Below are 54,920 nucleotides of genomic sequence, written 5' to 3' on the forward strand. Positions count from 1 at the left end.
AACGATATGCGCCGCTTCCTCGTGAAGGCGCTCGAAAAGGCCGGATATAAGGTCTCGTCCTTCGATAATGGTGCAAGCGCATACGATCGACTTCGCGAAGAGCCTTTCTCGCTCCTCCTGACCGATATTGTCATGCCCGAAATGGACGGCATCGAGCTGGCGCGCCGCGCGACGGAACTCGATCCCGACCTCAAGGTCATGTTCATCACCGGTTTTGCAGCGGTCGCGCTCAACGCTGATTCGAAGGCGCCGAAGGATGCCAAGGTGCTTTCCAAGCCTTTCCACCTTCGCGACCTCGTCGACGAAGTCAACAAACTCCTTGTGGCGTAAGGGTTTCAAAAAAACCTGTCACAAAATCGAAAAAGGCAGTTGACGCTTCATTCGGTTATGTGATTTATGCGCCGCAACGGAGGGCGTGTAGCTCAGCGGGAGAGCACTACGTTGACATCGTAGGGGTCACAGGTTCAATCCCTGTCACGCCCACCATCCGAATTCAAAGAAATCAAGGCCTTGCGAGCAATCGCGAGGCCTTTTTCTTTTGCGCCATACCGAGGCGCAAAGCACGCGAAGACGCATTGTTTCGCGGCCGTGGCAGTCGATGTCTTTCTGAAAGCCGAGCCGTAAATGCTCCGTCTTCGTCGCAGCGGAACAGCGCCGCCAAACACGCTTTTCAAATATCAGAAACCGCGATACAAATCCGAAATTCCGTAATGTAAAAGCGCCATGACGAAAAAATTCCTGATCATCGATCCCGAGACCGACCACGCCGTGTTGAAGGGCATTGCCTCGCCGACACGGGCGACCATGCTGAAAATGCTGCATGATCGCGGGCCGATGAATGTCAACGACATGGCGGCGGCTCTGGAACTGCCGCAATCGACGGTGTCCACCCATATCCAGATTCTGGAAGATGCCGGCCTGCTGCAGAGCGAGACGCAGAAGGCGCGCAAGGGCAGCCAGAAAATCTGTCGCGCCACGGTGGAAGAGGTGGTCATCGTCTTCAAGAGTGAGGTGCGTGAGCCGCGCAAGGACATGATCGAGGTGGCCATGCCCGTGGGCCTTTATACCGGCTTCGAGGTGACGGCCCCTTGCGGACTTTGCTCCACGGACGGCATTATCGGCCTTCTCGATGTGCCGAATGCCCTACTCGATCCCGACCGTATGAAGGCCGGGCTCATCTGGTTCACCCGCGGCCATGTGGAGTACCAGTTTCCCAACAATGCCAAGCTGTCCAACGCTGCAATCCGCGAGCTGGAAGTGGCGGTGGAACTGAGCTCCGAAGTGCCCGGTACGAGCGCCGATTGGCCGTCGGACATAACGCTCACCATCAATGGTAAGAAGGTCGGCGTGTGGACCTCGCCTGGAGATTTCGGCGACAAGCGCGGCGTCTATACGCCGGACTGGTGGAAGCTGAAGGGTTCGCAATATGGCAAGCTGAAGAACTGGCGGGTGGGGCCTGACGGCACATTCGTCGATGGCGTGCAGATCTCGAATGTCACGCTGGCCGACCTCGATCTTGCCAGCCATCACTCCATCCGTGTGCGCATCGGCATCGAAGACGACGCCAAGCATCCGGGCGGCATCAATATCTTCGGCAAGGGCTTCGGCAATTACGATCAGGACATCGTGCTGCGCCTGAAGACCGAATAGTATCAATAATTCCGATATTTAAAATAATGGCGCGACATCAAGCTGTTAGAAATTACGGGTAGCATCTTCACGCAACGTTGCAGCTCTTCCTGTTGACCCATACCGGATTTTCCGATTTAGTATCCGTAATAGCGATACATATCGCTTTTTATGATATTAATGGGAGGAATGCATGAAGGTATCGGTTGTGGCGCATCCGCAATTTGTCGTGGCGGATATTGATCCCAGGCTCTACGGGTCCTTCATCGAGCATCTCGGTCGCGCCGTCTATACCGGCATTTATGAGCCGGACCACGGAACGGCTGATCAGAGCGGCATGCGTCGGGATGTCATCGATCTCGTCAAGGAACTGGACGTCCCGATCGTGCGCTATCCCGGCGGCAACTTCGTTTCCGCCTACAATTGGGAAGATGGTGTAGGCCCCAAGGAAGAACGGCCAGTTCGGCTTGATCTCGCCTGGCACACATCCGAGAGCAACGAAGTCGGCCTGCATGAATTTGCCGACTGGTGCGTGTCCGCCAATACCGAAATGATGCTGGCGGTCAATCTCGGCTCGCGCGGGCTGGATGAAGCGCGCAATCTGCTGGAATATGCCAACCACCCGGGCGGCAGCGAGTGGAGCGACAAGCGTATCGCCAATGGCCGCAAGGAGCCCTTCGACGTCAAGCTCTGGTGCCTTGGCAACGAGATGGACGGCCCCTGGCAGATCGGCCACAAGACGGCGGATGAATATGGCCGCCTCGCCCACGAAACGGCAAAGGCCATGCGTGCCTTCGACAGCTCGCTCGAACTCGTCGTCTGCGGCTCATCCAATGCCAAGATGCCGACCTATCCGGAGTGGGAAGCGACCGTTCTCGACCACACCTATAACGAGGTCGATTACATCTCGCTGCATATGTATTTCGACAATCACGCCAATGATGTCGGCAACTATCTGGCGATGAACCAGAAGCTCGACGACTACATCATGTCGGTCGCGGGCGTCATTGATTACATCAAGGCAAAGAAGCGCTCGTCGCGCCAGGTCTATATCTCATTCGACGAATGGAACGTCTGGTATCACTCGAAGGAACAGGACAAGAAGACGCTCGCCGGTGCCGATGGCTGGCCCTTTGCCCCGCCACTTCTGGAAGACATCTACACGTTCGAGGATGTGCTGCAAGTCGGCCTGATCCTCAACACCTTCATCCGCCGCTCGCATGTGGTGCGCATCGCCTGCCTGGCACAGCTCGTCAACGTTATTGCGCCGATCATGACCGCGCCGAATGGCCCGGCCTGGCGCCAGACGATCTTCTATCCCTTCCTCTTTGCCTCGCGCTATGGCCGTGGCAAGGCGCTGGACCTGAAGGTCAAAAGCCCCACCTACAAGAGCGATACGGCGGGCGAGGTGTCCTGCCTCGACGTTTCCGCCGTGCATGATGAGGAAGGCGGCTTCGTCAGCTTCTTCGTCGTCAATCGCTCCGACAAGGAGATGGAGGCGGAGTTCGACGTCGCAGCCTTCGGCAGCGCCAGCAGCATCGTCGATCACCAGGTGATGACCCATGCCGATCTGAAAGCGGTCAATACCGAGACGAATATGGACAATGTCGCGCCGAAGAAGGCCGACACGGCAACGCTGTCCGACGGCCGGCTTTCGGCGACATGCGCGCCCTACTCCTACCAGATGGTGCGCATCAAGGTCTGACAGGGCCTTGCGACATCGCCATACGGGTCACGGGAGGAGACACTATGACGGCAAGTATCGATATCAACAATGTGAGCAAGCACTTCGGCGGGCTGACGGTTTTTGAAGGACTGTCGCTCTCCATTCCGGCGCATGAATTCGTCGTGTTCCTCGGGCCATCCGGCTGCGGAAAGTCGACGCTTCTGCGCATGATTGCGGGGCTCGAAAGTGTCGATGATGGAGAAATCCGCATCAATGGCGAGCGGATCGACGACCAGCCACCCGGCAAGCGCGGCGTCGCCATGGTCTTCCAGTCCTATGCGCTCTATCCGCATATGACGGTGCGCGACAACATGGCCTTCGGGCTGAAGAACATTGCCGTCGAGCGCTCCGTCATCGATGCGCGTATTGCCGAAGCCGCACGCATGCTGGAAATCGGCCATCTGCTAGAGCGCAAGCCCGGGCAATTGTCCGGCGGCCAGCGGCAGCGTGTCGCTATCGGTCGCGCCGTTGTAAAGGAACCGAAAGCCTTTCTCTTCGACGAACCGTTGTCCAACCTCGATGCGGCGCTGCGCACCCGCACCCGCATCGAACTGGCACAGCTGCATCAGCGGCTGAAGTCGACGATGATCTTCGTCACCCATGACCAGATCGAGGCGATGACGCTCGCCGATCGGATCGTCGTCATGAACAATCGGCAGATCGAACAGATCGGCACGCCGATGGAGATCTATAACCGCCCGGCAAGCCGCTTCGTCGCGGGCTTCGTCGGTGCACCGGCGATGAATTTCCTTCCCGTCACGATCGGCACGGATGCCGGTCTGGTCACCGTCGAGACGGCTTCGGGCATCAGGATGGCAACCGCCATTCCAGCCACCGGCATCGCGCCCGGCGCCTTCGAACTTGGCCTGCGCTCGGAAGATGTGCGCATCACATCGCAAGGCAGCGGCAACGCGGACGGCGTGGTGGATGTAGTGGAGCGGCTGGGCGAACGCACGCTGGTCTATGTGCGCCTTGCCGATGGTCAGCAGCTTGTCGGTTCTGATAGTGGCGATAGCCGTGTCTCGGTCGGCGACCGGGTCGGCCTGTCCTTCGACAGCACCAAGGCGCATCTTTTCGATGCATCGGGCCGCGCCTGGCACGCGCGGGAGGTGGGTCATGGCTGAACCACTGACAGCAACCACCGCCCATCAGGGTGCAGGCGCAGTCTCAGTCAAGCGCGCGAGAAGCGTCGATATCTATGCGCCGCAATGGCGAAACTTTCTCTTCGTCGCGCCCTATCTCGTTTTTTTCGTCACGCTGCTCGTCGTGCCGCTGTTCTGGGGCATCTGGCTGTCCTTCCACAAGGCGGATACGTTTTCCTCCGGGCCCTTTATCGGCTTCGGCAATTACGTCCGTCTGTTCAATGACAGGATCTTCCTGCAGTCGATCTGGAACACCTTCTACTTCGTGCTGCTGACGGTTCCCTCGCTCGCCCTGCTCGGCCTGTTTCTGGCGCTTTGCCTCAACCGGCGCACGCGCAGCGCCGCCGTCCTCCGGGGCCTGTTCTTTTCGTCCTCGGTCTTGTCCGTCACCATCGTCACACTGATCTGGCGCATCGTCTACATTCCCGATATCGGCCTTCTGTCGATGATCTTCGGTCTGTTTGGTGCTCGGGCACCGGCGTTCCTGTCGGACCCGAGCCTTGCCATGATCGGCATTGCCATCGCCACCGTCTGGTGGTGCATCGGCCTGCCGATGATGCTGTTTCTCTCGGCACTTCAACAAATCCCGCAGGATATCTATGAGGCCGCCGCACTCGACAATGCCAATCGCTGGCAGACGCTGCGGTCCATCACCCTGCCCTCGATCAAGCGCTCCTTCGTGCTGGTCGTCATCATCCAGATCGTCTTTCAGTTCCAGCTCTTCGGTCAGGCGCTGTTGATGACGCGCGGCGGTCCGAACAACCTCACCAAGCCGATCGTGTTCTACATCTACGAGACGGCCTTCCGTCGCTGGGATCTCGGCCTCGGTGCCGCCGCATCCGAAATCCTCTTCGTGCTGATCCTGGTCGCGGCCATGGTGCAATTTCTGGTGTCCCGCAGAAAGGCAGATGTGTGATGGCTTCGCAGAACTCCAACATCATCGGCAGATCCTTCGGCGACCGCGTGCTCTATGGCCTCGTCATCCTTCTGGCGATCGTCATGGCAGCGCCCGTTCTTTACGTCATCGCGCTGTCTTTGAAGGACAACAACGCGCTGATGGTCGATCCGCATTCGGTCTTCCAGCTGCCCTACACGATTAAGAACTATATCGACACGATCGGCACATCGAGCGTGTTTCTCTGGGTGTTCAACAGCATCGTGGTGGCCGGCGGCATGACGATCATGACGCTGATCCTGTCGTCGCTTGCGGGCTATGGCTTCGCCCGGCTGAACTTCCCCGGTCGCGACGTGCTCTTCGTTCTGGTGCTACTGGGTCTTGCCGTGCCGGAACAGGCGGTGCTCATTGCCCGCCACCAGATCTTCAGCTGGCTTGGCCTGCACAATTCCTATCCGGGCCTGATTCTGCCGGGTCTGTCGTCCGCCTTCGGCGTGTTCCTGATGACGCAATATTTCCGCGCCATTCCGAAGGAGCTGGATGAAGCCGCGATCCTCGACAATGCCAGCCGCTTCCGCGTCTTCTGGAAGGTGCTTCTGCCGCTGACCGTTCCGGCGCAGGCAACACTCGGCATCTTCACCTTTCTCGGCGCCTGGAACGATTACTTCTGGCCGCTGATCTCCGCGACGAAGAAGGAAATGTTCACGCTCACCGTCGGCATTGCCTCGACGCAGATGAACTTCGCGCAATCGCAGGGCATCGGCTTTCTGATGGCGCAGGCAGTGTTCGCCGGCGCACCGATCCTGATCATCTATCTGTTTTTCCAGAAATATATCGTCACCGCCGTATCTGGCGCGGCGGTGCGGTGATGCATGACGCTCCGGCCAAGATGCAAGGCCTGAACGAATGAGGAAAAGACGCCGCTCGCCAGGCGACGGCGAAACCTGAGGAGGAGGAGACTATCATGACTTTGAGGACACTGTTTCTCGCCACCATATCCGCAGCCGCGGTTCTGGTCGCATCACCAAGCTTTGCCGAGACAGAGTTGCAGGTGCAGCGCTTCTTTGGCGCCTGCGACGCGGATTTCGGCAAGAACACCGATATCAGCAAGGCGGTGGGCGAATGCGGCATCATCACATCGATGATCAACAAATTCGCCGCCGACAATCCCGATATCAAGATCAACGTCACCACGGTGGAATGGCCGGGCTACGACCAGCTGACGGCCCAGTTCGCCTCTGGCGACGCACCGGACATCGTCACGATCCATGAATCCGTCCTGTCCGACTATCAGTCCAAGGACCTGCTGGTCCCGCTCGACGACATGTTGAAGACCGTCGGCGTGACGTCCGACAAATTCACCGACGCTGCCAAGGAAGGCGTGACCAAGAACGGCAAGATCTACGGCCTGCCGATCGACAACTGGACCATGCTCTACCACATCAACATGGACCTCTTCAAAACCGCAGGCCTCGTCAATGCCGATGGCACGCCGATCCTGCCGAAATCACCGGAAGAGTTGCTGGCCCAGGCCGAGCAGTTCAAGCAGAAGACCGGCAAGCCCTATTTTGTCCAGAACCTTGCCAACGAGACGGCGCTCTATGCCCGCAATCTCTACACCTACCTCTTCCAGCAGAATTCCGATTTCTTCGCCGATCCGAAGAAGGTGAAGTTCAACACGCCGGAAGCACGCAAGATCGTGGAAATGTACAAGACCATCTTCGAAAAGGACGACACGACGAAGGACCTCGATTACGGTGGCTCCATCAACGCGTTTCTCGGCGGTGAAGGCGGCGTACACCTGAACGGCACCTGGATGGTCGGCGACTACAACGCCCAATCCGAAAAGCCGGGCACTGCGCTGAACAAGGGCGGCTATGCGGTCTATCCCTATCCGCAGCTCTTCCCCGGCGCCAAGGCGCAATATGCCGACGGCCACAGCTGGGCGGTTTCGAAGAAAGATCGCACGCCGGAGCAGGAGGCGGCGATTGCCAAGTTCCTGAAATTCTTTGCCGATAATGATTTTGAATGGTCGCGCACCGGCCACCTGCCGGCTTACAAGGCGGTCATCGAATCCGCCGAGTTCAAGGCGCTGCCGCATCGCGACACGATTGCGCCGATCGCCACGCTTGGCAAGCCGCTGCCCTCTGCCGTCCAGCGCCAGTTCGCCATTCAGGACATTGTCGGCGAGGAAATGAGCGCGGCTATTACCGGCCAGAAGGACGTTGATTCCGCGCTCGCCGATATGGAAAGCCGCGTCAACGAACTTCTCGCCAACCTCTGATCTGCCGGCTGCAGCCCTTTGCTGCAGTCTCTCGCGTCTCGCCTACCCTCCCGGGGGCGAGGCGCGAGATTTTGTTTGAGGGAGAGCGCGGCCTCTTTTTCACCCTTGTGGTCGATATGATTTGGAAAAGACCAATCTTGGTCCTATGGGTGAAGCCCCATTTCATCGTCCGAGACTGTCAACGACCGTGCCTAGAATGCAAAGCGACACCCGCCAGACCATCGTGCGTCTTCTCTCCACCATGGCAAGCGCCAAGGAGATCGACCAGTATCTGAAACGCTTCTCCCAGCTCGATGCCAAGCGCTTCGCCGTCGTCAACATCGATGGCGCGATCCTGCGCGATGCGCAGGAGGCAGAGGCGACCGCCTCTTCTCTGTCGTTTCTGCAGCAGGTGGGGCTAACGCCGATTGTTCTGTTGGGACGTAGTTCTTCGGCAGAGGATGAGAGCGCCACCCAAGAGAGGGCAGCCAGCGCCGCAGGCGAGCCACAAGAGACTGCCGATGGCGACACGTTTGATGGCCTCAACCTGAAGCTCGTTCAATTGCTGCAGGAGCAAGGCACGCGCGCCACCTCGATCACGGCAGGCGTGTTTGCGGCAGACGTTTCGACAAGCAATGCCAGCTCTCGCCTCGCAACGGTCAGCGCAGTGAGATTGGCGCCGATCGAAGCCAGTCTCGATGCAGGATCGATCCCTGTCATCGGCAGTGTTGGCGAAAACCGATCCGGCCAGACAATAGAGATCGGCAGCGATGACGCGACCAACGAGTTGGTGCGCGCGCTGCAGCCCTTCAAGGTGATCTTTCTCACGAGCTTTGGCGGCTTGCGCCATGACAATGATCGCAGGATCGACTCGATCAATCTCTCCACGGAATACGACCAGTTCGCCGATAAGGCCTATTCGGACAGCGGCTTCACCTTCAAGATCGAGCGGATGAAGCAATTGCTCGATGGCTTGCCGATGGAATCCTCGATCTCGATCACCAACCCGGCCAACCTGGCGCAAGAGCTGTTCACCCATAAGGGCTCCGGCACGCTGATCCGCCGTGGTGAACGGGTGCTGCGCGCCACCTCATGGGAAGAACTCGACCTGACCCGCTTGCGAGCGCTGATTGAATCAAGCTTCGGACGACGCGTCGTCGACGATTATTTTGAGCGCACCCGGCTGCTGCGCGCCTACATCAGCGAGCACTACCGCGCCGCCATCATCCTGACGGAAGAGGATGGCGTACCCTATCTCGACAAGTTCGCCGTGCTCGACGAAGCACAGGGAGAAGGCCTCGGCCGTGCGGTCTGGAAGGTCATGCGCGAAGAGACACCGCAATTGTTCTGGCGCTCGCGCCACAACAATCAGGTCAACATCTTCTACTACGCCCAGTCCGATGGCTGCTTCAAACAGGAGCGGTGGAAGGTCTTCTGGTGCGGCCTGACGGATTTCTCGCAGATCGAAAAATGCGTCGCCCACTGTGCAGTGCGACCAACGACCTTGATCGACACTGAAACCAAACCGTGAAGGAGAAGGCGCCGTGCCACACGCAATAAATCTACGGGCCGTTCCGGGCGTCTTCAGCGTCGCGCGCCTTTCGCCCGATGCCACGTTGCCTGCATGGTTTGATGGCCCCGGCTTTTCCGCCATGGTCAGAAGCGACGACGAACTGACCCTTGTCTGCCTGCAGGACCGGGTACCAACACACGTCGAAGTCGAACCAAACTGGCGCTGCTTCCGCAGCCTCGGCCCGATCCCGTTTAATGCTACGGGTATTCTCCAATCGCTGATTCAGCCGATCTCCGAACAAGGCATCGGCGTCTTCGTGCTCTGCACATTTGACGGCGAGCATATTCTTGTGCCGGAGATAGAGTGGGACAGAGCAGCCCGTCTCCTTGAAGAGGCAGGACACGTGTTCGTCCCGTAAGCGCGAGCAGCTTCTCACGCACACGAATATCAGGAGCGACGCCTCATTTCGCTTCGCGGCACCGCTGGGAGCAGAATTTCACAGTCTCCCAGTCTTTCGCCCATTTCTTCCGCCAGACGAAGGGCCGCCCGCAAACCTGGCATATCTTGGACGGCAATTCGGATTTCTTGCGTTGTTTCGGCATTGAAACGCCTTTGATGTTTTTCCAGCTTACGGCAAGGACTGCCACCTGGATCATCGAAGCGTCGGATCGGCTGGCATCGGGCAAGAATCTCAGCATCGAGCATTCCTTGATGGCAACCAATTATGCTTCATGACAGTCTTACCATCGATCGATCATCTGGAAGACATCATGGCTTTTGAACAATTCGTCACCGATTACGGCATCGCCGCCGTCCTGATTGGCTCGGGCGTGGAGGGAGAGACCGTGGCGTTTCTGGGCGGCGTGCTTGCCCACAAGGGCGTGTTTCCCTACTGGCAGGTTGCCTTTGCCGCCGCGGTGGGCTCGTTCCTGGCGGATCAAATTCTGTTTTATCTCGGCCGCTACGCGAGCGGTGTCAAAGCCGTCAAACGCCTGACTGCAAAACCCGCCATGACGCGGGTAACGTCATGGCTCGAAAAGCACCCCAACGCCTTCATTTTCTGTTTCCGCTTCGTCTATGGCATTCGCACCATCAGCCCGGTCGCGATCGGCCTCTCTTCCATTTCGCCGCTTCGCTTCTTTGCCATCAACCTGGTCTCCGCCGCCACCTGGGGCACCGTCATCACAGCCGTCGGCTATGGATTGGGACAGGCCGTTGAGACACTGATCGGCAGGCTCGGGCTTGGCCACCATATGGCTGTCGCCATCATTCCAGCCCTTGTCATCATCGCCGCCATCGCATTCGGCGCGCATCATTACATCCGGTCATCGGAGAAAACATGAGCGGCGTGAGGAGGACGATCACCGCACAGGCAACGCACCAGCGCTTGTCTGCCGCCTCTGCTCGTCGATCTGTCGCTGCTGGTCCTTGAACCGCTGATCATATCCGGCAAAGGCGCGCTCAAGCTCCGGGCGCGGAACCTGCGCATCGCGCAGATCCTTGACCTCGGCTTCCATGCGAAGCCGATCTTCGGAGCTGCGTTGCTGGCGCCACTCCATCTCCTGACGCGTTACCATTCGCTCCGTCATCGCAATGATGCTCTGTTGTGTGGTATCGGCCAGTTTCGCAACCGCTGTCTGCGCCAGTTCGGAGTTCTTCAAAATCGCGGTATCGAGCCGGCTCTGATCCTTGCTGAGCGTGCCATAGACGAAGGCGCTCAGCGCCGCCAAAATCGTGAAAGATACGCCGACCGCCGACCAGACGACCGGCCACTGGGTGCGGCTGCGCTCCGCAAGGCTGGCGGAGAGGCCCGAGATCGAAGAACGCATCTCGTTGGCAATCGCCGACATGGTGTTTTCCACCTGCTTGAAACCGGAGCGCATCTCGGTTTCAAGATCGCTTTGGCGTCGCCCAAGATTGGTGACGCGCTCGCCAAGCTGGGCGGTGGCGGCGTCACTATAGGCCCGGTGGGCATCGTTGCCATTCATCTCGTCAGGTCCCATCATTTTTCTCCGCGGCGCGGTGCCGCTCCGTCAAAGCGCGTCCTCACGCCATCGTAAAAGGAAGCGCAGCGCCCGGTGCGCTGATCGGCAAGCTCGGCAGCCACCTCCCATCGCAACTGCGTGTTGCGCGGCTTTTCGATGCCGTATTTCGGAACCACCCTCGGCATCTTCTGGCGACATTCGTCCGGCAAATCCGGCAGACGCACACCTGCCGAAAGCCGTCCTGTCGCATCAGCGGCCGCAATCAGCCGCGCCTCTTTGCCGGCACAGCCAGAGACGATCAGCATCGCTCCAGCGGTAATCGCCATCATCCATCTTCTGATTGTCATTGCGGATCGCCTCTTCGAGTTGGGCTTCAAGCGCCTGCTGCGCCAGCGCATCCGCCGCCGCACGTTTGCGATAATCTTCCAGCGCCAGCGCTGCGGCATTGCGCTGTCGCTCGAGTTCGGCCGCCTTGGCCTCGGCCGCGGTCTTTTCAGAAAGCAGCACATAGCCTTTCAGCAGTGCCGCATCGTGCGCGGAAAGCCACAGCCGAAAGCCGCCCAGGACCAGCAAGATAAAAAGGATCAGCGCTACCAGGCGCGCCATAAGCGAGGTCGGAAAGAAAACACTCATAGGCCGCTCACACAGAGCTCGGCTTCGCCGATGCGTTGCGCGTCCCCCATCTCCCGACGATTGACAAGCCCACGCACGATGCGTCCACCCGCCCGGTTAAATGCCGTCTGCGCCTCACACGCGGCTCGCCACTGCCCCGCTTCGATCCGCGCCTTCGCGGTCGACCGGCACCAGGCCCCGACACCAAAATTATAAGACCCGGAAATCATTGACGCACGAACGCTGACGGGTGCCGCCCCAAGCTTCGGCGAACATTGCATGATCGACTGATAATAGTCGTCATGCACCCGGCGCAGCAGCAGATCGCGACACTGCGCCTTCGTCTTCTTCATGCCTGGGCCCACGCCTTGGGTCTCCCCGTAGCAGATATCCCAGATCTTCGCGAAAGGGTCCCAATGCGACGTCAACACCAGCCCTTCCCAGGGAATGATGGCCTTCTCCACCGCCAGAATAACCGCAGGGTCCATCCGCCCCACATCCGAATAGCGGTCATAAGCCGCATAACCACCCGCAGCGACGCTGGCCAGCACAGCCGCAACAGCCGCCCGCCCACGCCGCGTCGGCACAATCCTATTGATCGGCATCCGATACACCTTTCTGAGCAAGAATTCGGGAGATAAAGGCCGCGCACGTCGCGGCACCAGATAGCGCGGCGAACAGCCCACGCGGAATTTCGACGGAACCATCAATGATCGGCAGAAAGACTTCGAGGCCGGACAGAAGTCCGGCGAGCACGATCCATCGAATGGACCAGGCGCGTTTCAGCACCTGCCACCAATTTGAGATGAGCATGGGGATGTCCTGATTGTTGGATTATGCCGCTACAGGCAAAACGTCACGAGGCGTCTTATAGCGCCTGCTGCTCTGCCTTGAAGGCATTGATGCGATTGTCGCGCTCGATCGGCGGGACATCATGCGGAACGTAAAGCGTGTTTACGTTTCCCTGAGGATACACCACGGAAACCGTAATGTTGCCTGGGCGTCGTACTGCAAGTAAAGCTCGACGTCTTCCATTTATGCCACCTTGAAGAAAATACCGGCGTAACCGCTGTTGTTGCCTCTGCTGAAGCTTTGGCCTGTGAGATCGGGCCAAGTGCCGAAAGTTTGCGTATTGCCCAGGAACGAAACGGAGGAGGCCGTTCCGGACGCCACCTGTGACGCTGTGCCTCCAATCAGGGCAGCGATGAAGGTTGAGTTGGAACCGAAGGCCTGAAAGATGGCTGTTGTGGTGTCGCCGTTTATGCCGACCCAATAGAGCCCCGGATTAAGCGTCAGGTTCCCGCCAACGATTGCGGCGCTCATTGCGCCAGTCGTTCCCGCCGACATGCTTGCCGTAGCGCCAAGACCATTGCCCGAAGGCAGTTTGGTGGCAGGGTCAGCGGCATAGATCGCAAGCTGAAAGGCTTTGCCGCTTTCGGCAGTGGTTACGCGAACCGCAAGTTCAGAGATCGTCACCCGCTCCTTGATGACGATCGGATGAAACTTGATCTGCCCGCCGACGACAGCAGCGCCGGCAGAGACGAGTGTGTTTAGACCCTGATAGTAGTTGCCCGAGATATAGCCAAAGAAATCGGCATTGTCCTGGCGCACCCAAGAAGCAACCCCGGCAGTCGCGTCGCGGCAAATATACTCGATGCCAGTGGACTGGTTGAACCACTTGGACCCGACGTCGAAACCGGCTGCGCTATCGTCAGTCGCGCCAGGGACCGTATCGGCGGCGTATCGGTTTTCTGTAAACATCGCGAGGAGACGATTAAGCTTCTCTCGGATGCTCGCGCCCTTGTCCTCGTTTGAAATCAATGCAAGGCCCATTTAGCTATCCTTCCATGATGCTGTGTCGTCCCAAGCACCAGCATCGTTCCATGCACCGGTCGCTAGAAGCCAAACCAGCACGGGCTGCACCAGAGCAGCAACAATTCCCCGGCCGAGAGCCAAAGAACGTGACGTGATTTCTCCTGCCATCAGAGTACTTTCCTTGCTTGATGAGTGATGTTCATGGGCGGAAGTCCATTGAGAGGAGCGTAGTCCGAAGTGGGTTGGGCGGCAGTTGTAGACTTCCACCCGGCGTCAGGTCTGTGAGTAAGGCAGTTGAACCGTTGCTGTAGGTAAGCGTGCATTGAGATGCCACGGCAGGGACAGAATCGGTGATCACGTCGGCAGCGCGTGTGACAGCGCTTCCCGCCGTCACAGCATGAGATCGTGGCAACGAACTTGGTGGCTCCAACTGATGAAAGCCCTGAAACCGTGTCGCGTTATCAACGGACGTCAGGTTGCCATCGCCAGCAGCGGATGAGATCCTCACCCGGCGCGTTGTGGTTGAAGCGTTGGGAAGATACCCGCCGAAGAAAAGGAACCGGCCACCGCTTAGCGGTATCATTCCCGGGAACACCATCCAGCCGCCCCCCGACGTGCTGACGGTTCCGACCGTGCCCGTTGCGAGATTGACCCAGCAATTTCCGAACTCGCCACCGCCGCCTTCGTCAATTCGTATTCGGCACCAGTTATGGTTCCCTCGTTTTAGAACCACGCTGAATAGGAATGCGGCCCCGGCCGTGACACCTGTGACGGTTTGAAGGACTTCGGAAGAGCCCACGCCCTCGGTAACGAGTTGCGTCCCATCGTCTTGCGTCTCGCCAATAAGCGTGTTGCTTTTGCTCCACGCCTGAGTGAGATCGGTAGACCTGAGCAGCCTGTTTGAGCCGGATGGCTCGATCAGCAACCCTGCGCCATTCCTGCGAGGCTGATTAGACGCAAAGACCGTCACCACATCTAAATCAAACCCGGCGCTGGCGCGTGACGCCACAAGTCCATCCAAGCTCGACGGGAGGACGCTTCCAGACATGTAAGCTCGGTTCTGCTGAAAATCTCGATATCCGGCTGAACCAACGGGCACCCACGCGGGCGGTAACGAAACAACACCCCGGCCCCGCGCGAGAGAGTTTGTCGTAACTTCTCCAGCCATCGCAAATGCCCGTTATGATAGCGCGAAGAACGTGCCGACAGCCGTGCCCAGAACCGTCTTCGTGACGGCAAGTGGCAAGATGATCGGCGGTCCAGCGATGAAATTCAGTTGCATAGTCGTGCCACCCACCGTGAGCGTCGCCGTGCCAGACGTCGTTATGTTGGCAAGGAACGCTCTCCCGGCCGCCCGAGCGGTGTTGTCAACGTAAGCGCCTGCGGCGGTGTAGCCGGTACTTGCTTTGTCGAGAGCGTCCTTGTCTTCTAGGCTGAGCGTCACAGGGACGCCGTTTGAAGCTGGCGCACGGCCAGAGGGCAGCGGCGTAGCGGGATTTCCGGAGGCATCAAGCGTTACGGAAACAACAACCGGCGCACCTGCTTCTTCGCCGCCGGCGCCCTGGTAAACGACGGTGTCGAATTTCTTGTTAAGGCTCATGATGTGACCTTTCGTATTATGGCCAAATTAGGCAGGGATTAGTTCTGAGGGGGCTAAGATTTGCGCGGCGCGGTCTGCGCCAAAAAGCTGGGTGGCTATCTGCTTAAGAAGCAGCCAAAGTTCGTGATCAGAGCGATACGACGAAGCGCTTGCGAATATCTGGCGAGTCCGGAAATCCTGCTGCTTCATGACCGCGCCGACAGCCTCTGCTTCCGGCTTTGTCATCCGCTCCCAAAGATGAACGGGATAAAGAACGGAAACTATTTCCGGCCACGGGTCAACAGGCGGCTCTGCATACTCCCACGCACCATCCTTGGGAATACAATTGTCGCCGGGCTTTAGGGGGTATGGGATCGTGCCCTCTGGATATAGGTCTTGAACGGCCTTGGAAGGCTCTGAAGTAGTTTGCCAGTAGCCGACAATCGGATGGTAAAATCCATGTTCTTCGCTCATTGATGATTTCCTATCTAAGTTCGAGCCATGCCTGTGTGCCAAGGAAAGAACTGCCTTGAGTGAGGCGGTAGTAGTGGCCGGGAGGAACGACAAACATCGGATAGGCGAAGTAGTAAGTCGTGTCCGAGTTCACGATCTTCTCGGGTCGCGGCGGGGTGATCCAATTGCTATTGTCGGCAGAAACCTGCCCTTCGCAAAAAGAGTAGCGCGCCCATCCTTGAGGGGCGACCATGATCGGCTTGCCAGAAGTGTTCTGATAGATCGTCCCTGCTGATCGCGCGGACATGACATCCTGCCAGATTTGACCTACACCTAGACCACCCTTTGCAGCCCGCAACGCAGCCGATAGACCAACGCCAAACTCAGTCGCCATGTAGCTGCCAAATCTGATGTCTCCTGTGGCGTAATAGGAAGCGTTGGCGCCGTCATAATCCATCCTAAGTTCGGGGCCAGTCAGAGCAACCGACCCCGCTGGCCCAAAGACATAGCGCGTGCCATCCCACCCAAAATAGGCGTTGTTGACATTCCATGTGGCGAACCCGGTGTTATCCCCGCGATTAAGCTGCACATCGCCGTTCGCTTGCAACTTCGAATATTTGCCCCCTGTGCCAGGGCCAAACAGCACATCACCAGTGAGAATACCGCCGACCTTCTCAAGAAAGCCTTGCGTGACCGTCTGATAAACCGCGTAGGCTTTGCGGTACCAGTGAAAGGCAGAAAACAGCCCGCCAGCCACCGGGACGTTTTCGGCCTCGCTCGCCCACCGACTTGCCAACACTGCATATCCTGATGCATTAGAAGCACTCCCGGCCGCAGCAGAAGCCAGCCCTGCCGCTTCATCACGGCTTGTCTTCGCAGCCTGCGAATAACCCTGCGCCGCCGCGATCTGCGTCATGGAGGGCTTTTCCTGCCCGGGTTCGACGGTCAGCGATCGCTCCGTCGTTTCTTTCACCGATTGGATCTGCATCACCATTTGATCCAGACGCCGCTCCACCACCTCGGGATAATAAGCTCCCTGGTTTTCCAGCGACGTCTCCTGGGTCAGCGGCAGCCGCCGAACGAGCGTCAGCGTCTGACCGGCAAGAAGCGGTGTCGTCTTGATGACGTCGCCGCCGGTCTCGCTGCCGACGCCGGTGACATTATAATCTCCATTGTCGAGAGAAAGATCAGACACGTCGCCGGACGCCGAGATCAGCACGGCGCGGATGTGCTTGGCATCGAGTATCTTGAAACTATAGGGAAAAGTCGTCGTCGTGCCGTTGCCATAAAATGGCCCGGCGACGCTGACTTCGCTTGAAACCGTCATTGTTCACTCCATAGAAAAAGCGCCCTGAAGGCGCTTGTCAGTGTGGGCTGTGTGGGCATAAAATCGAAATGATCCGCCCAATATCGCCGCGGCGTAGAGAATACCGCATCTCCGCCATCGTTTCGGACGTTGGGATTGGTGGCTCTGGTCATACCGGGGCAACCGTCGTGGCGGATCATCCGCAACAGCATCGGCTCGAAAATCGGTATCGATTTTCGCATAAAGCACGATGCGAAAATTCAAGTTTGGGCGTGTTTCCCGCAAGGACCCATAACTCTATCGAAATCGCTCTCAGAGCGGCGCGTGAAGTTGAACTGGCTCACTTCGTGCTGCCCCACCACCTGACACAGGCGAGGCCTCGTCAAGCGCAAGGATCGGATCAAAGTCTTCCGTATCACCGAACCCTGCTGCCTTGGCCAAACGATCGCGAGAGATACCGAGCACCATGGCAACCGCCGTCAATCCGTCACCCTCCGCGGCATCAACGCTTTTCAAGCTGCTGTTGCTTCGGGAGGCACCATTCCAGTTTTTCAGGAAGGCGTCGAAGCCTTGGTCCGAAACCGGCGCCATCCCCGCGCCTCCCTCCGCCTGGTCGCCCAGAAAAAACCCGGCTAGCTCCCCTGGCGCGCTTCCATTCCTCGCCAACTCGCCTTTCCCAGCCTCGGTAATCACCCTTGCCACAACCGCCGGAAGAGCAATCCCTGCCAGATAGATGGCAAACAGGCGCGGTGCCCCCATGTAGCCGAAGCTCTGCATGATGGGCTGAAGATCTCCACCTAAGATTTTGGCTTGGCCATTGAAATAGCTGTAGAACAGCGTGAACAGGCGGGCGAAGGCCGTCCCGGTCTCTGTTGCGAAAGGGCTCTCCACACCTTGGATAACGAGGCCGTCCGCCGTCGCCACAGCCTTTGCCTGCGCGAAGCCTTGCCCAATTGCCTCGTCGTAGGCTGCATGCCAGAGAACAAGCTCAAGGGCACTCCGCGTCCCCTGCAGCAAAATGTCGCCGTAGATGCCGGCCTTCTCGCTGATTAAGCCGCGATCACTCGGCTTGAGGATTGCATGCTGAACACGTCTCTCCATCTCCCGGCTGCCACGCGTCATCCGCGCTTGCATCACGGAAGACAACTGCGCCGCCTCGTCTCGCATGGCTGCGCCCTCACCCTTTTTACCGAAGCGAAGCAGCGCAGCCTCCAGACGGCCGGACGACAAGTCTGCCAGCACGGAGGAGTGGGAGCAGGCCGCGGCGGTCGCGCTGACGATATCGAGCATCATGCTGCGAACCCCCGCACGCCCACGGACTGCCCGCAATCCATGAGACAACGCCCGCCCCTCCGCCGTCGTTGGCTGCCCCTCAGCCTCCGGCTGGCGAACCATGCGCAGCCAAGGCGCTATCACCGTGTCGATCATATCGGGCGAGATTTCTTCCAGCGCCACCAGAATTTCCGGCCTGCTCAGGATCCGCCCAATCTGCTGCACCATGGGCTCGAGATGGATGAATTTCAAGAGCTGATCCAAATGCGCCGCAAGCTTAGAACACTCCAGTCCCAGCGGCCGCGCGTCACTCGCCTTACCCTGTCCGATGAAGACAGGAGCAACGGTCGGAAACATCTCCGCCGGGTCCCGCCCGCCATCATCCACACCAGCCGCGTGTTCAAACACCGCCGGCACGAAACCACCGGCATAAGTGCCAAACGGCGTCTTCATCGCGGCAGGCACCACCTCCCTGAAAGCGAAGCCGCAGATCTTGCGGTGCGCCTCCTGCCCTGGGCGCTTCAGCCTCTCCATCACATCCCAGATGGCCTGCGCCGCATCATAATCCGTTTTGGTCAAAATGCCTTCGCGCCACATCCTTGCGAGAAAGCGCTCCCATCCGGCCTGCCAGCCGCGCCCGGCCAGAAGCTTGCGTTTATTGCTGTCATTGCCGGTGTGCAAAAGCGCATGAAACAGCTGCCCCTTGTTCTCGAATGTATATCCAAGCTCCGGGGCGCCAATCGCCGGCCCCAGAAATTCCACCCTGCGCGGCTCGATAATGGCGTGAAGCGCGCGAAGATGAGCAGCCCTGTCCTGTTTGTAGCGCTCAAACGCCTGCCGCACCGGCTCGATGATGAAACGCGAACAAGGCCCCGCCTCGCCCCCATCCATATCCTGCGCCCAGAGCTCCACCGGCCGCTGCGCGGCCTCAACGGAAAGGGGCATCACAGCCCCCACTCCAAGCGCCTTCAGCCTGCGTCGCAAATCCGCGTTCCGGCCCTCGCTGCGCTCCGCCACAGCCGCCAAAACCGAGCCGAGAACAGTGTCCAGATCATGCCGCTCGCCATCGATCTCGATGCTCCTTTCGCTCCGGCCAACCTCCGTTACGTTGTCGATCGCATCGTGAACGGCATCGAATTCCGCAACGGTCAGATCGCCAAACACCTTTCCATCGGCATGGGCGTAAACCTCTGTCGCCTGTGAAAGCACGTCATAGGACAAGATCGTCCTCCTTCATTTGCTCAAGCCAGCCATCCATGTTGAACCGGACAGGTTTGCTCGCCAGGCCAAATTTTGCGGCAAGCGCACGCACGGCTTGGCGATCATCCGCCTCAGCGCCGCCCGCCCGCTCGTCATCCATCGCATCCAAGGTCGCCATCCGGTCGATCAGCGCCTCAAGCTCGTCGGCCTTGGCAGAGGCCGCCATGTAGAAATGGCAAGCCATCAGCTGTCGCCGTTTCGCCTCCGCCGCTTGGCTCAGATCATCCTTGGCAAAGGCCTCCGCCGCCTCGGCGGCGCCCTTGCGCTCGGCCGCAAGGTGGCGGTCGAAATCCGTCGCGCTGGACACTTTCAGAGCGCTGAACAGCCGGTGGACATTCCCCTCCACCTCGTAACGCGTCGTCGCCTCACCGCCCGAAAGCTTGCTCAGCGCATTCAGCTCCGCCAGCAGAAACGCGCGCCGCTTGTCCCCATGCAGCGCCTTCAGCGCCTCTTCTTCCAATTGGCCGTCCAGCAAAAGATCGCCATGGCGCTCAACCATCGTCCGCTCGGTCAGAAGCTCGATGGCAAGTTCGATAGGACGCGCCCGCACCAGCGCCTGCAGAAACGTCCGCCCACTGTCAAACCCATACATGCCGGCGGCAATGTCGGGGTGAATGCCCTCACGTCCGGCAAAGGCATGGGTATGGTCCAGCTCGTCCTCGCCTCCATCCGCCTTGGAAGAAAGAGGCTTCAACCCAAAGTCCCGTTCCAGAATACCCCGGTCGAGCTTGATCCGCCCCACCGGCTTGCCATCGAAATCGGTGCCGAAGCGCAAGGCCTGAATGGCCTGGTAGATCGGCACGGCCTGCAAGGTCCGCGTCGATATCGCCTTCACCGTCTCGCGCTCCTTGCGATACCAATCCTGGCGCGCGAGAAAGATCGGCTTCATCACCTGACGCCGCAGTTTTTGATGCGCCTCATCATCCGCCGCTTCATGAAGCCGACGCAAGCGTCGGTGCTCATCCGCGGAAAGCCCCACCGTTTTCCCACCCGTAAACAACATGCCCGCAGACATGTCATCGCGCGCCTCTTCGATTGCCGCATGCGTTGCCAGCATCCGCAAAAGCACATCGCGAATGTCAGGAGAAAGCGCCAAATCAAGACCGCGCAGCGCCCCATAGACGTGCAGAAGCCACTCGGCGAAATGCTCGAAAACAGTGCGAAGAGCCACCGAAGGCGCCTCACCCTCCAGCAGATACACCTCGAAGGCCTGGGCAAAATGCGCGTGAATCGCGCTTTCGCCAGCACCAGAAACCTCCCGTCCCCATTCGCGCAGGGTCTCACCCATCTCCCGCACATCGGCGTCCGTCCGTCCAATTTCAGGAAGCGTTTCCAGAAAATACCGGCTCGTCCCGCGAAGAAAGGCGGCGAGCTCAGCACTTTCAAAAAGCCGAATGAGGGATGGGTTTTTATCGGGTTCAACAATATCCATCGAATCCCTCCTTGGATTTATCGTCCGTTACGGTTCAGCGTTTTTCGACGGTCTGACCAAAGCGTCTCTGTCGGAACTGCGGGACCTTGCCTGTTGAAAATCTCAGGTGAAGGACTGGGCGATTCCAGCCGGCCGGCAGGTGCGGTGGATGACTGCAGCACTCTTTTGAAACGCTCCATAGGCATACTAGCTGCAGCCGTGGATGGGGGGATTGGCGCAGACGGTGCTTGCGTGCTTTGCCGATTGCCGTGGTCATTCTCACTATGGGCAGGAGCCGCAGCCGTCTGCGCGTTAAGACCATCTTGCCGGTTGGAAGTAGCACCGGCGGCTTTTCCCGGAACCCCGTTCAAAGCAGAAATTTGTCCTTCATCGACTAAGTAAGCATTGTTAGGGGGATTATCCTTGGAATAGTCTTCCCTTGTCTGACCATTTTTGGCAGATCTAACCCCGCGCGTTGCATCCAGCGCCACAGCACCATACTGCGCCTGCTCCGGAGAGACACCAGAAGCCTGAAGACGCTGAGCGTCCTGCTGACGCTCTTGGTTCGCAATGGTTTGGTTTTTCTCCTGAACCGCCCCCGCAGTCTCTGCGTCACTTTTTGCCTGGGCAGTCAACTTGCTCTCATTCGCCATAAACTCTTGACCTTCGGCAGGTGTCTTACCGTTGAGGTCGAAACGCATATGTGAGCGCAACGAGACATCGTACTTACTCCCAGCCAGGCTTGCAGCGTACGTTCCGACTGGAAGTTTGATGTCCCCATTGCTTGACAGTGCCAGGCTAAACTCAGCCTTGTCCATACCGGGAAGACTCTCGATCACCTTATTCGGGTCATCGCCAAACCTGCGGACAATCTCGTTGAACTTGTCGCCACGAATATAGATCGTCTCTATCGGCGTACCTTTAGTAGCCTTGTTGACGTAATCTCTGAACGCGTCGGGGTCGTTGGAACGGACATTGGAAGACGTGGCCTGCTCAGAGATTTCAGCTATAGAGCGCTGAGTTGTCTCGGCCTGCTGAGATTGCTTTCCGCTTTCGCCGGTCTTTCCCAGAGTTCCACCGTAGGCTTTCTTTGTTCCCAGTGTGACTAAGCCCTCCGAGAAGCCCATGAGGAAGGCCTGCCCTACGCCCGAGGACAACTCCTTATTCGGAGCGTACAGTTTTTGTGCAATGAAGTTCTGCGCGAGCTCTTTGCCGGCTTCCTTAGACCCACCAATTCCTGCCTCCACGGCAACATCGCGAAGTTGTCCACGGAGAGTGGGGCCACCGGAAAACATTCTAACGACTTTGCCGCCCGGAAAAATATCGAACGCAGTTGCTCCGAGGCCTGCAAATGCGGCATTCGTTTGGGTATGTTCATTCGCTTTAGCCATCCGCGCGTTTACAGTGCTTTTCCCAGCATTCACCGCCGCCTGAAACATTATTCCCGCAGTAGGGTTGACGACGGTAATGGCAGCGGCAGGCAAGGTGGAACCCACCTGTTTTCCAAGTGTTCGCCCGAAGCTATTCTCGAAGCCTGGCGTGGCAGGAAGCATCTTATCGCCGTAGTCCTGCATGCTCTTGCCAGCATCCTGCAAACCCTTGGCCAGAGTAGGCTCAAAGATCTTTCGCACATCCGCCTCTGACATGCTGCCGGATTCTACCTCTGAAAGAATATTATGCCCAAAAGCCGGGTTGATTCGCCCCTGATGCGAAATGTCGTATCGCAACTGCGCCCGTTCTTCGGGGGATGCAGATCCGGCTCTAGCTATGCGATCCACAATTGGAGAGGGATCAGATTGGGCCATCAGCTGTCCGACACCCTCTGCGGCAATACCTGATTCTGAAACCACAGCACCCGGAGCCGCCTTAAAAAATTCGAGCACGTTTCCCGACACGTTACCGCGTGAAAATTGCTCCCACCATGAAAGTGCCCTCAGATCATCTTTTGCGAGATACGCATTTTCAGGGGTTTCAACCCATGTGCACAGTAGCGGATTCTGCTGTAGAATTGACTCGTTTTGCTGCTGGGACAGCTCCTGAATCTCAAGATTTCGCTGTAACTCGACAACGGATCGGGGTGGCGCCAATATGTCAGGTATTTTACGTCCTGGGGCGTGCATGTAATCAAGACCGCCTTGAAGCTGTGCGAGCCGAAAGGCTATATAGCGCACAGAGGGGTCGGGCTCTTCACGCCCTCGTTGTCGATATTCTTCTGGGGACATGGGTATCTCGCTTGAAAAAGATGTTTTTTGCAGCACTCTGCGCGGCGGTCGTAACCAAGCTGATGACGGCGCCGCTTGATTGGGATCCATCTAGATTTTCCCAGAGCCCAGGGCGGTTTCTAGGAGGATGGTTTGGAGCCGTGCTCGCCACATTCGCAGTTGGCGCAATCGTTGGTGCGATCGTCTATTTCATCCGGCGCCGTTCAAATGATCCGTGGAAAGGTGCGCTTGCTGCGGTCATCACCTGCGCGCTTTTCCAAGCATTCGTTGTCGCAGGAAAGATCAACTAGTTTGCGCTTGTTGAGCCGACTTAGCGCGAGTGCTCGGTTATCTCGCCTCGGCTCTCGAGCATGAAGATGATGCACGGCTTAGCCAGAGATTATCACCAATCCTGCGCTGAGTGTGACGAGTGCTCTCGCAACGACGCGAAATCAGGCACCCGACTCCAAAGGCCGCAAGACACAGAGGGCGGACAAGTTCAATCGGTGCCAACTTGTTCCATTGCTTCATCCCGATACTGTTTGTCGATCTCGCCTGGAGTTGGCGCTCTCCCGTACTTTCTCATAAGAGCCTTGTAGATCCGCTTTCGATCCTCGATGCCTATTCTTTCGTATTTAGCAACCACCCTGACCTCAGATCCTTCTGGCCGTAAATCATTATCGAACATGAAGCCCTTACCCACTTGGTCCTCATCATCGTCGATCAATTTCATGGGGGAGAGCCAAGATCTCTTCTCGACGTAGGTCACTTCCATGGTGAGCATGTTGATCATCGTTTGTCTCTCGGCAAAGGTCGGGTATTCACCCTTTCGCTTCACCCATTGATCGATTTCATGCTGGAACCTCGCATTAAAGCGGACGATCTTGCTCGCGTCTCTTATTCCCGCAGCTTTTAGCGTTAGACTCGCTTCTGAAAACGCCTGTTTATAAAAGGTGCCATCGCGTTCATCGGTTATCTCCCGGTTAAGCACCGACATCTGCTTGTCGTGCAAATTCTTCCAGTGCTCACGGGAAAGATTGTTGACGATCTCCGGCACCGTCAGATCCACCTTTAGGAATTGATGCGGCTCAACGGCGCTCTTCATTGAAAGTTCATAGTAGAGATCGAGCTTGGACTTAGCCTCAAGGCTCTTCGCCTCCAGTTCCTTGGCGGCATTGACCGTGTCAGGACCGGCTGCAATCTGGACGTCCAGCGCTACGTCTGAAACCGGCCTCCCATTCATAACAGCCTGAAGAACCTCCATCTTTGCCGATCTGGATTTCTCGATCTCTGCGTTCGAAATCACATTTACTTCATTAGAAAAATGCCTTTTCGTGGATGCTCTGACCTCTTCATCTGCAATTTGATTGATGCGTTTCACTGCCTCTGCCTCGGACAGCATGTTGCTCCGCGCTGCAACCCCGTCCCGCGCCGCAACAAGAGTGCTGCCACCACGTCCGAACGCCTCCGGCGCGGTGGAGGATGGATCGGTCTCATAGGGAAACCGCAGACCATATTGCTCGGCATTATCGTGAAGCCAGTCGAGAACCTGAGCCGGAGCCTGATCCAGCGGCCGCCCCTGATAGGTCAACTGGATGCTGCGCCCACTTGAAACGGAAGACGCTGAGGCAGCAGAGGCGCGTGATGTCGGGTCTACAAAGCTCACCCCCAATCCCTTGCGAATGTCCTCTGGCGCATCCTCGATTAAGGCCTTGGTGTTTTCGGCAAGGGCATTGTCAAGCGGAAGCGCGTCACCGGGTCGATCGGGCTTTGCCGAGATTGAAACGAGAAACGCTTTCGCCCGCGTCGGCCCACCGCGTTGCGGCTCCTCTGCCTTTGAACCGTCCACGCCATGTGCCGATGTCTGACCCGACCGAGCGTTCGCATCCCCACCGTCAGCGGTGTTGCCGACGTCCTTGCCGGCATTGGCACCGCCTCGCGTGCCAGCATTTTCACCAGAACCAGTATCAGCCTTGCCGGACGGAGCCTTATCCACAGCGCCCGTCACAACCTTGTCAACCGCACCGGCGGGGTTTCGTTTCTCGGATACGATCTCCGTGGCAATCTGTTTGCCCTTCTCGTCGATTGCAAAGGGCCTGATCTTGTTCTCCACTTCGGTCCGCGCCTTCGGGTCCACCTGGGCACTGTTGGCCTTCAGATACTCCATCGCCGCGGTCGCCCCACCAGGCTTTCCGGCCATCGTCATGGCGACCCCGGTGTGAAGTCCCGTTATGAAGTCCATGGCCTTGGCCACGATCACCTCCGGCGTCCAGCCGTTCAGCTTACCGAGATTGTGGATTTCGTTGACGCCGGACGCCACCGCGGAATTGATCTGCTCGGGCTTGTTGTACCCTGCGATCGCCTGGTCCTTGGCAAGAGAAAGCCTGCCTTCAGCGGCCTTGCCCACCCACTCCTTCTGCCCCTGCGCCTTGTGCTTGATGGCGGCTTCCAGGCTGGTCGTCACCACAGGAGCGACCATCGCCTCATATCGTCCCGCCGCCAGCGGGTCTTTCGGTTCAAAGGTCTTTTGAAGCTTGGCAAGCGCGTCTTCATAGCCGGGATAGCCTTCGACAGCGCCTTGGCCGCTTGTGTTGAGATAGCCATTTTCGCCATGCTCCAACGCAAGCTTTGCACGCTCGAAGGCGGTCTTGCTGTCCTTGGCGGTGGTGTCGGCCTGAAGGTCGCGCAGCTTGCTGGCAAACTCGGCCATCTTGCCGAGCCCTTCGCCAAGAGACTGCATGCCCTTGCCCACCTGCGCACCAAAATCATTCTCCGTCGCCTTCACCGTCAGTGGCTGCTGGAGGATCGGCCGCTGGGCAACGCTGCCCTGATAAACAGGCACGGCAGCCTGGCGAAAATATTGTTTGACCGGAACCTCAGCCATGGCGCACTCCATGAAAAAGGCGCCCCGAAGAACGCCTGGCAACATCTAATCTCGTGATTTTGTAAGAGCAGGCTGCAGCCATTGGCCGAGCCCTCACTCGCGGCTGGAATGCGCATTCTCACCTGTGAGAACACACGCATGCCTGGAAGAAACGACTCGACAGCCCTTCCAACTCCTGCGCAAATATCCAGGTCTCAAACCAATACCGCACCCGAACAGCAGGCCCGCGCATGAAACTGGCAACCGCCGCCCTTCTTCTGGCCTGCATGCCTTTTGTAGCTTCAGCAGAGGACGCGCCCTCGGACGCACCTGTTCCTTGGGGCGAATTCGCAGGCTGGCGGGTTCTCATGGACCCTAGCGTTGGCAACGCCTGTTACGTAGCGCATATCTACAATGCGGGCGTCTTCATAAGACTGGGACGCTTCCGCAATGAGACAGGCTCCGGAATTTATCTTTCGTTCAACAATCCCAAGTGGAAGTCGTTGGAGGACGAGAAGGAATACCCGGTCAGCGTCCAGTTCGGCAATCACGAACTTTGGGATGCAAAAGCGTCGGCATTGGTGAAGGATAATGATGTCACACGCGCACTTACGATCTCCACGGGTGATGAGAGTTTCCTTGAAGAGTTCAAGACGAGCGACACCACAAAGCTTTTCTATGAAGGCAAAGAGATCGCCAATCTCTCGCTAGACGGTGCTCCCAAGGCCGTGAGCGAGATGAACGCCTGCCAGAAGAAGACCGACGAAGTTTTGAATAAGCTGAAATCGAAGGCTGAAGACATCGATCCTTTCGCAAAAGACCCGTCCGTCAAAGCATCGGATGATCCTTTTAAGCTGTAACACCAGCTTTCGATGTCGCCCCGACGGGGGCGAGCATTTCCTCAACCAAAGCTCCAAGGTACCGATGCACTCAAATCTGGCCAGAAAAACCTTAAGCATCGCAGCCAGATCCGTGGCAGCACTGCTTGTTTGCCTCTCTCTCGCCGGCCCTGCATGGGCCGCCTCTTCCGGCGAAAACGATACCCCTGCACGAAGATTGAAGGGTTGGAACATCGGTGAATGGAGGGAGACCGGCGGTTGCTATTTTGAGGCACCCTTTGAAGGAGCATTGTTTTTGCGCGTGGTAACCTACGTTCAGGCGGAGCAGTCGGGATACATGTTTACGATCCACAGTAAAAACTGGACGTCAATCGAGAACCGTCAACACTATCCGATCATCGTCCAGCTCGGCGATCACAATCCTTGGGAATTCAATGCAATAGCGAGCGTGGCCAAACCGATCTATATGCTCGGCTCTCTGACCCGCAGCGAGAAATTTATGGATCAGCTCAAGAACAGCGACGTTCTTCGCATTTCTTACAACAACAAGATCGTTGCAAGGCTTGAACTGAAAGGCGTCTCGGGTGCCATGGCGGACGTACTCGAGTGCCAGAAATACATGCAGCCGTCGCTACCAAAGAGCAGCCAGTGATGTTTGAACCGCGATGGCTGCAAGCGCCAATTCTACTCCGAGCCCTGCAAATGGCAACAATCGCCGCCCTTGCATTCCAACCCGTCACGGCGCGGGCGGAAGCAACCCTTTGGGGATTTGTCGGTCATTGGTCCGTTTACACTGACGCAGTCGACACCCTTGGATGCTACGCCGAACGGACCTACAGGGATGCTACATTCCTGACCGTCGGCCTCTCCCGTCAGGCAGGAGATCACTACGTCTACCTCACTTTGGCAAACGCGAAATGGACGTTTCTTAAAGAGGACAAGGCCAACACGCTGCGCCTTAAGTTCGGTTCCAGTCCAACAATAAAGTTGAGCGCAAAGACGATCGTCGCAGGCGGGGTTCCGCAGATTTTGGCGATTATCGATAGGCTCGATTTTCTCGACGAATTCCAGAAGCACGACACCTTGCGCATCAATCTGGACGGCTCGGATGTTGCAACGCTCAAGCTCGATCGCGCCACGGATGCGTTTTCCGAAGTGCGAGACTGCCAGACGATGATGACGGAAGGCACCAAAAGGTCGTTGGAAGCGGGTAGCGATCCTTTCGCCAAAACGCCATTGGCCGAGCCACAAGATGATCCCTTTGCCAAGCCCTCATCCCAGACTTCGCCGGACGATCCTTTCGCCAAGCCGCCTGCATCAAGCGCATCTGACGACCCTTTCGCCAAAAAGCCATGAAGCGGTAACCATCTGACGCGACGCCGATATTCGCGCAATCTGGTCAACACCCTCAGCCCGAAAGTATTGAGCTGACGGGTGAGATCATCCTCTGCGCAACCTATCGGACGCAAGACGCTTCCAAGGCAAAACCACTCGACAGGCATTTCGACTCATGCACAAATGCGCAAATCTCACCACCTTGCCGATAGCCAAAATAAAGCAGGCCCTCACATGAAACAGGCAATCGCCGCCCTCCTCCTGGCCTGCATGCCTTTCGCCGCCGCCGCGCAGGACGCATCAAAGGTAAAAGACCCGATCCTTTGGGGCGAATTTGGCACCTGGACGGTTCAGATGGAACCGGACCTTGGTCATGCTTGTGTCGTCGCATCCGAGTTTGACACCGGTCATGTTCTGGTTTTTGGGCGCTATTTCAAACCGGGTAAGCCCGGATTTTTCATTTCCTTTCAGAACGAGAAATGGAAGTCATTGGTGCATAAAAAAGTGTACTCCGTCAGTGTCGGCTTTGATGAGAAAGAAACCTGGGACACAGAGAGCGGAGCCTACGTCCAGGGATCCACCCGTAGACTTGCGATGAAAACAGTCGCGCGCGCTTTTTTTGATGAGTTCAAGTCCAGCAAGACCGTCAAGATGTTTTACGAGGGCAAGGAGATCGCTCGACTTTCCCTGAGCGGCGTCGAAAAGGCTGTAGAACAAATGGACGCCTGTCAGAAGACGACTGACGAACTCTTGAAAACCTCAAGAACAGAGTCCGACACATCCGATCCCTCCGCCAGGAAACCGTCTTCACAAGATCCCTTTGAACCGTGATCAAGATAGCAGTAGCCTCCACGTGCAGTCGATGAACGCAATGGTCAAACAGAGCTCTCACAACCACATCCGGCAAAACAACCATCCAGCATGATCAGGCGAAAGACATGGACAGGCTCCTGAAACGCACCCTCCTCGCCGCATGCCTTCTCTATGTGCCATTCAGCCCCAATGCCGCTCCTGTTGAATGGGGAACCTTTGGTAACTGGTCGGTGGCCGTGGAGCCCGATCGGAATTTTGGCTGCTATGTGGCGCTTCGCTCCAAGGGCGATACGATCCTGCATTTCGGCATGGATCTCGCAACGGAATTTCCAAGATTCTATCTTCTGTTGAGGAACGAGAAGTGGAAATCACTGGAAGACGAGAAGGTCTACCCGCTGCTCTTCACCTTCGATTCAAAGGTACCTTTGGAGGTGGACGCCATCGCATCGGTGAGCGAGACATCGCAAGACCTGAGCGTCGGGAAGATGGGCGGCAAATTCATGCTGGAGGCTCAAAAAAGCACTCAGTTGCGCGTGACCTATGCTGAAAAGGAAGTCGCAAACTTTCAGCTCGAGGGAGCAACCCAGGCGGTTTACGAAATGCGCGCCTGCCAGGACGAGACTGAAAAAATGCTCCGCAAAAGCGCCGAAGATGCAAAGCAGCAAGACCCCTTCGCCAAGACGCCTTGACGGCTGAAGGGCTTCGAAAAGCCCCGACCAACAATGGGCGCTCATCCCGTCCCCGGTTTCGGCTTGAACAACGGACTATCGCCAAACGTCTTGCTCGCTCCGGTCAGCAGCGTGCCAATCGCTTTCAGGTTGCCGCCCTTGCGGGTGTTCTTGGCGTTTGCCCGCGCCAGGCTGGCCTCCGCCCGGCCATTGGCCGCCGCCACATCGAAGTCATAGGCCTCGTTTGCGGCGTTGCGGCGAATGGTCAGCGCGTCGATCTCGCCAAGCGTTGCAGTATCGACCAACAGATCCAGCGGAGAGCCGAAGGTCAGGTCCACACCATTGGCGGCCATCGCTGCCCTTTGCTGGCCGGTAATCTGCGCGGTCTCCTGGCGCTTCTTCTGCTCTTCCAGCTTGCCGCGGTCCAGCGCATCACGCGCCCGCCTCTCGGAAAGCCGCACATTCATGTCCGTGACTTTCGCGTTATATTCGGATGCGGCGGCACTTGCCTCCGCTTCCTGTTTTGCGCCGGCCGCACCAATCACGGTCGAGGCGGCGCCAAGGATCAGACCAAAATCACACATGCCTCAAGCCTTCATCTCAAAAATACGAAAAGGGCGCTGCTCATAGCCAAAGGGCTGCGGGTCGGAAAGCGTGAAGCCCAGCCATTGCAGCCACCGTTTGGAAACCACATTCCGGTCATCGACGACATTCTGCAGCAGCGTGTAGCGCTGCCGCATCTCGGTCACCCAGTGGAGAGAGCCACGCAGAAAATCGCGCGCGTGCCGCTCCAGCGCATCGGTCCCCAGCAGCCACGGCGCACCGGTCCGGGTCAGAATATTCGTCGTGCCGCAGCCGAACATCAGCTCCGGCACATCGTCGAACAACACGGTATGGGCAAAGTCGGACAGCTCCAGCGAATGCAACAGCGCAGAGGCCGGTCCGCGTCCCACGGCGGCGAACACCTCCTCGCGGTCGGCCTCACGCATCCGCGGCGCAATCACATCCACATGGTCGATGCTGGCCTCGATCACCCGAACCGTCACGCTGCCACCCTGAGATCCGGCATGATGGCCAGAACCGTCATCGGCAGCGGATCGAACTGCTTGATGATCATCGTCCCACCCTTCGTCCAGTCCGCCGTCGGCGTCAGTTCCACATCGCCGGTCGCAAGGCGGATCGCCTCGCTCCAGTTCTCGAACTCACGCTGCTTCAGCTCCACCAGCGCATCCTCGGCAGGCCCGGCCCAGATACCGCGGGTCTTTTCCACCCTGAGCGTGATATTGGCGATCGCCTTGTTCCTCGCCTGCACTGTGCCGAGCTCGCCCACATTGCCGAGATCGACATCAAGCGTCCTCAGCTCCGCCTCATAAGGCAGGCCCACATGCACTTTTGAGGCGGCAATCGGCAGCGTCACCGTGCCATTCGTCACCACCAGATCGCGCACCACATTGCCATCCGCCAGCGCCACAAGCGTCTTGCCCTCCATGTGGTGAAGCCCGCGCATCGTCTTCGTCGGCGTGCCCTCATAGGAAAGCCCGCTATCGACGAAGAACGCATCTTCGGACACCGCAAAGAGGCGCGAATGCATTCGCTCGATGTAACGCTGCGACTTGCCATCCACCGTCCGGCGAATGACGAAATAGACCGCGTCCTCGTCGCCCTCGGCCACCACATTCACCGCCTCGAACTGACCGTCCGTCTCATGCCGCGTCCACGCCCACACCTCATGCTCGCGCATATAGGTCAGGCTCACGCATTGCCCATTGTCCAGCACCACCCAGACGATCGAATAGGGCGACTGCGCAAAAGCCCAGGACACCACCTGCCGGCCTTCGAACAGATGGCGCGACATGATCGTCAGATCCTGGCCAGTGAAATTGTCGTTGGAAAATTCATAGGAATAGTCGCGAATAACCCCGCCCCGCGCCAGCGCAAACAGCATCACGTCGCCCACCGCAATGGGCTGCAACCAGGATGAGCCACGGTTGCTCTGCTTCTTCACCACCATATTGGTCGGCGTCATAATCTCTTCACCGCTACCGGCCACATTGAACTCGTTGGCCGTGGTGAAGACCGCCATGCCGCGAGACTCGCTGATGGCGCGGATCTGGTTCTTCTCCTTGGAGCGGATGCGCAAGGTGATGGCGTCGCTTGCCTTCACCGGCGAGGCCGCGCCGAAATTCTCATAATTGGCGGATTGCCCGAGCCAAAGCCCCGCCGGCACATTCGCCGTGCCGCCCATGGCAAGCCGCTGCTCGTAGAAATTCACGCAGGCCGGATAATTGCCGGCACTGTCAAACGGGTTGTATCCCTCCTGCGGGCCGCTCGCCAGATCCGGCGTGATATTCTCGTCGGTGAAGCTCGTCGTCTCGGTCTTGCCCACATAGCCATAGCGGCCATTGTCCAGCCGGTAGACCACATAGCTTCCTGCCCCAGGCGTCGCTGTCCAGAACAGCGCATTGCGGTTGCCGCGATAGACCATGTCGTTGCGCAGCGTCGCAGGCTCGGAGGGCAGGCTTTCTTCGCCCGTCTCATCGGAGATGGCCGCCACCACATATTTCATCTCCTTGCCGTAAACGATCGCCCCCGTCACGCCCGTCGGCACCGGCGGCGCGCCAGCGGCAGAGCTTGCTGGAGGCTGTTTTCCACTGCCGCTATTTTCCGTCTGGCCGAATTCGGCTTCGAGAACCGGCGTCTCCGCCAGCAAGCCGTCGCCGCTGTCGGTGCGGTACACCCTGTAGAGGCTGGCACCGGTCGCGGCGTTCCACGTCAGCCGGATGCGCCGGCCATCCTCGTTCTCATACTGCACGTTGACCGTCACCGTGGCAGAGGGCGCGCTCTCTGCCCCCGAGGCGCTGACCGACGTGATCCGATAGGACACGTTTGCGGTTGCCCCACCTTTCCTCTTGAACACCGCATTGCCAGTCACCCCCGTCGGCTTGGCAATCTGCGGCACAAAGGTCAGCGGCGAAAACAGCCAGTTGGCGTCGCCAAGCCTGGAAAGCTTCATCGGCGGATGTGCCTGATGCGTCAGATACATCACATCATTTTCCTGGGCAAAGACCACGCGCCGCAACTCGTCCGCCGTATAGGGCGAGGCAATCTCGTAGACGCGCCGCGCCGTACCGCCACCCGCATAGGCCGGCATGCCAAGCGTGGAGAGAGCCACACCCAGCAGGTCCTCCAACTGATACGTATTGGCCGTCACATTGCGGATAATGAAATTGCGATTGTTCAGCTCACTCATGCCGGCAACGCCGGACAGGAACACCTCGTCGCCATTCGCAAAGCCATGCGCTGCGGACGTCACCACGCCATTTGCGGCAACGGAGATACCAGTGATCGCCTTTGCCGTTTCCAGCACCGGGCTCCCGGCGCGATAGACGCGCATCTTCAGATGGGAGAATTCCAGATTATAGGTCTGGTCCGTCTCCGCATCGAAAATGAAGGGGAGCAGAATGGCAAAGCCCGAACCCCGCGTCCGGCCAATGAATTCAAGACCGCTGCGGTTGGAAGCACCGCCATGCGGATGAATGAAAATGTTCTTCGCCACCTTGAGACCGGACCGATATTTATCCACATCGACCCGGGCCCACAGCGCCGGGCTCAACTCGCCGGAGGTAAAGGCCGGCTGCATCATGCGCAAAATCGCCATCGCCTCAACCCCGTGCCGTCATCAGCGTGGAACTGTCGGTCCAGCTCGATCGATTTTCATCCGCATCCGCCTCCTTCGCCGCCTCGAAAGACGAGGCCGCAATCTGGTAGGCATCCTTGCGGGTGGACTGGTCGGAGGTCAGCGGAATGGCGATCTTGGCCGACAGCGCCCAGCTCAACGCCTCTTCGAAAAGCGGCGGATAGCGCGCCGGATCGTCGAACTGCCGCACGAATTCCAGCTTCGCCGGAGACTGATCGCAAAAGATCAGCCCTTCGGTGGCATGATAGGCCACATCGTCTGCATCGCCAGGCAGCAGCACCGCTGGTACGATGCGCAGCGGCTTCAAACAATTCTGCGGTCGCGCATAGGCGTGGCGCCAGCGCTCGGGGCGCGGATTGGCAACCTCCGCCAGATCGACCATGGTCTTGGCAAATTCCCATTCATAGGATTGCAGCAACCGGTCGCGCGTCAGCGCATAGTGGAGCTTGCAGGTGCGCGCCTCGGTCGATGGCTCGTCTATGTCGGAAATGGTCTTCTTGCCGATATTGGACAGCGCAATGTTGCAGATGCTGGTAACGGATGACATTCGCTTCTCCAAAATAGAAAACCCGGCTCTGGATTGAGCCGGGTTCAGGATGCGGTATGCAGCATTCACTTTGGGTCATCCTCGGGCTTGACCCGAGGACCCATCTTTCAATGGGCTTATGGAGGCAGGCCAGTCCTTCAACTGACCGCAAACATCACCCCTGGCTCACCTTGTCCTCAAGTGCGGCAATAATCTCCGCCTTGGTCGAAGGCGTCGCCTCGCCCAGAAGCTTGCGCGCCGCCGCCTTGAAGGTCATGAACTCGACGCCCGGATCGCCCGCCATCTTCACCACATCCGCCGCGGTCTTCTCGGCAGAAGCAACCGGCGCATTGCGCGTCAGCCGCTCAATTTCGGCGTCTTTCTGCGCAATCTCGGCCCGAAGCGCCTCGATCTCGGCATTGTCGACATGGGCGGTGCCGATTCCCTGGCGATGATCCTCCGCCCGCTTGCGCGCCGCCGTCTGCAGCGCCAGCGCCTCTTCCGGCGAAATCTCGCTCATCCAGAAGGGCGAGAAATGCGCCTCTGTGGCAATCTCGAAAACCTCGCCCTCTTCGCGAAAATGCCCGTAGACACCGGCCCGGGTCGCCATCACGGTCTTAGTCATAATTATTGTCCTCCGAGGCGGCCACCACACCGGCGGTGATCTTGCCCGCCGTCAGCGGACCGGTCGCAACCGTATAGGCAAGACGGGCAAAGCGCTCGTCGGCGCCGCGCGGAAAGAACTCCAGCGGAAAAACATAGCCCGCTACAAGCAAGGCCTTGGGGATCGCGCCGGAGGTCCAGGCCACGCGGGGCGAGGAGAACGCCTCATTGTCGTCGGTCTGCAGATCGACGGTCAGCGTCGCCGCACCGGCGGCAAGCGCCGTCTCCACCATCTGCAGGCGAAGATCGACTTTCTTGCCGCGGCCTAGATCCTTGCGGATCGCAGCAGCTGCACCCACGGGTTTGCCCGATGCGCCGAAGTCGATGACATTGGTGGATACGGTCGAAGCGGTGATCGCCTGCGCATCCGAGAAGAGATTCTGTGCGTCAAAAATCATGGAGTGTCACCTGTTCCAGACCGTCCTCAGACGATCTGCCCTTCTGTTTCGAGAATATTGTCGTCGCGGCGGATCGGATGCCCAAGGAAGGAGACGATCGGCTTGCCCTGGCTCTGGTCGAGCGTCAGGTTTACATTGGTGCGGTTCATTGCCTGCTTGTGCAGGAAGGTCTGCACCGTCTTGCTGGCATAGATCACCGTCTTGCCGTTCGGCTGGTTCGGGTTCTGCAGTGCGTAATAGCCGTCGATCATCAGGTTGATGAGATCGGCACCGCCGGCCGTCGGGTTGGCGCGCAGATCGGAAATATCGATATTGGCAATACGCGCCACACCGCGCCAGTCGCGCACCGAAAGGCCGATATCCTGCTGGAATTTCTCGCGGTACACATCGTAGAGAGAGCCGTCGGGCAGTTCCTTGGTGGTCTTGCCCTTGTCCTCGCGCTGCAGACCGGCCTTCGATCCTTCCGGATAAAGCAGGTGCACGGAATCCTCACCCCAGGTCACGAACCAGATGGAGGTGTTGTCCGAACCCGTGCCGCCGGCATCGACGATCTGGCGGCCATTAGCGGCGGATTTGGAATTGAAGCGTGCATGCAGGCCGGTAAAGCGCTCCGGGTTCACGTCGATATCGCCGTAATAGACAGTGGAGCCCAGCATGTTCGCCATGCCCGCAATATGGGCCTTGGCTTCATTGAGCCGGAAACGCGCCGGGTTCTTGGCGATTTCGACCAGCTTGGCGTCGACTTCGGACCAGTCTTCCAGCATGCCGGTCGCGTCCTTCACCTGCGCCGTCGTGCCCTTGGTCGGCAGAACGCCCTTGTAGAGCTTGCGCCAGGTGGGAACGGGAAGGCCGGTGCGCACCGTCGTCAGATGCGACGAGCCCATATTGCATTCGAAGATCGGCGCGTCTTCATACATCGCGTTGAACTGCACCAGCATGTCGATGATGGTGGAAATGTCGTCGCCCCAGCCCTGCTTCTTCAGGTCGGAAAGGGTGGGATACATATTGCCGATAGTGGCCATGTGTTAACCTCGTGTCGTTGATGTTGTCGCTCCATACATCGCCTGTTCGGGCGAGGTCGGAGGGGCTGCTGCGGTTTCCGACGATGCGGGCTTGTCATCACTGAGAGCGTTGCCGACACGGGCCAATAGCCGGAAAAGTCCGGGATGGTTGCCAATCCCGATTTCGACGAGATCGCGGCGGAGAGCATCGTCTCCGAACGTCGCGATCACGCGGTTTGCGTTGTTGAGGCTGGTTGCCAGATTGTCGCCGCCAAAGTCCCGGTCGGCGCGGATTTCCTGCTGCCAGTCGGAGGTAATCTTCTGGTGGCGCTCGCTCAGCGCGTCATATTCAAGCTTGCGCTGCTCGGCGATCACGCTGGCCAGACGGCTCGCCTGGCCATTCGTCAGGCCAAGCTCCTTCATCACCGGGGAGGCGCGGTCCAGCAGCGCCCGGTCGAGTTCGATGCCGCCATCGAGCTTGATGTCGTATTCGCCATTCTCCGGCACCAGATCGGCGGGGTCGCCCGGCTCGGAGACAAGCTTGTCGCCCTGCCCTTCGCCACGCTCTCGCCCTGCCCCATTCTGACCGGCAACAAGCGGCTCCGCCGCCCCGTTCAGAAGCGTCGCATCGGCGCTCTCATTGGCGTTGGCATTGCCGCCATGATCCGGGGCAGCGCCCCAATCGGTATGGCCTTCCGGCGCAAAGGCGGCGCTATTCATCCACTGTCTCAGCATGCTCTTCCCTCTTGCGCTTTTCCGCGCGTCTGTGGGCCTCGATCATCATCTCGGCATAGGCGGTGGGTTTGATCTGGTTCAGCTGGTCGATGATGGTGACGCCGATGATCCGGCGACCGATGTGAATGCCGGTCTCGCCATTCACCACATGCGGCGCGCCATAGACGTTGCACTGGCAAAGCACCCACCAGAGAAATTCGCGCGCACGCGGCTCCGCCAGCACGAACTCGGTTGCGAGATCGAGCGCCTGTTCCTGCACTGTTTTGGCTGTCATCCGGCAATCCCAAGCTTGCGCAGCAGTTCCACCGGCCCGCCATTATCGTCGGTGGCGGAAAGCGCCTGTGCCGCCTGCGCGCCATCGCGCAGTGCAGGCGCCAGCTTGGCGGCGGCTTCCGTCGCTTGCGCGGCCTGTTGCTGCTGTGCCCGCTCGTCACGGATCGCCTTCACCTTGTCGTCGGAACGCACGATGGTGGAAACAACACCGATCGCATCGCCATATTCATCGATCGCCTGATCGACATCGAGCTTGTCCACCGCGTCAGGTCGCGCACCGGCAAGATTGCCGACGAAACTCACCATGCGCTCGATAGAGCCGGTCGAAACCGCAAGCTGCGCCTGGTAGAGCGTCGAGATATTGTCGACATTCAGCTCCTCGCCCTGCAGATCCTGCGGCGCGTCCGGCAGCTCGTCGTCATCGTCTAGCTGATAGAACACCCAGTCCGCCAAGGGCTGGATCAACTCGTGATGCTGTCGCTCCACCGTCGGTCCCAACTGCTGAAGCTGTTCTTCCTTGCGCTGCGTCAACTCGAACTGGTTGCGCGGCTGCACGCCCTCCATGGTGCTGATCGCCATGAAGAGATCGGCGTAAAAGGCCCGGTCCACCCGGCGCTTCGCCTCATCGATATCGGCCGCCAGATCGCCCAGCGGCACATTCACCTCGAAAGCGCGGCGATAGGCTGCCGTGCCAACACTCTGCTCGTCCACGAAAGTCACGGTGCCGGGCAGCGAGGAATTGCGCTTGTTGCGAAGCGACGTCGGCGCCACCAGCGGCGGGCGCACCTGATGCTCGATGCCCATGCCCTTCCAGCGCTGTTCGGTCTGCAGCATCTTCACATCCGGCAGTGCATCCATACCGGGACAAGTCGCGGCATAGACGTCTTCGCCCACCACATCCCAGCGCGGCGCAATCAGCGGATTGCGATCGAAGCCGCTCACTTCCAGCATCTTGTCGCGGTCCTGGCCCGCTTCCCAATAGTTGGACATGAAAGGCTTGTTCGCCTTGGTCGGGCGGGCGGGATCGCGGGCGGAACGTGGCTCGATGGCGTTGAACACCTCTACCACCTCGTCGTAATTGCCCCGATCCCAGAGGTTCTTGATGGTGGAGGACACGTTCGACCAGTCCATATCGCGGGAATTGGGCTTTGCCACCCAGCGCCCGACGATCTGTTCCACCGTCATCCACACGCGCCGATAACAGGTATCGACCCGCATGCCATACTGGCTCTGCGCCAGCCAATATTGCCCGACCGGCGGCAAGATGCCGTGCAGGCGGCGCCCGGCACGCGTCAGGATCAGGCAGAACTGCCCGAACAGAAGCTCGTCGCCATAACCGGAATGAAGACAATTATATATATTCGAGACGGCCAGCCGCTCACGCGCCCGGCGTGTCGCCTCATAGAGATAGTCTTTGACAGGCCCGAATTCGCGCAGGTCCTTGTCCGTAATGCTGTAGCGCATCCAGGGCCGCGTGGGAGACGTCAGCCCAGCCTGCATACCCGATTGCGCCACGCGATGGGCAAGCTTCGGCGAATTGTCGATGATCTTCTTGTTGCCGTTGATCCCCTTCGGGTCACGGGCATCCCCCTTGCGGTAGCGACCGGGAACGATGAAATCGTTCAGCTCCTGCCACTGCGCCTCATAGGGGTTGCGCTCCTTCTGCAACGCCTTCAGGCGCCGCTCATGCCGTTCGCGGATCGTATCGGCCATATCAGCCTCCCAACAGGTTTTTCTTGCCGCTCGTATCCAGCGCACCCACGCCCTGAACCCCGGTCAACATCGTCGACGTCGCCGCCCGCAACCGATCCCGCGTGCGGCGCCCGGCCCCATTCACCGTCTGACTGTCCGGCTCGCGCTGCGCCGCATACTCGATCGGCAACTTCGGATCCTCCGGCTTCGCCACCTTGGGAGACTTGAAAACACACATCGCAAAACCTCGAATTGAAGACAGACAGAGCCAGCCCCGCAGTGCGGGTCGTTCGGCTTAAATTTCATGAGAACAATGAGTTGGGTGGAAGACCCCCCTCTGCCCTGCCGGGCATCTCCCCCTCAAGTGGGGAGATCGGAGTGTTGCACCGTCTTGGCCCAAACTACGGTCAGATGTGAAACGCGAAGAGCGCCTCTTGCCGATCTCCACCCTTGAGGGGGAGATGCCCGGCAGGGCAGAGGGGGATGAACGGCAGATCCAGAACGTAAAAGGGGTCGCCTCCATCATTCCTACCGCCGGACATCACAGCGCATCAGATGGCGCACACATCACCCAAACGGATTATACCCATCCCCACCATCACCATACCCGGTCTCCCGGCTATGATTATACCGCTCATCCCCCCGCCCCTTAGGAACGACAGGCCGGGCAAAGGTCAGTCCAAGCGCATCCGCACGGTTGGGAGAAGGAAGCCCCCGCGCCTTCATGTCTTCCTTGCTCTCGATCTGCAGCTTGCCATCCACGCGGGCCACAAGCTCAGGCCCGATCAGGTCGTGATAGAGAATGTCGTCGCGCGCATCGAGCGCGCCGCCCTGTTTCAGCCAGTCGCGCATGCCCTTCCACATTTCGGCACGCTTGTTGAGACAGCCGCGATCGATGCTCTTTTCGGCAAAGCTGACGAGCTGCCATGTGCGCCCCAGCGTCACGCCGGCGGAATAGATGCCGGTGCCATGGCCAAGATCGATGAACACCGCATCGGCCTGCAACTCATCCTCGAAGCGCGCCACATGGTTTGCCACCAGAATGTCGTTGTCGTTCTTCGGCATGGTCATCAAAAGTCGGGCATAGAGCCCCTGGCGCAGATAGATCACCAGCTCGTCGTCACCCGTCCAGGCCGGATCGACGCCGATGATCTTCGGCGCGAAATCATATTGCTCCTTGCGAAGATGCACCTTCTGGGCAGCATCCACATCCTCGGTGGAAATGAACTGCTTTGCCGATGTCGATGGAAACATGCCGCGCACTCGCACTTTGACGAAATCGCTGTCCTCGCCGTAGTCGCTGACCCATTCGGCAAGTTTCTTCTTGTTGGTACCGGGCACCGTGCGGCTGTCGATCTGCCGCCTGATCCAGCGCCGGCGATGCCGGCGGAAACACTCGCGAAACCGCCCGGTATTCTGCGTCGGATTGCCAAACACGATCCAGATGACGATGGTGTTCTCGTCGGTCAGCGCGCCTTCGGCCACTTCCCAAACACTGTCGGTAATCTTCGACGCCTCATCGAACATCAGAACGATAATCCGGTCCTTGTTGTGCAAACCGGCAAAAGCCTCGGTATTGTTGGCAGACCAAGCGACGAAATCCAGCCGCCACAAATCCGCGTGTCCCCGATCGCGCGACTTGATCGACATGGCCTGCGTCTCGAACCAGTGGCTGGTGATCGAGGAGCGGAACCACTTGCCCACTTCCGGCGATGTCTTGGTGCGCAACTGCGTCTCGGTATTGGCGGTCACGACGATCTTGCAATCGGCAAAACACGACATGGCCCAGTTGGCCATCATTCCCATCTGCGCCGATTTGCCGATCCCGTGGCCGCTCGCCACCGCAATCTGCAATGGCTGGTAGCGGTTCTCGCTGTTCAGATGCTGACGGATCTCGTCATTGATATCCGCCTGCCAATCCCGCGGCCCCGCGATACCGTCAAGCTCGCCCTCACCCCAATCCCACGCAAACCGCGCCCAGCCTTGCGGATCATACTGAAACCGCGCCGCCGCCTCGATAATCTCTGCATCGAGATCGGCATCCACACGGCCCTTGCTCGCCTGCTTGGCATTGCCCATGAACGATCTCCCGGCAAAGCCTGCAATGTCTGGAATTGAATGTCATAATCGGCGCGCACTTACCCGATTGAAGCGGGTCGCAATCTTTCCGATCACACGGCGCGAATAATCCGCTACAGCGTCGTCTAGATTCAAAAAAGGCAAAGCGTCCTTTGTGCGTCCAATAGGACGCACGGCGGTTGAGCTGGATATTCAGTCACATTCAGCCGGACACTCTGTCACTTATCACCTCCGCACGACGTTGCGATGAGCTCAAACCTCTCCTCCTCCGTCATCCTCGGGCTCGACCCGAGGATCCATGAGCCGCACTCTTAAGCGCGTGAAAAGATGGATCCTCGCCTCAAGAGCGAGGATGACTCCGAGAGGTTTTCCGCCTTCGACCAAAGGGGCTGTTCTCAACTGTCGTTCCAAGACCCTATCCAAGGTCACGAGGCCCGAAAGTCAAAAAGCGTCGTGCAACGGAGCCACAGACAACGCATTTCGACGCAGACGCCGCCCGCCAACACCCCGACCGACCGGTGCCGTCAAATCAACAGCGACAACAAAACCCGTCACTCCAAAACCCGCGCCTTGGCCCGCGCCAACCTTTCGGCCAGCGACCCGCTGACCTCGACCTCGACCTTCTCGCGAAACGCCTGCACATCGATATGCTTGCCGATCAGTTCCAGCCGCTTGATCCGGTCGCTAAGCTTCACCTGAGACACCCGCCCGATCGCCTCGCGGCTCTCGCCACGCCCTTCGAACAATTCCTTGACCTCAACCGCCGCAACCAGCCCCTGCCGCCAGATCAACGGCCACTGATCGACCGGCTTCAGCCCGCCATTCTCATCATAAAGATCGGCAATATCCGCCAGCGCCTCTTCGGCCAGCCGCGACAGCAACCAGTCCGCGTGGATTTGCGTGCGCTTCGAACGCTCGAGCTTCGCCTTGTCGATCGCAGCCCTGATCTCGGCATTCTGCATAAGCTTCCATGACGTCTTCGTGGGGGTCGAGCGGCTATACCCCGCCCGGATCGCAGCCTGAGTGGCGTTCAGATCGACCAGATATTCCTCAACAAAGGCCTGCTGCCTCGGGGTCAATGGCCGTGGTGTTTTCATGGGAAGTCGTTCTCTGCATTAACGTGTCACAGGTCCTGTAATGAAGTTTTGACTCAACGAATCCGCTCGGCTTTATGCGCGAAAATTTCGCTTGACACAACCTAAGAGATTGTAAAGACTATATTTTTTAAAATTACTTGAGAATGTAAAAATAGCTGAGTTAACTTTAGATAAAAGATGCATAGCGATCAGTTGACGCGTCAGGAGAATCAGTAAAATCTCGATACGTTATTTCGGGGGATTCAACATGAACATCAATTCTATCTTTAGCATCATAGCAACTGCAATCTTAGTTGTGGGCTGCACTAGTAAAAATGTGTTTCTAACTAAAAATCCAATAATAAGAAGCACTGCTGCGGCTCAGGCTTTAGGACCTGGCGCGATTTCTACTGCGCTGGTGATTCCTGGAACAATTCAACCAGGTAGGATTTATCATGAGGGTGTGAACGGCGAACTCTTCGAAATCTGCGAGAATGATATCAGAGAACAAAATGCGCTGAAGGCTATGAAGATTTCGACCGTTACAAGACCTAAAGACGAGGTTGAGGATCAGGTTTATCAATTTAGCGTAGACTTGCCGTGGGTGGGGAAAGCTCGTCCCCCATATGAGCGCGTCAAGGTTACAGGATATGCTGTGTCTAAGATCGCTGAAATAGGCAACGTGCCTGATTACGTACTACAAAACGTAGCAAAGAATTGTAGAAACAAGGTATTACCGCGCAACCTACCGTATTTCGTGACATCCGCAGTTGCGGTGGCGGATAAAGCAGAAACGTTCTCGCGCAACTTCGTAGATTCCGCGCACATCGCAATATTTGAAATTGGTGGCAGCGGGGAAACAAAAGGCCCAGTCAGATCGGACGTGATTTTCGCAACCGACGCACGAAAATATGAAAGGTAGTCTTGCCCCAATTAAATATATCTAATTAACCGTAGGGAGCTTGCGTGGATCCGAGTTCTCACGAACGGCTTCCTGCGGTAACCCCAAGATTTTCAAAGAAGACAGCAGAAAACCGCTGCCAGGGAGGCAATCCAAAAACGCAAAAAGCGACCCGAAGGCCGCTCCCAAATACAATTCTTCGAATATGAAGACATGTCACTTATCGCTGTTTCGGGAAGAAAAGTCAAACGATAAAATCGCTCCGGGCAAAAAAATATAAAAGCCAATTTTCGTCCTGTCCTGTCCGCCATTGGCGGTCCTTGATCAACGGCTCGAAGAGCGAAGCGACTTGGTCAATCGCGCGAAGAGCCGCCAGCACGCCGCGCCGCTTTGGCCCGGTTGACAGAGTATTTCTACCAATGCGACGTTGGGGCGCGGGGGGATACCATGACGACACTCAGGGTCTATGACCTCAACCAACACGTCCTTGCCCTTGATCTCAAAGACTTGCTGCGGCTCTTAGCACCCCGTTCTTTACAAGGACGCTGGGTCGTCTCGACAGTCAAGTCGTCCACATCGGGGCACGAGTGGTTTGAGGCTACCGGTGAAGGGGGCGAACAGCTTGAGCGTTTGGCGCAGGACGATGTCCAGCTTTCGGGCTTTGATTTGGCCGCCTTAGCTGAGAAGACCCTGCAAGTTATCTGGGGAGAGTTTGTCGGCTTGGAACCCACCCGTTCAGACAAACGGTGGGTGATCATCCGGGCCGTTGACAGCACTTTCTATGAGATCGATTCGGATGATGAGGCGGTGCTGAACAAGATCAGCTCGACCTATAAAGACGTCCGAACTGCGGAGGCTCCGATTGAGTCGTGGCCCTTGGTCAGCGATGAATGATCGCAGCCAGTCGCGAAAGCAGCGTGAGCCAGTAAGGCGACGGACGACCTCGCCATGGTCAAAACTCCGCCGCCATGATGGTCGGGCTTGACCCGACCATCCCTCTATCACTTACGCCATGAAGTTTCAGGCCTAGCCCAGGAGCATAAGGCCTGCAAATATCGCGGCGGCGCACCAGCCGCGAACGCCCCTTCTCCCCCTCCATCACACCCCAAAAAACCGCGCCAGCACATTGCACACCACGCGCAGATCCCCAAGCATATGGTGCTGCCGCTCTCCCTTGATCACGCAGAAATCCAGCGCCGCCCAAAGGTTTTGGCGAAGCTCGTTCTGTGCGGTCTGGATGGTCTTGCGGCAGTCGTCATAGCGGGCAATCACCGCCTTGCACCATTTCTCGTAATCCTCGCTGATCGTCTGGGAGGGCGTGCTGCGCTCACTTTTGTCGCGCTCGCCATCCGGCGCCTTGATCGCCATCATGTAGGATTGGCGCAGTTCCAGAAACCGCACCGCGCCTTCATACTGGTCGTCGCTCAGACCATCGCGTTTGCCGAGCATGTTCAGCGTGCCGATATAGGTTGCTGCCCGTGGATCACGCGCTTCTTCGACCGTCACGCCCATGCGGCTTGCCCGCGCCTTCAGCGCCACGCTGTCTGCCGGCGCATGGGCACGGCCGGATCTTGAGATACGACCATTCGGCTCACGCGCCACATTGATCACCTTGCGCCGTCCGCGCTTCTGCTTCAGTTTTTCGGCCTTGCTGGTCATGCTGCTGGTCCTTTTCCGTTGTTAATCGCGCGCCAGGATGCGCTTGATGTCGTCCATGCAGGCCGATGCACCGCGGCCTTGCTGATACTGGTCGAGAATCCGGTGGATCGCCGTTTCCCGCTTCTTACGTTGCGATGCCGCCGCCTTTGCCTGGTGGATCGCCTCTGGAAATGCGCCGGTCACGCCCCGCCCTCCAAAGCTTGCGCCTTCGCCTTGCGGTAGAGATGCAGAATGGAGGTGTGGTCGCGGCGCATGAAGCGGGCGATCTGCGGGTAGGTCTTGCCCAGCGCATCGCGAAAATGCACCACCATCTCCATCCGGATCCTGACCAGCCAGCGCGCCCGCACATCGCTGCGCACCAGATGCAGCGTGGCGTCGGGGTATTTCTCAAGAAGGTGACGCGCCGCGTCCGCCATGCTGTCACGCGCGCGGTATTCCAGCGGGCTGACAAGCCGCATGAAGCCGTCCACGCGGTTGGTCTGGATCAGGGTGAAATTCAGCTGTGTCTGAGGATAGAGGCTCATCGTCTGTCGTCCTTGCCGATGCGTGTCTTTGAAATCTTGGAAGGGTGCTGCGGCGTCTTCTTCATCGCATCCAGCGTCGCCTGCACCTGCGGATCGAGAGAGCCATGCAGGAACCCGACCCTCGCCGGGGCGCCTGCGCGCGCCTCCGCCACAATCGCCCTCACCCGCGCCTTCACCGCAGGATCAGCCCGCTCGATGGCAATCATCGCCCGCCGTTTCTCATCCGCCGCACGGTCGAACAGCCGCGAGGCCTCGATGCGCAGCGCACAGCGTTCGGCATGGAAAGGCGCGATAATGGCTCTGGCCTGCTTGCCGAACTCCGCACAGGTAGGCACGAACTGGCCGGTATGGTTGGCAACCCGCCCGGCGATGAAATCATTGGCCGCCTCGCACACCGTCCATTCCGGCAGATCGGCGCAGACACCGCGAAACTCGCGGCCAAACGCCGCCACATCCACGCCCGGCTGCGGGCGAAACTGGCCGATCAGCCGAAGCGCCGTATCGCGAATGGTCTCCGGCGCGGCAGGCGCAAGCAGCCGGTCGATTTCCTGCACCCGCAGGGCAATCTGCCGTGCACGCTCACGATACCGCTCCGGCAGCCGGTCGAACTGATCCTTGGCAATGAGGTCAAACATCCTGAAACGCCTCCATCAACAAATCGCGGGATGATTTTTTCGACGCGCGAGCGCCTTTGGAAAAATCGCCAGATTTTTCTTCTATGGGTGTGACTCTGGAAGCAGAGCCTTCGCTGTGCTTTGGCAATGCCTTCGCATCGCCTTTTTTCTCGCTTTTCCAGCGGGTTACGGCGCTATCTCTGGCTTTCGCCTTGCGCTCCATGGCCTTTTCGCGCTCGATCCGCAGCCGCTTCTGCACCCATTTTTTCCGCCGCTTGTCGAGCTTCCAGAACGCCATCACCACCGGCTTCATCGCCCGCCACTTGGCCGGCGAAACCTTGGCCTGCAGCGCCAGAAGTTCATCATCATCGGCCAGCGAACAATCGGGGGAGCGCCACGCCTGGAAGAGCAGCAGCAGATAGGCGCCATGCTGCTCGGTGGTCAGATGCACCGTGTCGGCCAGATAGGCATCGGTCCAGAACGGCATGAAAGGCAGGTTAGCCATTGGCATTCTCCGCGCGCATCGGCGGCGTGCCCCAGGCATCCTTGGCCGGGTGATACTTGATCACCGCCACATTCGCCGCCCGGCTTTCTTCGCGAAGCCGCGCAAGCTCATTGTAAACATCCGCTTCCGTGCGCCCCAGAATGTAGGCGATCTCGGCCGTGTCATAGCCGGAGCGAAAAAGTGTCAGTGCCTTGCTCATGCGTGTTCCCGCTTCCTCGCCATCAGGCGGCAAAGTTCGCCTGTCGTCTGAACCGCAGGCGCAGACTTAAGGCACGTGGTATTGGCAATGGTGATATCGGCCGCACCTTCAGGGTACGGCTGAGAGTTTTCGGGCCGAAAGGCCGGCGCTCCGCGCTCGATTTTTCCCGACAAACGCCTCGAACCGTCTTCTCGAGACGGCAAAGGCTTCAAGGATTGGATGGTTGGGCTGACGGCCCGGGAGGACAAGCCGTCAGCCCGTTTTTGATCGCCAGGGAGGAGACGCGATCAAAACCTTCGATCCAGCGGCAGAACCGCCGAAATCTCGAACTCAGTCATGGGGCAAACACTGCAGCCATCAGGCCGCCAGTCGCTCGCCATTGATGCGGTTGACCTCGCAAAGAAGCTCGGCCTCGAAAGCCTCGAAATCGAGGCTCACATCCTCATCATCATCGGTTGCCACGGGCTGCATGTTGCTGTTGCATTGGGTCATAGCCGCGCGGCCTCCTCGATGGTCAGCAACTCGCAAACCGGGCGGGCAAAGGTCACGGTGATCTTGACCAGCGTATTCCAATCCGGCCCGCGCTCGATCAGGTCGTGCAGCTCGTCCAGTTCCTCGATCGCGTGTTCGACATCGACGATACCGGCCTGGCTTCGATATTCGGCAACCGCCTTCCAGCGCGCCACGGCGAAGCCGGGTCTGTCCAGAACATCAGTCATCATTCTTTCCTTCCCGGATTTCGACCGGCGTCACCGTTCCGCACCTGTCGCAGAACCGCTCGATCTGGTGTTCGATAGAAAGCGGGCGCCGGCATTCGCGGCAGCCGATATAGCGTGTCTGAAACGCGGCGCGGCGCGCCTGCGCGGATGCTTCGATACGGACAGAACTCATGCGTGCCGATCCTCCTTGAAGGTCAAAGCCCGCCTTTGCCTCGCCCCGATGCCGGGAGCGGCCAGCGCGGCGAAGGACGCATCGGTCCTCCGCTTCGCTGCCTGCCGCTCGCCAAAGACATCGGGGCGCAGGTCCAGACGAGGGACAAACCCATCCCCCGCCATTCGCAAGACAGACACCGTCTCAACCGCGACAGCCCCTTTGGCGCAGACCTCTCGGGCCGCCACCCTTGACCGGCAAACGAACGGCTTGAAGCCGCTCCCTGCCAAGCCGGGTCCGACCCGGAAGCCATCGGCCTCAGCGCCCGGTGCGATGTGATGACGAAATTTGTTCATACAAGGAAACTAGTAAAAATTGGGACATCCGTCAACTAGTTTCCTTGTGTGCGTTTCCACAAGTGTTCTGGTAGAAACTAAGCCATGGGAATTATTGGCGAAAATCTGAAATCGATCAGGAAGATCAAAAATCTTTCGCAGGCGAAAGTTGCGGAACTGTCGGGTGTGAGCCAGCAGCTCATCTCGCAGCTCGAGACTGGCTTGACTGAAAAGACCACTGAACTTCCCGCCCTTGCCCAGGCGCTCGGCGTCAGCGTCCACGAACTAGACCCATCCTACACGCCGGATGCCGAAGGCGTTCCCACCCTGATCGTGCCCTATCTCGCCTGGGTCAGCGCCGGCGCCATGATCCGCGATGACATCGCCGACGAAGCCCTTGGCCTCATCCGCGTGGCGGATTTACCGGCCTCGGGAGACTGGATTGCCTTGAAAGTCAGCGGCGATTCCATGGACAGGATCTCCCCGCCCGACTCCATCATCTTTGTCGATCGCAACGATCGCAACCTCGTTCCCAATGGCTGCTACGTCATTTCGGACGTGGAAGGCAACGCCACCTATAAGCGCTACCGCTCCGGCCCCATGCGCTTCGAGCCCGTCTCCACCAATCCGCAGCACGAACCGATCTTCCCGGACAACGACCCCATCATCGTCGGCCGCGTCCGCCGCTCGATCATCAACATGTAAGCCTGCTGGCAAGGATCACCTCGCCGCCAATCCGACACCGATCGTCACAGCCACGGTCCGTTTGACCAGTCAGCCATCTGCAAACTGATTCTCTCTTTGTTCCCGCAGTTACTAGTTTTCTTGTTGACGTAAATACTAGTATAATAGTAGAAATGGATCTGTGCCCGACAGGTGAACTCGCTTTAAGGGGAGTAACCCGGCCCCTGAGAAGACAGCGACGATGAGGATCATCCCCCATGACCACGCCTGGCTACATCATCGGAAAAGACGAAATGCTGCTGATTGCCACCCGCTGGCGCGATGGCGATACGGTTCTTCTGGAAATGCCGGTGCGCCTCTATAAGGCGGAGGAGATCCAGGCCCTGATCGATGAGACCACCTCGCAAAACTGCACGGTGATCAGCGTCGATCTCTATGACGTCACCGCCAAGAAGGCCATGTCCATCGCCGATGATTTCGATATCCGCCCTTTTGCTGAGCGCGAGGAAGACCGAAAGGAAGGGGACGCGCGCGACGAGATGGCCGAGCAACGCCGGCTGCGACACGGCACCGGTCTCTACAACACGCTGAACCATATGCAGCAGGGCATCCAGTCGCGAGCGTGAAGCCCATGGGCCATGAAGGGACAGACGCCCGGTATCGCCGGAACGCTTTACCGTTTTGAATCGGCGCATCGTGCCTTTGCGAAAATCGAGCCCGATTTTCGCGCCGATGCTGTAGCCCTGAAAAGAGCGGAGTGGCACGCCACCGCGCTCCAAGCTGCAGGCCGCAAGATGTTTCTGTTGTTGCTTCGGAGTTACAGCATTTTGCCGCCAATAGGCTATCGATAGCGCCATTGAACCTCAGAGTGCTTCCGATGAAAACCACTGTCTTTGCCGCCGCCGCTTTTATTCTTGCCGCAACTTCCGCAATTGCCGCGGACGCCGTCTCGGACGTTCCCGCAGCGCCGGTTGCCCTCGACAACTCTTCCTTCTCCTGGAGCGGCTTCAACGCGGGTATTCAGGTTGGATATGGCTGGAACAAGAACGATATTCTGAGCATCGCCCCGGTCGGCACGGTGAATGCTAATTTCGACGACGGCCTGATCGGCGGTTTTGCCGGTTACAATTATCAGTTCTCCAACAACTGGATCGCAGGCGTCGAAGGTGATTTCGAAGGCAACCTGGGCGGCGGCAAGCTCACGGTTCTCGCACCCGATTTTTACGAATACGGCTTCGATTGGCAGGGCTCGGTCCGCGGCAAGGTCGGCTACGCGGTTGATCGCGCTTTGGTCTATGGCACGGCCGGCTGGGCCATCGGCCGCGGCTACCTGACGGTGCCAGGTGCCGGTACCCAGAAGGAAAACTTCTACGGCTTCACCGTCGGCGCCGGCGTCGATTACGCCTTCACCGACATGATCTTCGGTCGCGTCGAATATCGCTACACCAATTTCGGCGACCAGAATTTCGACTACGACGCCGGCCCACTGCTGAACTCAGACATCGACCAGCACGGTGTCCGCCTCGGCCTCGGCGTAAAGTTCTAAACCAATCGGCTGTCCGGTGACGTGCGCCGGGTAGCGGATGCTCTCAGCGGAACCGCGGCACACCCCAAGACGCGACACGGATCTGGGCCACATCTACGAGCTGGCCTGTTGCGCGCCGTCTCTGCCCCACCCACTGCCGTCATCCTCGGGCTTGACCCGAGGATCCACCTTTTCAAAGACTTAACCGCAATTCGGCGCTCGTCCACCCGCACGACGGACTCTCAAGGATATGGATTCTCGGCTCAAGGCCCGAGAATGACGCAGGAGAGTGTATCGCCCCCTCACCCCTTCACCGGCCGCGGGTTGCCCGCATCGTCCACCGCCACCATGATGAACACGGCCTCCGTCACCTTGTCGCGGGAATGTTGCGAATAGTGGCGCGTCCAGGCTTCGATCTTCAGCGTGATCGATGTGCGCCCCACCTTTTCGATGCGAGTGTAGACACACAGCGTGTCGCCGATCTTCACCGGCTTCTTGAAGACGATTTCGTTGACGGCAACGGTGACCGTGCGGCCGCCCGCCACGTCATTGGCGCGCACGAAGGCGGCAAGGTCCATCTGCGACATCACCCATCCGCCAAAAATATCACCGGCGGGATTGGCGTCAGCCGGCATGGCCAGCGTGCGAAGGGTCAGTTCCATATCGGAGGGTGGTTGGTTGTCCATCAGCATACCTCTTGATCGCGCACCTCCCGGTGTCGCGATAGCCTATTCACCGACCATTGGAAAAGAGCGATTTCGTCTTGGCTGGTCTTCATTTCCAGCATGTCGATTGAAACAGGAACAAGGCTTTCGAGGCTCGCCCTCATCAACAACAAGTCACGTCAAACACAGTCAAAAAACCACAACACAACAAATTACCAAGCTTCGGTAATGCTTCGTTAACTATAACGGCTCAGTCTCTTAATTTATTAGGTTAATTTCATATACTTCCAGATGCAGGGCGAGGCTCGAAAATGGCATATGACTGGAGTGGGAATGACATCAAACAGAGGCATTACGACCGCCTGATCGTGGTCGCTCTGCTGGCCATCGTCTCGATTGCGGTGACGGCGCCCTTTATGCTTCGTTTCGAAACACAGACGATGAAAGGAGAGCGGATCGAAATCCGCTCACCGGTGGTCATGGAAGACACGCACGCTATCCAGCTGGCGCGCTCGTAACCAGCTCGAGATGCAGAACACGTGGTGACAGCACCTGCATCACCGCATCCGAACGACCGATATAGACCACGGCGGTGTCCTTCATGCCGCTTAGCACCCCTACCAGCCGGTCGATCGTATGCTTCTCCAGACCTTCCAGCAGATCGTCGATGAACAGCCAGCGCGGCTTTAAGAGAAGCGCATTGGCCACCCGAATACAGGCCTGCTCGTCGGAATCGAACTTCTGGTCCCAGCGAATATTGTCGTTCATCCGCGGAATGATGTGGCCGAGGCCGCAGGCTTCCATCGCGGCCAGAAATTCTTCTTCCGTGAACTTTTGCGGCGCACGCGGATAGGAGAGAATTTCGCGCAATGGCGCCGCCGGCATATAGCCGTGCTGAGCAATGAACAGCGTCTCGTCGCGCGGCGGCATGGTGATCTTGCCGCGCCCCCAGGGCCAGAGCCCGGCAATCGCCGCAAAGAACAGCCGTCGGTTCACGCCCTGGTCTCCGTCGATCACCACACGGTCGCCAATGGCGATCTCGACAGGAGCTTCGCGCAGCCTGAAGCTGCGCGCCATCTCCTTGCCTCCCGCTTCAGGACTGATTTCGACGGATGAAAACCGCACGACATCGGTCGCGGAACGTTCGAGGTCGATGGCGTTTTCGTGCCTCTCGACGCTGTCCATCTGGATCAGCGCGTTGCGGAAGATCGACACGCGTTGCAGCGTCGCCTTCCAGCTGGCGATCGGGCCGAAATTGTCGATGTACCAGCGCAGCGCCACATTCACCTGGTTGAAGGCGCCCACCGCCATCATCAGCCCGCCAAACGTCAGGTTGCCGGAGAAATAAACGGGTGCGGCAATCAGGATCGGCGCGACGATGGCAAGCCAGCCATAACCGGCAGACACCCATGTCAGATGCGTCAGCCCCATGGCGAGCCCGCGAATGACGACCAGCACCGCGTCGATATCCTGGCGAATGCGGTGACGCTCGTTCTTCTCGCCGCGTGAAAGGGTGATGGCCGTCAGATTTTCGCTCGCCCGCATCAATGAGAAGCGAAGCTCCGCTTCCTTGGAATAGCGCTCGGCATTCAGCGGCACCAGCCGGTAGCCGACAATGTTGGAAAGCAGCGAGGCCGATCCCGCATAAAGAAGTGCCGCCCAGACCATATAGCCCGGGATCGCCACCATCTTGCCGCCGATCTCGATGGCAAAGCCCGCCGAAAGCCCCCAAAGCACGCCAATGAAGCTGACGAGAATAATCGTGGCATTGACGAGACCGATGGCAAGTGCGGTGCTGCTTTCGGCAAGGTTGCGCACATCTTCATGCAGACGCTGGTCGGGGTTGATGGAAATGGTGCCGAAGCTTGCAAGCTTGGCGGCGCGGCCGGGCTTCAGCCACTGCTCCACCATGTCTTTCGCCAGCCCTTCGCGCATGTTCAGCGCGGTCATCTGGTTCAGCCATGTCTGGAAGACGTTGAGAAGCAGCAGGCACCCGGCAATGATGGTGAAGACTTCCAACTGGTGAATGAAGGCGTTAAGGTCGCGCCGCTCCAGCGAATTGTAGAAGGGCGCGTTCCATTCGTTCAGCCTCACCTGCCCATAGGCTGTCACGAGAATGATGGTCAGCAGACCGCAGGCCAGAAGGATCAGCCGGGATCGCACCGGAGATGTCCAGAAGGCACTGCCCATCATCCGCATCTGCGCTCTGAAGTTGAGATCGAATCGCGCGTAGGCAGCCATCTCCTCAGGAGAATTTCCTTGCGTTTTCAATTCATTACCACTTTCTCAAATCACAGAATCGCGCTGACTGGCAAAGACCAAGTCTGTGCCCTAGCGATGACAGCAATATCACTAAGCTGGTACTTGTCTACACGACCTCAAGAACACCCCTGACGCGCCCTTTGAAATGCCGCGGCGACGAATGCACGACGGGACCGAAATGTTCCTTGCATTATGCGCGTGCATTGCACAAAGTCAGGGCAATAGAGGGGGCGGAACAATCCGCAAATGCCGGAAATATAAGGTAATACATGTCGATCAAGGCGAGCATCTATCATCTGACGCATTATAAATATGACCGGCCAGTCCGCCTTGGACCCCAGATCATAAGGCTGAAACCGGCGCCGCATTCCCGCACCAAGGTCATCAGCCATTCGCTGAAGGTCACGCCCTCCAATCATTTCGTCAATCTGCAGCAGGACCCTTACGGCAACTTTCAGGCCCGCTTCGTCTTTCCCGATCCGGTCACCGAGTTCAAGATCGAGGTCGATCTCGTCGCGGATATGACGGTCTATAATCCCTTCGATTTCTTCGTCGAAGAAAGCGCCACCAAATGGCCCTTCGACTATCCGGAAACGCTGAAGGACGATCTGTCGATCTACCGCAAACCGGAAGAGACGGGTCCGCTCTTCGATGCGCTGATGGCCACCATCGACAAGACGCCCGGCCAGACAACGGTCGATATGATCGTCGGCATCAATGCCAAGCTTCAGCAGGCCATCGGTTACGTCATCCGCATGGAGCCCGGCGTGCAGACCCCGGAAGAAACACTTCTGTCGGGCAAGGGCTCCTGCCGCGATACCAGCTGGCTTCTGGTGCAGGTGCTGCGTCGCCTCGGGCTCGCCGCCCGCTTCGTCTCCGGCTATCTCATTCAGCTCGCGCCGGACCTGAAGGCGCTCGATGGACCGTCCGGCACGGAAGTGGATTTCACCGATCTGCATGCCTGGGCGGAGGTCTATCTGCCGGGTGCCGGCTGGGTCGGTTTTGACCCGACATCTGGGCTTCTGACCGGCGAAAGCCATATTCCGCTCTCCGCCACCCCGCATTATCGCAACGCAGCGCCGATCTCCGGCGGCTATTTCGGCGAGGCCAATACGGAATTCGCCTTCGACATGAGGGTCACGCGCGTTGCCGAACATCCGCGCATCACCAAGCCTTTTTCGGATGAAAGCTGGGAAGAGCTGAATGCGCTTGGCGAAACCGTCGATCGCGCGCTCATCGCACAGGATGTGCGCCTCACCATGGGCGGCGAGCCGACCTTCGTCTCCATCGACGATTTCGAATCCGAGGAATGGAACACCGGCGCCGTCGGCCCGACCAAGCGGCAGAAGGCGGATATCCTCATCCGCAAACTGCGCGAGCGCTTTGCCCCCAACGGCTTCCTGCATTATGGTCAGGGCAAGTGGTATCCGGGCGAAACCCTGCCGCGCTGGACCTTCTCGCTCTATTGGCGCAAGGACGGCAAGTCCGTCTGGCGCAATCCCGATCTCGTCGCTCAGGAAGGTCAGGATACCGGCGTCAGCTCCACGGATGCCGAACGGCTTCTCACCTCGATTGCCGGCCATCTCGGCATCGAGCCCGATCTGGTACTGCCCGCCTACGAAGACACGGCGGAATGGCTGATCAAGGAAGCCAACCTTCCCGACAATGTCGATCCCTCAAACTCCAAGCTCAAGGACCCGGAAGAGCGCAGCCGCCTTGCACGCGTCTTCGAGCGCGGCCTGACGGAGCCGACCGGCTATATTCTGCCCGTGCAGGCGTGGAATGCGCAAAGCTCCGGCCACAAGCGCTGGGTCAGCGAGCGGTGGAAGACACGGCGCGGCAAGATCTTCCTGGTGCCCGGCGATAGCGCCGTCGGCTACCGCCTGCCGCTTGGAACCCTGCCTTACGTTCCGCCGTCCGCCTTCCCCTACATTCACGAGGCCGATCCCTCGATTCCACGCGGCCCTCTGCCGGATGCCTTGCCGCCTTCGGCCCATGCCCCATCGCCTTCGGCACGCAATATGCCGGAAGCTTCCTTCCAGGCGGGCGATGCCCCAAACCTCGGCCGCAACGAGCAGGTCATCAGCGATATCGCCGGAACGGTGCGCACCGCACTATCCGTCGAAGCGCGCGATGGCAGGCTCTGCATCTTCATGCCGCCGGTCGAACGCATCGAGGATTATCTCGACCTCATCGCATCCGCCGAGGCTGCCGCCACCGATCTCGGCCTGCCCGTCCATATCGAGGGCTACGCGCCGCCGCATGACGAGCGCATGAACGTCATCCGCGTCGCACCCGATCCCGGCGTCATCGAGGTCAACATCCATCCGGCGGCAAGCTGGAAGGAGTGCGTCGATATCACCACCGCGATTTATGAAGACGCACGCCAGTCGCGCCTTGGCGCCGACAAGTTCATGATCGACGGTCGCCACACCGGCACCGGCGGCGGCAACCATG

The 54,920-nt window shown here is 58.6% G+C and carries 63 protein-coding genes and 1 tRNA gene (1 of these 64 running past the window's edge); 25 read left to right on the forward strand and 39 right to left on the reverse strand.

All coding sequences use genetic code 11. The features are described 5' to 3' along the window. The 10 genes from EYC79_RS13395 to EYC79_RS13440 form a co-directional block, all read left to right on the forward strand. A partial coding sequence (locus tag EYC79_RS13395; protein WP_130978319.1) for a response regulator occupies positions 1–330 on the forward strand: 330 nt, incomplete at its 5' end. An 81-nt stretch (positions 331–411) separates the two neighbouring features. Beyond that, positions 412–486: transfer RNA gene (locus tag EYC79_RS13400), tRNA-Val, on the forward strand. Between the two features lie 237 nt (positions 487–723). Continuing rightward, positions 724–1,650: an ArsR/SmtB family transcription factor gene (locus EYC79_RS13405; protein WP_062427876.1), complete on the forward strand. Its 927-nt coding sequence runs from the start codon at positions 724–726 to the stop codon at positions 1,648–1,650. Positions 1,651–1,822: 172 nt separating this feature from the next. Beyond that, positions 1,823–3,334 carry an arabinosylfuranosidase ArfA gene (gene arfA / locus EYC79_RS13410; RefSeq protein WP_130978320.1) on the forward strand — a complete coding sequence of 504 codons (1,512 nt, stop codon included), beginning with the start codon at positions 1,823–1,825 and terminating at the stop codon, positions 3,332–3,334. A 44-nt stretch (positions 3,335–3,378) separates the two neighbouring features. Further along, positions 3,379–4,479, forward strand: a complete 1,101-nt coding sequence (locus tag EYC79_RS13415) for an ABC transporter ATP-binding protein (RefSeq protein ID WP_130978321.1) — start codon at positions 3,379–3,381, stop codon at positions 4,477–4,479. Continuing rightward, complete coding sequence (locus EYC79_RS13420) at positions 4,472–5,413, forward strand: carbohydrate ABC transporter permease (protein WP_130978322.1); 942 nt, start codon at positions 4,472–4,474, stop codon at positions 5,411–5,413. Before EYC79_RS13415 ends, EYC79_RS13420 begins: the two co-directional genes overlap by 8 nt. Further along, positions 5,413–6,261 carry a carbohydrate ABC transporter permease gene (locus EYC79_RS13425; protein WP_062427872.1) on the forward strand — a complete coding sequence of 283 codons (849 nt, stop codon included), beginning with the start codon at positions 5,413–5,415 and terminating at the stop codon, positions 6,259–6,261. The genes EYC79_RS13420 and EYC79_RS13425 overlap by 1 nt, the downstream gene beginning before the upstream one ends. 95 nt (positions 6,262–6,356) lie before the next feature. Beyond that, on the forward strand, positions 6,357–7,676 hold the full coding sequence (locus EYC79_RS13430; RefSeq protein ID WP_112953592.1) for an extracellular solute-binding protein: 1,320 nt from the start codon (positions 6,357–6,359) through the stop codon (positions 7,674–7,676). A gap of 196 nt (positions 7,677–7,872) precedes the next feature. Continuing rightward, positions 7,873–9,186, forward strand: coding sequence for an acetylglutamate kinase (locus EYC79_RS13435; RefSeq protein WP_130978323.1), 1,314 nt, complete (start codon positions 7,873–7,875; stop codon positions 9,184–9,186). 13 nt (positions 9,187–9,199) lie between these two features. Continuing rightward, the gene (locus EYC79_RS13440) at positions 9,200–9,586 is read left to right on the forward strand and encodes an ACT domain-containing protein (protein ID WP_113180862.1); all 387 of its coding nucleotides are present in this window, start codon (positions 9,200–9,202) and stop codon (positions 9,584–9,586) included. A 43-nt stretch (positions 9,587–9,629) separates the two neighbouring features. Here EYC79_RS13440 and EYC79_RS23975 read toward each other — a convergent pair whose 3' ends face one another. Further along, positions 9,630–9,866, reverse strand: a complete 237-nt coding sequence (locus EYC79_RS23975; protein ID WP_335625470.1) for a DUF2256 domain-containing protein — start codon at positions 9,864–9,866, stop codon at positions 9,630–9,632. 72 nt (positions 9,867–9,938) lie between these two features. On the opposite strand from EYC79_RS23975, the gene EYC79_RS13450 reads away from it, so the two are divergent. Next, positions 9,939–10,511 (forward strand): DedA family protein, encoded by a 573-nt coding sequence (locus EYC79_RS13450; RefSeq protein WP_162741074.1) that lies wholly within the window; start codon positions 9,939–9,941, stop codon positions 10,509–10,511. Between the two features lie 18 nt (positions 10,512–10,529). Here EYC79_RS13450 and EYC79_RS13455 read toward each other — a convergent pair whose 3' ends face one another. From EYC79_RS13455 to EYC79_RS13510, 13 genes are all read right to left on the reverse strand, one after another. Then, positions 10,530–11,171: a hypothetical protein gene (locus EYC79_RS13455; RefSeq protein WP_111849430.1), complete on the reverse strand. Its 642-nt coding sequence runs from the start codon at positions 11,169–11,171 to the stop codon at positions 10,530–10,532. Further along, the gene (locus EYC79_RS13460; RefSeq protein ID WP_245495284.1) at positions 11,171–11,458 is read right to left on the reverse strand and encodes a hypothetical protein; all 288 of its coding nucleotides are present in this window, start codon (positions 11,456–11,458) and stop codon (positions 11,171–11,173) included. The genes EYC79_RS13455 and EYC79_RS13460 overlap by 1 nt, the downstream gene beginning before the upstream one ends. Next, positions 11,403–11,786, reverse strand: a complete 384-nt coding sequence (locus EYC79_RS13465; RefSeq protein WP_130978324.1) for a hypothetical protein — start codon at positions 11,784–11,786, stop codon at positions 11,403–11,405. The genes EYC79_RS13460 and EYC79_RS13465 overlap by 56 nt, the downstream gene beginning before the upstream one ends. Further along, entirely contained in the window at positions 11,783–12,370 is a 588-nt protein-coding gene (locus tag EYC79_RS13470; protein ID WP_113180867.1) for a lysozyme, read from the reverse strand. Before EYC79_RS13470 ends, EYC79_RS13465 begins: the two co-directional genes overlap by 4 nt. After that, on the reverse strand, positions 12,357–12,578 hold the full coding sequence (locus tag EYC79_RS13475; RefSeq protein ID WP_112953583.1) for a DUF7940 domain-containing protein: 222 nt from the start codon (positions 12,576–12,578) through the stop codon (positions 12,357–12,359). The genes EYC79_RS13470 and EYC79_RS13475 overlap by 14 nt, the downstream gene beginning before the upstream one ends. Before the next feature lie 222 nt (positions 12,579–12,800). Next, entirely contained in the window at positions 12,801–13,598 is a 798-nt protein-coding gene (locus EYC79_RS13480) for a hypothetical protein (protein WP_130978325.1), read from the reverse strand. 181 nt (positions 13,599–13,779) lie between these two features. After that, the gene (locus EYC79_RS24055; protein WP_418122755.1) at positions 13,780–14,748 is read right to left on the reverse strand and encodes a phage head spike fiber domain-containing protein; all 969 of its coding nucleotides are present in this window, start codon (positions 14,746–14,748) and stop codon (positions 13,780–13,782) included. A gap of 12 nt (positions 14,749–14,760) precedes the next feature. Then, positions 14,761–15,180 carry a hypothetical protein gene (locus EYC79_RS13485; RefSeq protein ID WP_130978326.1) on the reverse strand — a complete coding sequence of 140 codons (420 nt, stop codon included), beginning with the start codon at positions 15,178–15,180 and terminating at the stop codon, positions 14,761–14,763. A 27-nt stretch (positions 15,181–15,207) separates the two neighbouring features. Next, the gene (locus tag EYC79_RS13490) at positions 15,208–15,633 is read right to left on the reverse strand and encodes a hypothetical protein (protein WP_130978327.1); all 426 of its coding nucleotides are present in this window, start codon (positions 15,631–15,633) and stop codon (positions 15,208–15,210) included. A gap of 10 nt (positions 15,634–15,643) precedes the next feature. Continuing rightward, on the reverse strand, positions 15,644–16,939 hold the full coding sequence (locus EYC79_RS13495; RefSeq protein ID WP_130978328.1) for a hypothetical protein: 1,296 nt from the start codon (positions 16,937–16,939) through the stop codon (positions 15,644–15,646). Positions 16,940–17,230: 291 nt separating this feature from the next. Next, on the reverse strand, positions 17,231–19,411 hold the full coding sequence (locus EYC79_RS13500) for a hypothetical protein (protein ID WP_130978329.1): 2,181 nt from the start codon (positions 19,409–19,411) through the stop codon (positions 17,231–17,233). Beyond that, complete coding sequence (locus tag EYC79_RS13505; RefSeq protein WP_130978330.1) at positions 19,401–20,882, reverse strand: hypothetical protein; 1,482 nt, start codon at positions 20,880–20,882, stop codon at positions 19,401–19,403. Before EYC79_RS13505 ends, EYC79_RS13500 begins: the two co-directional genes overlap by 11 nt. Before the next feature lie 17 nt (positions 20,883–20,899). After that, a complete protein-coding gene (locus EYC79_RS13510; RefSeq protein WP_130978331.1) occupies positions 20,900–23,173 on the reverse strand; it encodes a hypothetical protein in 2,274 nt (757 codons plus the stop codon). 50 nt (positions 23,174–23,223) lie between these two features. Here EYC79_RS13510 and EYC79_RS23460 point away from each other — a divergent pair, with 50 nt between their 5' ends. Further along, positions 23,224–23,373 (forward strand): hypothetical protein, encoded by a 150-nt coding sequence (locus EYC79_RS23460; protein ID WP_162723035.1) that lies wholly within the window; start codon positions 23,224–23,226, stop codon positions 23,371–23,373. Between the two features lie 188 nt (positions 23,374–23,561). On the opposite strand, the gene EYC79_RS13515 is transcribed toward EYC79_RS23460, so the two are convergent. Beyond that, positions 23,562–25,946: a hypothetical protein gene (locus tag EYC79_RS13515; protein WP_130978332.1), complete on the reverse strand. Its 2,385-nt coding sequence runs from the start codon at positions 25,944–25,946 to the stop codon at positions 23,562–23,564. Positions 25,947–26,176: 230 nt separating this feature from the next. Between EYC79_RS13515 and EYC79_RS13520 the strand changes: the two genes are divergently transcribed. The 5 genes from EYC79_RS13520 to EYC79_RS13540 all read left to right on the forward strand — a co-directional run bounded on the left by EYC79_RS13520 (position 26,177) and on the right by EYC79_RS13540 (position 29,601). Continuing rightward, on the forward strand, positions 26,177–26,785 hold the full coding sequence (locus EYC79_RS13520; protein ID WP_130978333.1) for a hypothetical protein: 609 nt from the start codon (positions 26,177–26,179) through the stop codon (positions 26,783–26,785). A 112-nt stretch (positions 26,786–26,897) separates the two neighbouring features. Further along, positions 26,898–27,416: a hypothetical protein gene (locus EYC79_RS13525; RefSeq protein ID WP_130978334.1), complete on the forward strand. Its 519-nt coding sequence runs from the start codon at positions 26,898–26,900 to the stop codon at positions 27,414–27,416. Positions 27,417–27,466: 50 nt separating this feature from the next. Then, positions 27,467–28,120: a hypothetical protein gene (locus EYC79_RS13530; protein WP_130978335.1), complete on the forward strand. Its 654-nt coding sequence runs from the start codon at positions 27,467–27,469 to the stop codon at positions 28,118–28,120. 213 nt (positions 28,121–28,333) lie between these two features. Beyond that, complete coding sequence (locus tag EYC79_RS13535; RefSeq protein WP_130978336.1) at positions 28,334–28,930, forward strand: hypothetical protein; 597 nt, start codon at positions 28,334–28,336, stop codon at positions 28,928–28,930. 107 nt (positions 28,931–29,037) lie between these two features. Further along, positions 29,038–29,601, forward strand: a complete 564-nt coding sequence (locus tag EYC79_RS13540) for a hypothetical protein (protein WP_130978337.1) — start codon at positions 29,038–29,040, stop codon at positions 29,599–29,601. A 41-nt stretch (positions 29,602–29,642) separates the two neighbouring features. Here the strand turns inward: EYC79_RS13540 and EYC79_RS13545 are convergent, their stop codons facing one another. From EYC79_RS13545 to EYC79_RS13610, 13 genes are all read right to left on the reverse strand, one after another. Continuing rightward, positions 29,643–30,164, reverse strand: a complete 522-nt coding sequence (locus EYC79_RS13545; protein ID WP_112358584.1) for a virion core protein, T7 gp14 family — start codon at positions 30,162–30,164, stop codon at positions 29,643–29,645. Positions 30,165–30,167: 3 nt separating this feature from the next. Then, a complete protein-coding gene (locus tag EYC79_RS13550) occupies positions 30,168–30,626 on the reverse strand; it encodes a hypothetical protein (RefSeq protein ID WP_130978338.1) in 459 nt (152 codons plus the stop codon). Beyond that, positions 30,623–33,238, reverse strand: coding sequence for a ubiquitin-activating E1 FCCH domain-containing protein (locus EYC79_RS13555; protein WP_130978339.1), 2,616 nt, complete (start codon positions 33,236–33,238; stop codon positions 30,623–30,625). The genes EYC79_RS13550 and EYC79_RS13555 overlap by 4 nt, the downstream gene beginning before the upstream one ends. A gap of 4 nt (positions 33,239–33,242) precedes the next feature. Further along, entirely contained in the window at positions 33,243–33,824 is a 582-nt protein-coding gene (locus EYC79_RS13560) for a phage connector family protein (protein WP_112358587.1), read from the reverse strand. 154 nt (positions 33,825–33,978) lie between these two features. Continuing rightward, positions 33,979–34,428 (reverse strand): hypothetical protein, encoded by a 450-nt coding sequence (locus EYC79_RS13565; protein ID WP_130978340.1) that lies wholly within the window; start codon positions 34,426–34,428, stop codon positions 33,979–33,981. Continuing rightward, on the reverse strand, positions 34,421–34,864 hold the full coding sequence (locus EYC79_RS13570; RefSeq protein ID WP_130978341.1) for a Bbp16 family capsid cement protein: 444 nt from the start codon (positions 34,862–34,864) through the stop codon (positions 34,421–34,423). Before EYC79_RS13570 ends, EYC79_RS13565 begins: the two co-directional genes overlap by 8 nt. 26 nt (positions 34,865–34,890) lie before the next feature. Continuing rightward, the gene (locus EYC79_RS13575) at positions 34,891–35,886 is read right to left on the reverse strand and encodes a major capsid protein (protein ID WP_062439585.1); all 996 of its coding nucleotides are present in this window, start codon (positions 35,884–35,886) and stop codon (positions 34,891–34,893) included. Positions 35,887–35,889: 3 nt separating this feature from the next. Further along, positions 35,890–36,600 (reverse strand): hypothetical protein, encoded by a 711-nt coding sequence (locus EYC79_RS13580; RefSeq protein ID WP_130978342.1) that lies wholly within the window; start codon positions 36,598–36,600, stop codon positions 35,890–35,892. Then, positions 36,578–36,874 (reverse strand): hypothetical protein, encoded by a 297-nt coding sequence (locus EYC79_RS13585; RefSeq protein WP_130978343.1) that lies wholly within the window; start codon positions 36,872–36,874, stop codon positions 36,578–36,580. The genes EYC79_RS13580 and EYC79_RS13585 overlap by 23 nt, the downstream gene beginning before the upstream one ends. Then, the gene (locus tag EYC79_RS13590; protein ID WP_112358592.1) at positions 36,871–38,586 is read right to left on the reverse strand and encodes a portal protein; all 1,716 of its coding nucleotides are present in this window, start codon (positions 38,584–38,586) and stop codon (positions 36,871–36,873) included. Before EYC79_RS13590 ends, EYC79_RS13585 begins: the two co-directional genes overlap by 4 nt. Position 38,587: 1 nt before the next feature. Continuing rightward, on the reverse strand, positions 38,588–38,803 hold the full coding sequence (locus EYC79_RS13595; protein ID WP_112358593.1) for a hypothetical protein: 216 nt from the start codon (positions 38,801–38,803) through the stop codon (positions 38,588–38,590). A 329-nt stretch (positions 38,804–39,132) separates the two neighbouring features. Next, positions 39,133–40,644, reverse strand: a complete 1,512-nt coding sequence (locus EYC79_RS13605; protein WP_205654393.1) for a terminase — start codon at positions 40,642–40,644, stop codon at positions 39,133–39,135. A 551-nt stretch (positions 40,645–41,195) separates the two neighbouring features. Beyond that, a complete protein-coding gene (locus tag EYC79_RS13610; RefSeq protein ID WP_130978344.1) occupies positions 41,196–41,741 on the reverse strand; it encodes a terminase small subunit in 546 nt (181 codons plus the stop codon). Between the two features lie 247 nt (positions 41,742–41,988). Here EYC79_RS13610 and EYC79_RS13615 point away from each other — a divergent pair, with 247 nt between their 5' ends. After that, on the forward strand, positions 41,989–42,642 hold the full coding sequence (locus EYC79_RS13615) for a hypothetical protein (protein ID WP_130978345.1): 654 nt from the start codon (positions 41,989–41,991) through the stop codon (positions 42,640–42,642). Positions 42,643–43,068: 426 nt separating this feature from the next. Beyond that, on the forward strand, positions 43,069–43,515 hold the full coding sequence (locus tag EYC79_RS13620; protein WP_130978346.1) for a hypothetical protein: 447 nt from the start codon (positions 43,069–43,071) through the stop codon (positions 43,513–43,515). 204 nt (positions 43,516–43,719) lie between these two features. Here EYC79_RS13620 and EYC79_RS13625 read toward each other — a convergent pair whose 3' ends face one another. From EYC79_RS13625 to EYC79_RS13655, 9 genes are all read right to left on the reverse strand, one after another. After that, complete coding sequence (locus EYC79_RS13625) at positions 43,720–44,280, reverse strand: hypothetical protein (protein ID WP_130978347.1); 561 nt, start codon at positions 44,278–44,280, stop codon at positions 43,720–43,722. A gap of 21 nt (positions 44,281–44,301) precedes the next feature. Beyond that, a complete protein-coding gene (locus tag EYC79_RS23465) occupies positions 44,302–44,463 on the reverse strand; it encodes a hypothetical protein (protein WP_165457035.1) in 162 nt (53 codons plus the stop codon). Then, the gene (locus EYC79_RS13630) at positions 44,460–44,804 is read right to left on the reverse strand and encodes a hypothetical protein (protein ID WP_130978348.1); all 345 of its coding nucleotides are present in this window, start codon (positions 44,802–44,804) and stop codon (positions 44,460–44,462) included. Before EYC79_RS13630 ends, EYC79_RS23465 begins: the two co-directional genes overlap by 4 nt. After that, entirely contained in the window at positions 44,801–45,439 is a 639-nt protein-coding gene (locus EYC79_RS13635; RefSeq protein WP_130978349.1) for a hypothetical protein, read from the reverse strand. The genes EYC79_RS13630 and EYC79_RS13635 overlap by 4 nt, the downstream gene beginning before the upstream one ends. After that, positions 45,432–45,962, reverse strand: coding sequence for a DUF1376 domain-containing protein (locus EYC79_RS13640; protein ID WP_130978350.1), 531 nt, complete (start codon positions 45,960–45,962; stop codon positions 45,432–45,434). The genes EYC79_RS13635 and EYC79_RS13640 overlap by 8 nt, the downstream gene beginning before the upstream one ends. Next, positions 45,916–46,122 carry a hypothetical protein gene (locus tag EYC79_RS13645; RefSeq protein ID WP_113227624.1) on the reverse strand — a complete coding sequence of 69 codons (207 nt, stop codon included), beginning with the start codon at positions 46,120–46,122 and terminating at the stop codon, positions 45,916–45,918. Before EYC79_RS13645 ends, EYC79_RS13640 begins: the two co-directional genes overlap by 47 nt. Positions 46,123–46,479: 357 nt before the next feature. Further along, positions 46,480–46,614, reverse strand: a complete 135-nt coding sequence (locus EYC79_RS23920) for a hypothetical protein (RefSeq protein WP_280956476.1) — start codon at positions 46,612–46,614, stop codon at positions 46,480–46,482. Further along, positions 46,611–46,841: a hypothetical protein gene (locus EYC79_RS13650; protein WP_130978351.1), complete on the reverse strand. Its 231-nt coding sequence runs from the start codon at positions 46,839–46,841 to the stop codon at positions 46,611–46,613. The genes EYC79_RS23920 and EYC79_RS13650 overlap by 4 nt, the downstream gene beginning before the upstream one ends. Further along, positions 46,834–47,013, reverse strand: coding sequence for a hypothetical protein (locus EYC79_RS13655; protein WP_112358602.1), 180 nt, complete (start codon positions 47,011–47,013; stop codon positions 46,834–46,836). Before EYC79_RS13655 ends, EYC79_RS13650 begins: the two co-directional genes overlap by 8 nt. Positions 47,014–47,432: 419 nt before the next feature. On the opposite strand from EYC79_RS13655, the gene EYC79_RS13660 reads away from it, so the two are divergent. The 4 genes from EYC79_RS13660 to EYC79_RS13675 all read left to right on the forward strand — a co-directional run bounded on the left by EYC79_RS13660 (position 47,433) and on the right by EYC79_RS13675 (position 49,557). Next, positions 47,433–48,032 (forward strand): XRE family transcriptional regulator, encoded by a 600-nt coding sequence (locus EYC79_RS13660; protein ID WP_062427854.1) that lies wholly within the window; start codon positions 47,433–47,435, stop codon positions 48,030–48,032. A 236-nt stretch (positions 48,033–48,268) separates the two neighbouring features. Next, a complete protein-coding gene (locus tag EYC79_RS13665; protein WP_130978352.1) occupies positions 48,269–48,637 on the forward strand; it encodes a hypothetical protein in 369 nt (122 codons plus the stop codon). A 12-nt stretch (positions 48,638–48,649) separates the two neighbouring features. After that, a complete protein-coding gene (locus EYC79_RS13670) occupies positions 48,650–48,862 on the forward strand; it encodes a hypothetical protein (RefSeq protein ID WP_130978353.1) in 213 nt (70 codons plus the stop codon). A 26-nt stretch (positions 48,863–48,888) separates the two neighbouring features. Continuing rightward, positions 48,889–49,557, forward strand: a complete 669-nt coding sequence (locus EYC79_RS13675; RefSeq protein WP_130978354.1) for an outer membrane protein — start codon at positions 48,889–48,891, stop codon at positions 49,555–49,557. Positions 49,558–49,838: 281 nt separating this feature from the next. Here EYC79_RS13675 and EYC79_RS13680 read toward each other — a convergent pair whose 3' ends face one another. Then, positions 49,839–50,222 (reverse strand): acyl-CoA thioesterase, encoded by a 384-nt coding sequence (locus EYC79_RS13680; RefSeq protein WP_062427977.1) that lies wholly within the window; start codon positions 50,220–50,222, stop codon positions 49,839–49,841. A gap of 290 nt (positions 50,223–50,512) precedes the next feature. Here EYC79_RS13680 and EYC79_RS13685 point away from each other — a divergent pair, with 290 nt between their 5' ends. Then, on the forward strand, positions 50,513–50,719 hold the full coding sequence (locus EYC79_RS13685) for a hypothetical protein (RefSeq protein WP_062427850.1): 207 nt from the start codon (positions 50,513–50,515) through the stop codon (positions 50,717–50,719). Here EYC79_RS13685 and EYC79_RS13690 read toward each other — a convergent pair. Beyond that, entirely contained in the window at positions 50,697–52,442 is a 1,746-nt protein-coding gene (locus tag EYC79_RS13690) for an ABC transporter ATP-binding protein/permease (RefSeq protein WP_130978355.1), read from the reverse strand. The genes EYC79_RS13685 and EYC79_RS13690 overlap by 23 nt on opposite strands. Positions 52,443–52,732: 290 nt before the next feature. On the opposite strand from EYC79_RS13690, the gene EYC79_RS13695 reads away from it, so the two are divergent. After that, a protein-coding gene (locus EYC79_RS13695; protein ID WP_130978356.1) for a transglutaminase family protein crosses the window boundary here: on the forward strand, positions 52,733–54,920 show its 5' portion. Its footprint extends 1,163 nt past the window's final position; the window shows 2,188 of its 3,351 coding nt (coding positions 1–2,188); the start codon lies at positions 52,733–52,735; its stop codon lies beyond the right edge, outside the window.

Origin of the sequence: Agrobacterium cavarae (genome assembly GCF_004310285.1) — a bacterium.
Classification (GTDB): Bacteria; Pseudomonadota; Alphaproteobacteria; order Rhizobiales; family Rhizobiaceae; genus Agrobacterium; species Agrobacterium cavarae.

What these genes read in the sequence shown, in the direction of transcription:
- EYC79_RS13435 (WP_130978323.1), top strand. Translation starts at nt 7,873, where the DNA reads ATGCAAAGCGACACCCGCCAGACCATCGTGCGTCTTCTCTCCACCATG.
- EYC79_RS13505 (WP_130978330.1), bottom strand. Translation starts at nt 20,882, where the DNA reads ATGGATATTGTTGAACCCGATAAAAACCCATCCCTCATTCGGCTTTTT.
- EYC79_RS13580 (WP_130978342.1), bottom strand. Translation starts at nt 36,600, where the DNA reads ATGCTGAGACAGTGGATGAATAGCGCCGCCTTTGCGCCGGAAGGCCAT.
- EYC79_RS13685 (WP_062427850.1), top strand. Translation starts at nt 50,513, where the DNA reads ATGGCATATGACTGGAGTGGGAATGACATCAAACAGAGGCATTACGAC.
- EYC79_RS13635 (WP_130978349.1), bottom strand. Translation starts at nt 45,439, where the DNA reads ATGTTTGACCTCATTGCCAAGGATCAGTTCGACCGGCTGCCGGAGCGG.
- EYC79_RS13475 (WP_112953583.1), bottom strand. Translation starts at nt 12,578, where the DNA reads ATGCTCATCTCAAATTGGTGGCAGGTGCTGAAACGCGCCTGGTCCATT.
- EYC79_RS24055 (WP_418122755.1), bottom strand. Translation starts at nt 14,748, where the DNA reads ATGGCTGGAGAAGTTACGACAAACTCTCTCGCGCGGGGCCGGGGTGTT.
- EYC79_RS13530 (WP_130978335.1), top strand. Translation starts at nt 27,467, where the DNA reads ATGGCAACAATCGCCGCCCTTGCATTCCAACCCGTCACGGCGCGGGCG.
- EYC79_RS13565 (WP_130978340.1), bottom strand. Translation starts at nt 34,428, where the DNA reads ATGACTAAGACCGTGATGGCGACCCGGGCCGGTGTCTACGGGCATTTT.
- EYC79_RS13515 (WP_130978332.1), bottom strand. Translation starts at nt 25,946, where the DNA reads ATGGCTGAGGTTCCGGTCAAACAATATTTTCGCCAGGCTGCCGTGCCT.
- EYC79_RS13430 (WP_112953592.1), top strand. Translation starts at nt 6,357, where the DNA reads ATGACTTTGAGGACACTGTTTCTCGCCACCATATCCGCAGCCGCGGTT.
- EYC79_RS13660 (WP_062427854.1), top strand. Translation starts at nt 47,433, where the DNA reads ATGGGAATTATTGGCGAAAATCTGAAATCGATCAGGAAGATCAAAAAT.
- EYC79_RS13680 (WP_062427977.1), bottom strand. Translation starts at nt 50,222, where the DNA reads ATGGACAACCAACCACCCTCCGATATGGAACTGACCCTTCGCACGCTG.
- EYC79_RS23920 (WP_280956476.1), bottom strand. Translation starts at nt 46,614, where the DNA reads ATGACCCAATGCAACAGCAACATGCAGCCCGTGGCAACCGATGATGAT.
- EYC79_RS13450 (WP_162741074.1), top strand. Translation starts at nt 9,939, where the DNA reads ATGGCTTTTGAACAATTCGTCACCGATTACGGCATCGCCGCCGTCCTG.
- EYC79_RS13465 (WP_130978324.1), bottom strand. Translation starts at nt 11,786, where the DNA reads ATGAGTGTTTTCTTTCCGACCTCGCTTATGGCGCGCCTGGTAGCGCTG.
- EYC79_RS13585 (WP_130978343.1), bottom strand. Translation starts at nt 36,874, where the DNA reads ATGACAGCCAAAACAGTGCAGGAACAGGCGCTCGATCTCGCAACCGAG.
- EYC79_RS13425 (WP_062427872.1), top strand. Translation starts at nt 5,413, where the DNA reads ATGGCTTCGCAGAACTCCAACATCATCGGCAGATCCTTCGGCGACCGC.
- EYC79_RS13480 (WP_130978325.1), bottom strand. Translation starts at nt 13,598, where the DNA reads ATGGGCCTTGCATTGATTTCAAACGAGGACAAGGGCGCGAGCATCCGA.
- EYC79_RS13670 (WP_130978353.1), top strand. Translation starts at nt 48,650, where the DNA reads ATGAAGGGACAGACGCCCGGTATCGCCGGAACGCTTTACCGTTTTGAA.
- EYC79_RS13675 (WP_130978354.1), top strand. Translation starts at nt 48,889, where the DNA reads ATGAAAACCACTGTCTTTGCCGCCGCCGCTTTTATTCTTGCCGCAACT.
- EYC79_RS13640 (WP_130978350.1), bottom strand. Translation starts at nt 45,962, where the DNA reads ATGCCTGGGGCACGCCGCCGATGCGCGCGGAGAATGCCAATGGCTAAC.
- EYC79_RS13590 (WP_112358592.1), bottom strand. Translation starts at nt 38,586, where the DNA reads ATGGCCGATACGATCCGCGAACGGCATGAGCGGCGCCTGAAGGCGTTG.
- EYC79_RS23975 (WP_335625470.1), bottom strand. Translation starts at nt 9,866, where the DNA reads ATGCTGAGATTCTTGCCCGATGCCAGCCGATCCGACGCTTCGATGATC.
- EYC79_RS13540 (WP_130978337.1), top strand. Translation starts at nt 29,038, where the DNA reads ATGGACAGGCTCCTGAAACGCACCCTCCTCGCCGCATGCCTTCTCTAT.
- EYC79_RS13610 (WP_130978344.1), bottom strand. Translation starts at nt 41,741, where the DNA reads ATGAAAACACCACGGCCATTGACCCCGAGGCAGCAGGCCTTTGTTGAG.
- EYC79_RS13405 (WP_062427876.1), top strand. Translation starts at nt 724, where the DNA reads ATGACGAAAAAATTCCTGATCATCGATCCCGAGACCGACCACGCCGTG.
- EYC79_RS13605 (WP_205654393.1), bottom strand. Translation starts at nt 40,644, where the DNA reads ATGGGCAATGCCAAGCAGGCGAGCAAGGGCCGTGTGGATGCCGATCTC.
- EYC79_RS13470 (WP_113180867.1), bottom strand. Translation starts at nt 12,370, where the DNA reads ATGCCGATCAATAGGATTGTGCCGACGCGGCGTGGGCGGGCGGCTGTT.
- EYC79_RS13560 (WP_112358587.1), bottom strand. Translation starts at nt 33,824, where the DNA reads ATGTCATCCGTTACCAGCATCTGCAACATTGCGCTGTCCAATATCGGC.
- EYC79_RS13415 (WP_130978321.1), top strand. Translation starts at nt 3,379, where the DNA reads ATGACGGCAAGTATCGATATCAACAATGTGAGCAAGCACTTCGGCGGG.
- EYC79_RS13545 (WP_112358584.1), bottom strand. Translation starts at nt 30,164, where the DNA reads ATGTGTGATTTTGGTCTGATCCTTGGCGCCGCCTCGACCGTGATTGGT.
- EYC79_RS13655 (WP_112358602.1), bottom strand. Translation starts at nt 47,013, where the DNA reads ATGAGTTCTGTCCGTATCGAAGCATCCGCGCAGGCGCGCCGCGCCGCG.
- EYC79_RS13645 (WP_113227624.1), bottom strand. Translation starts at nt 46,122, where the DNA reads ATGAGCAAGGCACTGACACTTTTTCGCTCCGGCTATGACACGGCCGAG.
- EYC79_RS13520 (WP_130978333.1), top strand. Translation starts at nt 26,177, where the DNA reads ATGAAACTGGCAACCGCCGCCCTTCTTCTGGCCTGCATGCCTTTTGTA.
- EYC79_RS13690 (WP_130978355.1), bottom strand. Translation starts at nt 52,442, where the DNA reads ATGGCTGCCTACGCGCGATTCGATCTCAACTTCAGAGCGCAGATGCGG.
- arfA (WP_130978320.1), top strand. Translation starts at nt 1,823, where the DNA reads ATGAAGGTATCGGTTGTGGCGCATCCGCAATTTGTCGTGGCGGATATT.
- EYC79_RS13595 (WP_112358593.1), bottom strand. Translation starts at nt 38,803, where the DNA reads ATGTGTGTTTTCAAGTCTCCCAAGGTGGCGAAGCCGGAGGATCCGAAG.
- EYC79_RS13615 (WP_130978345.1), top strand. Translation starts at nt 41,989, where the DNA reads ATGAACATCAATTCTATCTTTAGCATCATAGCAACTGCAATCTTAGTT.
- EYC79_RS13535 (WP_130978336.1), top strand. Translation starts at nt 28,334, where the DNA reads ATGAAACAGGCAATCGCCGCCCTCCTCCTGGCCTGCATGCCTTTCGCC.
- EYC79_RS13665 (WP_130978352.1), top strand. Translation starts at nt 48,269, where the DNA reads ATGACCACGCCTGGCTACATCATCGGAAAAGACGAAATGCTGCTGATT.
- EYC79_RS13650 (WP_130978351.1), bottom strand. Translation starts at nt 46,841, where the DNA reads ATGACTGATGTTCTGGACAGACCCGGCTTCGCCGTGGCGCGCTGGAAG.
- EYC79_RS13490 (WP_130978327.1), bottom strand. Translation starts at nt 15,633, where the DNA reads ATGAGCGAAGAACATGGATTTTACCATCCGATTGTCGGCTACTGGCAA.
- EYC79_RS13510 (WP_130978331.1), bottom strand. Translation starts at nt 23,173, where the DNA reads ATGGATCCCAATCAAGCGGCGCCGTCATCAGCTTGGTTACGACCGCCG.
- EYC79_RS13485 (WP_130978326.1), bottom strand. Translation starts at nt 15,180, where the DNA reads ATGAGCCTTAACAAGAAATTCGACACCGTCGTTTACCAGGGCGCCGGC.
- EYC79_RS13455 (WP_111849430.1), bottom strand. Translation starts at nt 11,171, where the DNA reads ATGGGACCTGACGAGATGAATGGCAACGATGCCCACCGGGCCTATAGT.
- EYC79_RS13625 (WP_130978347.1), bottom strand. Translation starts at nt 44,280, where the DNA reads ATGACCAGCAAGGCCGAAAAACTGAAGCAGAAGCGCGGACGGCGCAAG.
- EYC79_RS13495 (WP_130978328.1), bottom strand. Translation starts at nt 16,939, where the DNA reads ATGACGGTTTCAAGCGAAGTCAGCGTCGCCGGGCCATTTTATGGCAAC.
- EYC79_RS13630 (WP_130978348.1), bottom strand. Translation starts at nt 44,804, where the DNA reads ATGAGCCTCTATCCTCAGACACAGCTGAATTTCACCCTGATCCAGACC.
- EYC79_RS13620 (WP_130978346.1), top strand. Translation starts at nt 43,069, where the DNA reads ATGACGACACTCAGGGTCTATGACCTCAACCAACACGTCCTTGCCCTT.
- EYC79_RS13575 (WP_062439585.1), bottom strand. Translation starts at nt 35,886, where the DNA reads ATGGCCACTATCGGCAATATGTATCCCACCCTTTCCGACCTGAAGAAG.
- EYC79_RS13570 (WP_130978341.1), bottom strand. Translation starts at nt 34,864, where the DNA reads ATGATTTTTGACGCACAGAATCTCTTCTCGGATGCGCAGGCGATCACC.
- EYC79_RS13555 (WP_130978339.1), bottom strand. Translation starts at nt 33,238, where the DNA reads ATGGCGATTTTGCGCATGATGCAGCCGGCCTTTACCTCCGGCGAGTTG.
- EYC79_RS13460 (WP_245495284.1), bottom strand. Translation starts at nt 11,458, where the DNA reads ATGCTGATCGTCTCTGGCTGTGCCGGCAAAGAGGCGCGGCTGATTGCG.
- EYC79_RS13420 (WP_130978322.1), top strand. Translation starts at nt 4,472, where the DNA reads ATGGCTGAACCACTGACAGCAACCACCGCCCATCAGGGTGCAGGCGCA.